The organism is Micromonospora sp. U56 (assembly GCF_018070095.1).
Taxonomy (GTDB): domain Bacteria; phylum Actinomycetota; class Actinomycetes; order Mycobacteriales; family Micromonosporaceae; genus Micromonospora; species Micromonospora purpureochromogenes.
Genome location: NZ_JAGPYL010000022.1, coordinates 1 through 56795 on the forward strand (window position 1 = coordinate 1; position 56795 = coordinate 56795).

Annotated in this window: 52 protein-coding genes and 1 pseudogene (1 of these 53 running past the window's edge); 22 read left to right on the forward strand and 31 right to left on the reverse strand. The window is 73.4% G+C overall.

What is annotated here, in order from left to right; translation table 11 throughout:
- Window positions 1-1100 (reverse strand): annotated as a pseudogene (locus KBX37_RS10760) (transposase); the annotation flags it as partial.
- Window positions 1101-1141: 41 nt separating this feature from the next.
- The gene (locus tag KBX37_RS10765; RefSeq protein ID WP_210775754.1) at window positions 1142-2092 is read right to left on the reverse strand and encodes a DNA primase; all 951 of its coding nucleotides are present in this window, start codon (window positions 2090-2092) and stop codon (window positions 1142-1144) included.
- A 118-nt stretch (window positions 2093-2210) separates the two neighbouring features.
- Here KBX37_RS10765 and KBX37_RS10770 point away from each other — a divergent pair, with 118 nt between their 5' ends.
- Window positions 2211-2552 carry a PadR family transcriptional regulator gene (locus KBX37_RS10770; RefSeq protein WP_154939662.1) on the forward strand — a complete coding sequence of 114 codons (342 nt, stop codon included), beginning with the start codon at window positions 2211-2213 and terminating at the stop codon, window positions 2550-2552.
- A gap of 203 nt (window positions 2553-2755) precedes the next feature.
- Here the strand turns inward: KBX37_RS10770 and KBX37_RS10775 are convergent, their stop codons facing one another.
- The 10 genes from KBX37_RS10775 to deoC form a co-directional block, all read right to left on the reverse strand.
- Complete coding sequence (locus KBX37_RS10775; protein ID WP_210775755.1) at window positions 2756-3427, reverse strand: permease prefix domain 1-containing protein; 672 nt, start codon at window positions 3425-3427, stop codon at window positions 2756-2758.
- Window positions 3428-3485: 58 nt separating this feature from the next.
- Entirely contained in the window at window positions 3486-5324 is a 1839-nt protein-coding gene (cydC, locus tag KBX37_RS10780; RefSeq protein WP_210775756.1) for a thiol reductant ABC exporter subunit CydC, read from the reverse strand.
- Window positions 5321-6994, reverse strand: a complete 1674-nt coding sequence (gene cydD, locus KBX37_RS10785) for a thiol reductant ABC exporter subunit CydD (RefSeq protein WP_210775757.1) — start codon at window positions 6992-6994, stop codon at window positions 5321-5323. The genes cydC and cydD overlap by 4 nt, the downstream gene beginning before the upstream one ends.
- Window positions 6991-7998 carry a cytochrome d ubiquinol oxidase subunit II gene (locus tag KBX37_RS10790; protein WP_210775758.1) on the reverse strand — a complete coding sequence of 336 codons (1008 nt, stop codon included), beginning with the start codon at window positions 7996-7998 and terminating at the stop codon, window positions 6991-6993. The genes cydD and KBX37_RS10790 overlap by 4 nt, the downstream gene beginning before the upstream one ends.
- A 9-nt stretch (window positions 7999-8007) precedes the next feature.
- Window positions 8008-9258 carry a cytochrome ubiquinol oxidase subunit I gene (locus KBX37_RS10795; protein ID WP_210775759.1) on the reverse strand — a complete coding sequence of 417 codons (1251 nt, stop codon included), beginning with the start codon at window positions 9256-9258 and terminating at the stop codon, window positions 8008-8010.
- Between the two features lie 309 nt (window positions 9259-9567).
- Complete coding sequence (locus tag KBX37_RS10800) at window positions 9568-10473, reverse strand: M56 family metallopeptidase (RefSeq protein WP_210775760.1); 906 nt, start codon at window positions 10471-10473, stop codon at window positions 9568-9570.
- 11 nt (window positions 10474-10484) lie between these two features.
- On the reverse strand, window positions 10485-10916 hold the full coding sequence (locus tag KBX37_RS10805; protein WP_210775761.1) for a BlaI/MecI/CopY family transcriptional regulator: 432 nt from the start codon (window positions 10914-10916) through the stop codon (window positions 10485-10487).
- Between the two features lie 170 nt (window positions 10917-11086).
- Complete coding sequence (locus KBX37_RS10810; RefSeq protein ID WP_154939646.1) at window positions 11087-11911, reverse strand: aldehyde dehydrogenase family protein; 825 nt, start codon at window positions 11909-11911, stop codon at window positions 11087-11089.
- Complete coding sequence (locus KBX37_RS10815) at window positions 11904-13361, reverse strand: aldehyde dehydrogenase family protein (RefSeq protein WP_210775762.1); 1458 nt, start codon at window positions 13359-13361, stop codon at window positions 11904-11906. Before KBX37_RS10815 ends, KBX37_RS10810 begins: the two co-directional genes overlap by 8 nt.
- A gap of 5 nt (window positions 13362-13366) precedes the next feature.
- Window positions 13367-14326 carry a deoxyribose-phosphate aldolase gene (gene deoC / locus KBX37_RS10820; protein ID WP_210775763.1) on the reverse strand — a complete coding sequence of 320 codons (960 nt, stop codon included), beginning with the start codon at window positions 14324-14326 and terminating at the stop codon, window positions 13367-13369.
- Window positions 14327-14462: 136 nt separating this feature from the next.
- On the opposite strand from deoC, the gene upp reads away from it, so the two are divergent.
- Window positions 14463-15095: a uracil phosphoribosyltransferase gene (gene upp, locus KBX37_RS10825; protein ID WP_210775764.1), complete on the forward strand. Its 633-nt coding sequence runs from the start codon at window positions 14463-14465 to the stop codon at window positions 15093-15095.
- Between the two features lie 74 nt (window positions 15096-15169).
- A complete protein-coding gene (locus tag KBX37_RS10830) occupies window positions 15170-15847 on the forward strand; it encodes a GPP34 family phosphoprotein (protein WP_210775765.1) in 678 nt (225 codons plus the stop codon).
- Window positions 15848-15941: 94 nt separating this feature from the next.
- Here the strand turns inward: KBX37_RS10830 and KBX37_RS10835 are convergent, their stop codons facing one another.
- Complete coding sequence (locus KBX37_RS10835; protein ID WP_210775766.1) at window positions 15942-17609, reverse strand: phospho-sugar mutase; 1668 nt, start codon at window positions 17607-17609, stop codon at window positions 15942-15944.
- Window positions 17610-17658: 49 nt separating this feature from the next.
- A complete protein-coding gene (locus KBX37_RS10840) occupies window positions 17659-19728 on the reverse strand; it encodes a serine/threonine-protein kinase (protein ID WP_210775767.1) in 2070 nt (689 codons plus the stop codon).
- A gap of 196 nt (window positions 19729-19924) precedes the next feature.
- Here KBX37_RS10840 and KBX37_RS10845 point away from each other — a divergent pair, with 196 nt between their 5' ends.
- Window positions 19925-21508 (forward strand): methylmalonyl-CoA mutase, encoded by a 1584-nt coding sequence (locus KBX37_RS10845; RefSeq protein ID WP_210775768.1) that lies wholly within the window; start codon window positions 19925-19927, stop codon window positions 21506-21508.
- A 615-nt stretch (window positions 21509-22123) separates the two neighbouring features.
- On the forward strand, window positions 22124-23383 hold the full coding sequence (locus tag KBX37_RS10850; RefSeq protein WP_210775769.1) for an amidohydrolase: 1260 nt from the start codon (window positions 22124-22126) through the stop codon (window positions 23381-23383).
- Here the strand turns inward: KBX37_RS10850 and KBX37_RS10855 are convergent.
- Entirely contained in the window at window positions 23340-24302 is a 963-nt protein-coding gene (locus tag KBX37_RS10855) for a DUF4349 domain-containing protein (RefSeq protein ID WP_210775770.1), read from the reverse strand. The genes KBX37_RS10850 and KBX37_RS10855 overlap by 44 nt on opposite strands.
- A gap of 120 nt (window positions 24303-24422) precedes the next feature.
- Here KBX37_RS10855 and KBX37_RS10860 point away from each other — a divergent pair, with 120 nt between their 5' ends.
- The 4 genes from KBX37_RS10860 to KBX37_RS10875 all read left to right on the forward strand — a co-directional run bounded on the left by KBX37_RS10860 (window position 24423) and on the right by KBX37_RS10875 (window position 27847).
- Window positions 24423-25052, forward strand: a complete 630-nt coding sequence (locus KBX37_RS10860; protein ID WP_210775771.1) for an MBL fold metallo-hydrolase — start codon at window positions 24423-24425, stop codon at window positions 25050-25052.
- 4 nt (window positions 25053-25056) lie between these two features.
- Window positions 25057-26010, forward strand: coding sequence for a hypothetical protein (locus KBX37_RS10865; protein WP_210775772.1), 954 nt, complete (start codon window positions 25057-25059; stop codon window positions 26008-26010).
- 31 nt (window positions 26011-26041) lie between these two features.
- Window positions 26042-26791 carry a hypothetical protein gene (locus tag KBX37_RS10870; protein WP_210775805.1) on the forward strand — a complete coding sequence of 250 codons (750 nt, stop codon included), beginning with the start codon at window positions 26042-26044 and terminating at the stop codon, window positions 26789-26791.
- Window positions 26792-26884: 93 nt separating this feature from the next.
- Window positions 26885-27847, forward strand: coding sequence for a GNAT family N-acetyltransferase (locus KBX37_RS10875; RefSeq protein ID WP_210775773.1), 963 nt, complete (start codon window positions 26885-26887; stop codon window positions 27845-27847).
- 72 nt (window positions 27848-27919) lie between these two features.
- On the opposite strand, the gene KBX37_RS10880 is transcribed toward KBX37_RS10875, so the two are convergent.
- Window positions 27920-28375: a gamma-glutamylcyclotransferase gene (locus KBX37_RS10880; RefSeq protein ID WP_154939618.1), complete on the reverse strand. Its 456-nt coding sequence runs from the start codon at window positions 28373-28375 to the stop codon at window positions 27920-27922.
- A gap of 106 nt (window positions 28376-28481) precedes the next feature.
- Here KBX37_RS10880 and KBX37_RS10885 point away from each other — a divergent pair, with 106 nt between their 5' ends.
- Window positions 28482-29885 carry an NAD(P)H-quinone dehydrogenase gene (locus KBX37_RS10885; RefSeq protein WP_210775774.1) on the forward strand — a complete coding sequence of 468 codons (1404 nt, stop codon included), beginning with the start codon at window positions 28482-28484 and terminating at the stop codon, window positions 29883-29885.
- Here the strand turns inward: KBX37_RS10885 and KBX37_RS10890 are convergent.
- Together KBX37_RS10890 and KBX37_RS10895 are read right to left on the reverse strand one after the other, a co-directional pair.
- A complete protein-coding gene (locus KBX37_RS10890) occupies window positions 29863-30525 on the reverse strand; it encodes a DUF998 domain-containing protein (protein ID WP_210775775.1) in 663 nt (220 codons plus the stop codon). The two genes, KBX37_RS10885 and KBX37_RS10890, sit on opposite strands and share 23 nt — an antisense overlap.
- Before the next feature lie 413 nt (window positions 30526-30938).
- Entirely contained in the window at window positions 30939-31544 is a 606-nt protein-coding gene (locus KBX37_RS10895; RefSeq protein ID WP_210775776.1) for a DedA family protein, read from the reverse strand.
- 526 nt (window positions 31545-32070) lie between these two features.
- Between KBX37_RS10895 and thrS the strand changes: the two genes are divergently transcribed.
- Window positions 32071-33312: a threonine--tRNA ligase gene (gene thrS / locus KBX37_RS10900; protein WP_210775777.1), complete on the forward strand. Its 1242-nt coding sequence runs from the start codon at window positions 32071-32073 to the stop codon at window positions 33310-33312.
- 5 nt (window positions 33313-33317) lie between these two features.
- Here the strand turns inward: thrS and KBX37_RS10905 are convergent, their stop codons facing one another.
- The 3 genes from KBX37_RS10905 to KBX37_RS10915 form a co-directional block, all read right to left on the reverse strand.
- Entirely contained in the window at window positions 33318-35261 is a 1944-nt protein-coding gene (locus KBX37_RS10905; protein WP_374103722.1) for an ABC transporter ATP-binding protein, read from the reverse strand.
- A 125-nt stretch (window positions 35262-35386) separates the two neighbouring features.
- Window positions 35387-37120 carry an ABC transporter ATP-binding protein gene (locus tag KBX37_RS10910; protein WP_210775778.1) on the reverse strand — a complete coding sequence of 578 codons (1734 nt, stop codon included), beginning with the start codon at window positions 37118-37120 and terminating at the stop codon, window positions 35387-35389.
- On the reverse strand, window positions 37114-37635 hold the full coding sequence (locus tag KBX37_RS10915; RefSeq protein WP_210775807.1) for a MarR family winged helix-turn-helix transcriptional regulator: 522 nt from the start codon (window positions 37633-37635) through the stop codon (window positions 37114-37116). The genes KBX37_RS10910 and KBX37_RS10915 overlap by 7 nt, the downstream gene beginning before the upstream one ends.
- Window positions 37636-37714: 79 nt before the next feature.
- Here KBX37_RS10915 and KBX37_RS10920 point away from each other — a divergent pair, with 79 nt between their 5' ends.
- On the forward strand, window positions 37715-38272 hold the full coding sequence (locus tag KBX37_RS10920; protein ID WP_210775779.1) for a TetR/AcrR family transcriptional regulator: 558 nt from the start codon (window positions 37715-37717) through the stop codon (window positions 38270-38272).
- Between the two features lie 114 nt (window positions 38273-38386).
- Here KBX37_RS10920 and KBX37_RS10925 read toward each other — a convergent pair whose 3' ends face one another.
- The gene (locus KBX37_RS10925) at window positions 38387-39826 is read right to left on the reverse strand and encodes a GuaB1 family IMP dehydrogenase-related protein (protein WP_210775780.1); all 1440 of its coding nucleotides are present in this window, start codon (window positions 39824-39826) and stop codon (window positions 38387-38389) included.
- 281 nt (window positions 39827-40107) lie between these two features.
- A complete protein-coding gene (locus tag KBX37_RS10930; RefSeq protein ID WP_210775781.1) occupies window positions 40108-41859 on the reverse strand; it encodes a biotin carboxylase N-terminal domain-containing protein in 1752 nt (583 codons plus the stop codon).
- A 148-nt stretch (window positions 41860-42007) separates the two neighbouring features.
- Between KBX37_RS10930 and KBX37_RS10935 the strand changes: the two genes are divergently transcribed.
- The 4 genes from KBX37_RS10935 (at window position 42008) to KBX37_RS10950 (ending at window position 45837) form a co-directional block, all read left to right on the forward strand.
- Window positions 42008-42619: a PadR family transcriptional regulator gene (locus KBX37_RS10935; protein ID WP_210775808.1), complete on the forward strand. Its 612-nt coding sequence runs from the start codon at window positions 42008-42010 to the stop codon at window positions 42617-42619.
- 122 nt (window positions 42620-42741) lie between these two features.
- Window positions 42742-43701, forward strand: a complete 960-nt coding sequence (locus tag KBX37_RS10940) for an ATP-binding cassette domain-containing protein (protein WP_210775782.1) — start codon at window positions 42742-42744, stop codon at window positions 43699-43701.
- A gap of 23 nt (window positions 43702-43724) precedes the next feature.
- Window positions 43725-44480: an ABC transporter permease gene (locus KBX37_RS10945; protein WP_210775783.1), complete on the forward strand. Its 756-nt coding sequence runs from the start codon at window positions 43725-43727 to the stop codon at window positions 44478-44480.
- Window positions 44481-44538: 58 nt separating this feature from the next.
- The gene (locus tag KBX37_RS10950; protein WP_210775784.1) at window positions 44539-45837 is read left to right on the forward strand and encodes a sugar MFS transporter; all 1299 of its coding nucleotides are present in this window, start codon (window positions 44539-44541) and stop codon (window positions 45835-45837) included.
- Between the two features lie 143 nt (window positions 45838-45980).
- Here KBX37_RS10950 and KBX37_RS10955 read toward each other — a convergent pair whose 3' ends face one another.
- From KBX37_RS10955 to KBX37_RS10985, 7 genes are all read right to left on the reverse strand, one after another.
- Window positions 45981-46634: an O-methyltransferase gene (locus KBX37_RS10955; protein WP_210775785.1), complete on the reverse strand. Its 654-nt coding sequence runs from the start codon at window positions 46632-46634 to the stop codon at window positions 45981-45983.
- Window positions 46635-46643: 9 nt separating this feature from the next.
- Complete coding sequence (locus tag KBX37_RS10960; protein WP_210775786.1) at window positions 46644-47300, reverse strand: nucleoside triphosphate pyrophosphatase; 657 nt, start codon at window positions 47298-47300, stop codon at window positions 46644-46646.
- A gap of 53 nt (window positions 47301-47353) precedes the next feature.
- Entirely contained in the window at window positions 47354-47632 is a 279-nt protein-coding gene (locus KBX37_RS10965) for a hypothetical protein (protein ID WP_210775787.1), read from the reverse strand.
- Window positions 47629-48747 carry a S8 family serine peptidase gene (locus tag KBX37_RS10970; RefSeq protein WP_210775809.1) on the reverse strand — a complete coding sequence of 373 codons (1119 nt, stop codon included), beginning with the start codon at window positions 48745-48747 and terminating at the stop codon, window positions 47629-47631. The genes KBX37_RS10965 and KBX37_RS10970 overlap by 4 nt, the downstream gene beginning before the upstream one ends.
- A 59-nt stretch (window positions 48748-48806) precedes the next feature.
- Window positions 48807-50201 (reverse strand): hypothetical protein, encoded by a 1395-nt coding sequence (locus KBX37_RS10975; protein WP_210775788.1) that lies wholly within the window; start codon window positions 50199-50201, stop codon window positions 48807-48809.
- Entirely contained in the window at window positions 50198-50650 is a 453-nt protein-coding gene (locus tag KBX37_RS10980) for a hypothetical protein (protein WP_210775789.1), read from the reverse strand. Before KBX37_RS10980 ends, KBX37_RS10975 begins: the two co-directional genes overlap by 4 nt.
- 127 nt (window positions 50651-50777) lie before the next feature.
- Entirely contained in the window at window positions 50778-50990 is a 213-nt protein-coding gene (locus KBX37_RS10985) for an acyl-CoA carboxylase subunit epsilon (RefSeq protein WP_210775790.1), read from the reverse strand.
- A 91-nt stretch (window positions 50991-51081) separates the two neighbouring features.
- Here KBX37_RS10985 and KBX37_RS10990 point away from each other — a divergent pair, with 91 nt between their 5' ends.
- Both KBX37_RS10990 and KBX37_RS10995 read left to right on the forward strand, forming a co-directional pair.
- Window positions 51082-53001: a serine/threonine-protein kinase gene (locus KBX37_RS10990; protein WP_210775791.1), complete on the forward strand. Its 1920-nt coding sequence runs from the start codon at window positions 51082-51084 to the stop codon at window positions 52999-53001.
- An 89-nt stretch (window positions 53002-53090) separates the two neighbouring features.
- A complete protein-coding gene (locus KBX37_RS10995; protein WP_210775792.1) occupies window positions 53091-53321 on the forward strand; it encodes a hypothetical protein in 231 nt (76 codons plus the stop codon).
- Window positions 53322-53397: 76 nt separating this feature from the next.
- Here KBX37_RS10995 and KBX37_RS11000 read toward each other — a convergent pair whose 3' ends face one another.
- Window positions 53398-54150 carry a GH25 family lysozyme gene (locus KBX37_RS11000; RefSeq protein WP_210775793.1) on the reverse strand — a complete coding sequence of 251 codons (753 nt, stop codon included), beginning with the start codon at window positions 54148-54150 and terminating at the stop codon, window positions 53398-53400.
- Window positions 54151-54306: 156 nt separating this feature from the next.
- Here KBX37_RS11000 and KBX37_RS11005 point away from each other — a divergent pair, with 156 nt between their 5' ends.
- The 4 genes from KBX37_RS11005 to KBX37_RS11020 all read left to right on the forward strand — a co-directional run.
- Window positions 54307-55050, forward strand: coding sequence for a M50 family metallopeptidase (locus tag KBX37_RS11005; protein WP_210775794.1), 744 nt, complete (start codon window positions 54307-54309; stop codon window positions 55048-55050).
- A gap of 25 nt (window positions 55051-55075) precedes the next feature.
- Window positions 55076-56059, forward strand: coding sequence for a ketopantoate reductase family protein (locus KBX37_RS11010; protein WP_210775795.1), 984 nt, complete (start codon window positions 55076-55078; stop codon window positions 56057-56059).
- Between the two features lie 61 nt (window positions 56060-56120).
- The gene (locus KBX37_RS11015; protein ID WP_210775796.1) at window positions 56121-56612 is read left to right on the forward strand and encodes a SigE family RNA polymerase sigma factor; all 492 of its coding nucleotides are present in this window, start codon (window positions 56121-56123) and stop codon (window positions 56610-56612) included.
- Window positions 56612-56795: the start of a hypothetical protein gene (locus KBX37_RS11020; protein WP_210775797.1), read on the forward strand. It continues 704 nt past the right edge of the window; the window shows 184 of its 888 coding nt (coding positions 1-184); the start codon lies at window positions 56612-56614; its stop codon lies beyond the right edge, outside the window. The genes KBX37_RS11015 and KBX37_RS11020 overlap by 1 nt, the downstream gene beginning before the upstream one ends.

Genomic DNA, 56795 nt, shown 5'->3' on the forward strand with positions numbered 1-56795 from the left:
CGGGGGGTGGACGGCAGTGGCCCGCCGGAGACCGGCTCAGGCCGGCTGCGCCGGCCGGTGGGGGTGAGGCGTTCGGGCTCGGCCGGGCGGACGGTACGCAGCCCCGTCGTGCCGCCACCGAGGGCGGACAGCTCGCCGACCGACTCGCCGCGCCGGGCGGCGGCCCGCCGGCCGGGTGCCGGAACAGGCGTGGTGACCCGGGCGCTGAGCGCGCCCACCAGGGCCTCGCAACCGGCGTCGCAGGCCCGTACCGCGGCGACCGCCTGACGGACGGTCTCCGCGACGGCGGAGGTGAGCGCCCGGTTGACGGTGGCCCGGCGGGGGGTCTCGGAGATGGCCACCCGCAGGGCGGTGACCGCGGCGTCGATCTCGTCGGGGTCGGCCACGCCGTCGGCGGCCAGGTGCGCGGCCACCGCCTCGGCGGTGACCGAGACGTCGCGGCCCTGGGCGGTCGTGCCGCCGAGCATGCCGGGCTCGGGGAGGGCGTCGAGCACGGCGAGCGACACCGACTCGGCCGGGTCCGGGTACGCCCGGAGGGCGGCCGGGTAGAGCTCGCGCAGCACCTCGCGCAGCGCCACGGCGGCCGAGTGGCGACCGGTGGACAGGGCGGCGTGCGCCGCCAGGACCTGCTTGAAGCCGGCCAGGTCCCGGGGCGCCGGCAGGGTGACCGCGGAGAGTGCCCCGGCCTGCAGGGCGCGGGCCAGGCCCACCGCCCGCCGCTCGGCCGGCGGCGACTGCATCTCCTCCAGCGAGTCGTCGTCGGCGAAGCGCTCGGCGAAGTCGTCGACCGAGTCGTCGTCGGCGATCGCGAGTGGACGCCCGGCGGCGCTCAGCAGCGAGGTGACCGTGTGGTCGTCGCTGTCGGCCGCGATCGCCACGCCACTCGGTCCGCCCGACCGCTCCACGAGCAGCGCGACCAGCTGGGCGTAGCCCGTCGGGTCGTCACCGATCTCGCAGACATGCAGCAGCCGGCCTGCGTCGTCGACCACAGCAGACGTCAGCGACGATCCGGCCGATGCCGGTCGGTCGGCCGGATCCGCCGAGGCCAGACCGCAGTACACGCGCACGAGCGCCACGGCGTCGTCCTCCTCCCGGGACACAGGTCTTTTCTCTGCCAGAGACTGATGCTCCCCGCTCGGGGTCAGTCGCGCCAGTCCACGACAGCAGAGATCTTGCCGACAATGGTGCGCCAACCCAAGCTTGCGGTTTGTGCCCCGATTTTCTTGAGCCGCCGCCGGCCGAGGAAACCACCGATTCCGCCGTTGACAGATGCCCTCAGCGCCTCGTCCAGGTCGTCCAGGCTGGAGCCGGCGGAGAGCATGTCGAGCACCGCGGGTAGCCGCAGCGCGTACGACAGGTCACGGGCCACCTCGCCGGCCTCGATCAGCAGCGTCGGGTCCCACGCGTCGTGCCCGCCGCGCAGGTTCTCCACTACCAGGTCCAGCTCGTACGTGTCCTCGTCGAGCGGCGCGATGTCGGCCGGTTCCACCCGTTCGGACAGTTCATTCCAGCTGTCCAGTTGGGACATGTCGTTGGGCGCGCCGGAACGGATGAAACTGACCAGCGCCTCGGGGGTCTTGAAGAGCAGCAGCCGCCCCTTGTGGGTGAGGAAGACCGGCACCTCCTCGTCGGCCGCCGCGTCCTGCTCGTCCTCCTCCTCCGCCTCGGACTCCTCGTCCCCGGCGTCGGCCTTGCGCTTGCGACCCGCGGGCCGGCCGGCCTCCTCGTCCTCCTCGGCGGAGAGCGCGGCGAACTCCTCGTCGAGGATCACCACCTCCTCGTCCTCGGCGTCCTCGGCCTCCACGACCTGGCGGCGGGCGAGGAACGGGTCGTCCTCGTCGCGCTCGGCGACGTCGGTCGGGGTCAGCTCCCGGGCCGGCCGGTACGCGCGCAGCGTGAAACCGGTGCCGGCGGGGAGGGCGATCTCCACCGGGTCGATCCGCAGCTCGTCCCAGAGGGAACGGTCGGCCGAGTCGCGCTCCACCTCGGGCTCGACCGGCCCGTCGGTGGCGTCGAGCTCGGGCTCGTCGGCGTCGGGCCGTTGGGGCGACTGGCGGGCCACACTGACCTCCGGGTGCGTCGGGTTGCCCACTTGCCGACACGTCCGGTCGGCTAGTGACTCTGGGCACATACCCTAGTGGTCAGCCCGGCGGGACCGGACCCCGCACCCCGCTGGCGATCCGCACGGCTGACAAGTAGCGTTACTACGTATGAGGGCTCAGGCGCTGCACGGACACCTCGACGCGCTGCTGCTCGCGGTGCTGGAGCAGGGCGCACTGCACGGCTACGCCATCATCGAGGCGCTGCGGGCCCGCAGCGACGGCAACCTCGATCTGCCCACCGGCACCATCTACCCGGCCCTGCGCCGGCTGGAGCGGGCCGGGCACGTGGCCAGCTCGTGGAGCACGGTCAGCGGCCGGGAGCGGCGCACGTACGAGCTGACCGACTCCGGCCGCCGGGCGCTGGCCGGCGAGCGGGCCGGCTGGCGCGAGTTCAGCGCGACGGTCGGCCGCTTCCTCGGCCCCGACACGCCTCCCACCGCCCCCGCCTGACCGCACCGCCCCGGCTCTCCGACCCGCCACCCACCGCGCTGCTCCCGCAGCCTTCGTCCGTCATGATCGTCTGCACTTCTCCGGCTCGACACGCCGGCCGGCCCGTCGGAAAACTGCAGACGATCATGGAAAGACTCACGCCGTGCCGGGCCAGGCGGCCGCAGCGTCGCGCCAGGCTGGGCAGGGCGCGTCGAGGCGGCGGGTCAGTGGGCGGCGCGCAGCCAGCAGCGGGCGGCCCGGGCGAGGGAGAAGTAGCCGGCGCCGACCAGCACCGCGCCGATGATCATCGGGGGCCAGCTCAGGGCGGCGTCCCAGAGCTGCACCGACCAGGCGAACAGGGCGACCCCGACGACCGCGCCGAGCGCCAGCGCGCCGGTCAGGCCCAGCCCCACCAGCCGGCCGGCCACCGGCACACCCGCCCGACCGCGCCGCGCCGCGCCCGCCCCGACCACCAGCGCGGCCAGGGCGAAGCCGGCCACGCCCAGCCACACCCAGTTCACCGAGGCGGAGAGCAGCTGGTAGCCGGCGGGCGGTGGCGGGCCGCCGCTCCAGCTGGAACCCCGCCAGGTGAGGTCGCCGGCGACCAGCAGGACCAGGGCCACCGCGAACGCCCGTACCGACAGCCCCCGCAGCGCTGCCGCTGCCAGTTCCGCCTGGTAGGCCGGTGCCAGCTGGGCCGGCGCGCCGAACTCGGCCACCGCCCGTCGCTCCGCCTCCGCCGCCGACAGCCCACCCTCCCGGTACGCCTCGGCGGCGTCGTCCAGCGCGTCCCGCAGCTCGACCATCAGCTCCGCCTTGAGCCGGGCCGGCCCGCGCAGCCGGTCGTCCAGCTCGCGCAGCCGGTCCGCCACCCGTACGTCTTCGCAGCCCCGCATGGAGCCACCCTGTCACGTGGACGGGGCGGCCGCGTCGGGGAGATTCCCGGAACCGGGCTCAGGGGGCCAGGGCGAGGTACCCCCGCTCGGCCGCCGCCTGGAGCAGCCACTGGTCGCGGTACCAGCCGGGGGTGGCCATCAGCTCGGCGTGCCGGCCGCGCTGGACCACCCGCCCGGCGTCGAGCACCACGATCTCGTCCAGCCCGTCGAGGCCGCTGAGCCGGTGGCTGATCAGCAGCACCGTGTGCCCGGCCGGGGTGGCGGCCAGCGCGGAGGCGAGCACCGCGTCGGCGGCGGCCGGGTCGAGCCCTTCGGTGGGCTCGTCGAGCACCAGCACGCCCGGGGCGGCGAGCAGCGCCCGGGCCAGGGCGAGCCGCTGCCGCTGCCCGCGGGAGAGCTGGCCGCCCTCCTCGCCGACCACCGTGTCCCAGCCGTCCGGTTGCTCGCGTACCCAGTCGAGCAGGCCGGCGGCCCGGGTGGCGGCGGCCAGCTCCTCCTCGTCGGCGGCGGGCCGGCCGAGCAGCAGGTTGTCCCGGACGGAGGCGTGGAAGACGTACGCCTCGGCGAGCAGCCCGCCGATGGCGCGGGGCAGTTCCTCGGCCGGGTACGCCGACAGGTTTACCCCGTCCAGGGTGACCCGGCCGGCCTCGGGGTGCACCGCGCCGGTGAGCACGGCGGCCAGGGTGCTCTTGCCGGCGCCGCTCGGGCCGACCACGGCGACCCGGCGGCCGGCCGGAAGATCCAGGTCGACGCCGTCCAGGGCCGGGGCGGCGCCCTCCCGGTAGCGCACGGTCACCCCGTCGAACCGCACGTCGTGCCCGGCCCGGGAGGCCACCGTCGCCCCGCCGTCGGGAGCGGTCGGGGCCGGCGCGGTGTCGAGCAGCGTGGCGACCCGGGCGAGGCCGGCGCGCAGCTGGGTGCGTTGCCGGGTCGCGCCGACCAGGGCCAGCGCGATCTCCACCGCGGCCAGGGTGCCGACGGCCAGCACGCCGACCAGCACCCCGTCGACCCCGGCGCGCAGCGCGGCGAGCACCACGCCGGCGGCGGTCAGCCCGGCGACCAGCACCCCGGCCGCGTCGACGGCGAACCCGGTCCGGGCGAGCCGGCGTTCCAGCCGGGCCAGCCGGTCGGCACGGTCGGTGGCGGCCCGCAGCGCGTACCCGGTGGCGCCGAAGGCGGCCAGGTCGGCGGCGCCGTGGGTCAGGTCGACGGCGTCGGTGGCGAGTGCCCCGCGCAGCGGCGCGACCTCGTCGGCGGCCCGCCGGGTCAGCGCGGTCGCCAGTACGGGCAGCGCGACCCCGGCGACCAGCAGGCCCACCGCGAGCACCCCGGCCGAGGGCAGCGAGACCAGCGCGGCCCCGCCGACGGCCAGTAGGCTCACCAGCGCGGCGGCGGCCCCGGGGACGAGCACCCGCAGCAGCAGGTCCTGGACGGCCTCCACGTCGGAGACGAGCCGGCTCAGTGCGTCCCCGGACCGCTGTTCGGCGGGCCCCCGACGGGCAGCGAGGGTGGCGAAGACCCGGGCCCGCACGTCGGTGATCATGCGCAGCACGGCGTCGTGGCCGGCGAGTCGTTCGGTGTAGCGGAACACGCCCCGGCCGATGGCGAGCGCCCGGACGGCGACGATGGCGACGGTGAGCCGGTCCAGCGGCGGCCGGCCGGCGGCGCTCATCAGCAGCCAGGTGGCGGTGGCCATCAGCGCCAGTCCGGCGAACTCCGTCGCCGCGGCGAGCAGCCCCGCGCCGACCAGCCGGCCGAGGTACGGCCGGGCCAGCCGCAGCACGATCCGCTCCGCGCCGGTACGCACGGTGCCGGCGCCGGCCGGTGGTGGCGGCACCTCCGCCGGGGTCGGGCCGCCGCTGTCGCGGCCCTCCGGGTGGATTCCTCCGGTGGTCATCTCCTCGCCTCCCCGGCGGGGACCGGGGTCAGCTCGGTGACCCGGCCGTCCTCGATCCGGAGGATCCGGTCGGCGTCCGCCAGCAGCGCGGGCCGGTGCGCGACCAGCAGCGCGGTACGCCCCGCGACGAGCCGCCGGGTGGCGGCCAGCACCACCGCCTCGCTGGCGCTGTCGAGCCGGGCGGTCGGCTCGTCGAGGAGCACCAGCGGGGCGTCCCGGAGGAAGGCCCGGGCCAGCGCGACCCGCTGCCGCTGCCCGCTGGACAGGCCGTGCCCGCGCTCGCCCAGCGTGGTGGCGAGCCCGTCGGGCAGGTCCGCGACCACGTCCTGGAGCGCGGCGTCGGCGACCGCCGTGGCGAGCGCCGCGTCCGGGGTGTCGGGGGCCCCGAGGCGGATGTTGTCGGCGAGCGAGGCGGCGAAGAGGTGCGCCCGCTGCGGCACCCAGGCGACCTGCCGGCGCCAGGCGTCCCGGTCGACCTCGGCCAGGTCGACGCCGTTGACGGTGACCCGGCCGGAGGTGGGGGTGACGAAGCCGAGCAGCAGGCCGAGCAGGGTGCTCTTGCCGGCGCCGCTCGGCCCGATGACCGCGATCCGCTCGCCGGGCCGGATGGTCAGGTTGACCTCGCGCAGCGCGGTGGTCCGCTCGTACGCCACGGTCACGTCGGTGAAGCGGATCTCGCCGCGGCCGTCCGGCGCCGGCTCGCCGCCCGGCGCGGCGGCGGCCGGGGCGGCGGAGACGGTCAGCGCCTCGTCCAGCGCGGTGAGCCCCTCCATGCTGGCGTGGAACTTGCTGCCGGCCGCCCGCAGCGGCAGGTACGCCTCCGGGGTGAGCAGCAGTACCAGCAGCGCGGTGGAGAGGGTGATCCCGCCGCTGAGCAGCCGGATGCCGACCGGCACCGCGACCAGCGCCACCGACAGGGTGGCGACCAGCTCCAGCACCAGCGCGGAGAGGAAGGCGATCCGCAGGGTCTTCATGGTGGCGACCCGGTGCCCGTCGGCCATCCGGCGCACCACGTCGGTCTGGGCCCGGGCCCGGCCGAAGGCGCGCAGCGTGGGGAGCCCGGCGACCATGTCGAGGAAGTGCCCGCCGAGCAGCGACAGCCGTCGCCACTGGCGTTCGGTGGCGGCCTGTGCCTGCCAGCCGAGCAGCGCGCCGAAGACCGGGATCAGCGGGATGGTCAGCGCGATGATCAGCGCCGAGCCCCAGTCGGCCAGGACCAGCCGGGCCAGCACGGCCAGCGGCACGGTCACGCTGAGCACGAGTTGCGGGAGGTAGCCGGTGAAGTAGGCGTCCAGCGCGTCCAGGCCCCGGCCGGTGAGGGTGGCGAGCTGACCGGCGCGCTGCCCGGCGACCCAGCCCGGCCCGTGCCGGCCGACGGCGGCGAGCAGGTCGGCGCGGAGCGTCGCCTTCACGGTGGCCGCCGCCCGCGCCGCGACGGTGCCCTGCCCCCAGGCGACCAGCGCGCGTGCGCCGACGGCGGCGACGAAACCGGCCAGCGCCACCGTGTCGAGCCGGCCGTCGATCGCGGTGGCCAGCAACGCGGCGAGCGCGGTGGCCTGGGCCACGACCAGCAGCGCCGTCAGCCCGCCGAGAACCGCGAGCACGGCGAGGTCGCGCCGGGCCGCGGGGACCCGACGCAGCAGACGCGGGTCGAAGGGACGGCGGTTCACCAGTACACCGGTGCCCTGCCGTCGGTCCGTCCCCGGAAAACCCACCAGCACATTGCCTGAAAGCCTAGTAGGGCCGGCAGGAGCGGCAGCGCCAGCCAGCCCAGCAGCCGCAACGTCGGGCCGCTGGCCGCCGCGTCGGCGACGCCGAGCGAGGCGGCCGGGTCGACGGTGGAGACCAGCACCGAGGGCCACAGGGCCGCCCCGACCAGCGCCACCGGCAGCGCCAGCGCCACGCCGGTGGCGGCGAAGGCCACGCCGGGCCGCCCCCGGCCCAGCGCCGTCCGCGCCACCAGCAGCGCCGCGACCAGCGACAACGGCAGGAGTACGGCGAACACCGGGCGCGCCGCGGCGACGCGTACCCGGTCGGAGAGCAGGCCCAGGACGGTGGCCGTGGCGAGCGCGGCGAGCGCCACCGGGACCAGCCGGCGGGCCAGCCGGCCGACCGCCGCGACGTCGGCGGCCGGCAGCCGGAGGGTGAGGAAGGTCGCACCGTGCACGGCGACCAGGGCGAGCATCGCGAGCGCGACGGCGGCGGCGAACGGGGTGGCCAGGTGGGTCACCCCGGCGACGTGGCCGTCGGCGTGCCGGGGTACGCCCTGGAGCAGCCCGCCGAGCAGCGCGCCCCAGCCCAGCGCGGCAAGCGCGCTCCCGGTGACCACCACCCGGTCCCAACGGGCGCGGGTCGCCGCGGCCGTGGGTCGGCTGCGCAACTGCACCCCGGCGGTCACCAGGATCACCCCGACCAGCGCTCCGACCACGGCCGGGTAGAAGCCGGAGAGCAGCTCGCCCTCCAGCGTGGGGAAGGCGCCGAAGAGGATGCCGACGGCGGCGACCAGCCACACCTCGTTGCCGAGGAAGAACGGGCCGAGCGCGGTGAGTGCCGCGCGCCGGCGGGCGGGGTCGGTGCCCCGGGCCAGCAGCAGCCCGACGCCGTAGTCGTAGCCGCCGAGGACCAGGTACGTGGCGAAGAAGAGCCCGAGCAGGGCGTACCAGGCGAGTTCCACGGTCGTCTCCTAGGCGAAGGCGGGTTCGGGGCGGGCGTCGTCGTCCCGGCCGCCGGGCGGGCGGCCGAGCGCGGGGTCGGCGGCGCCCCGGGCGGCGTGCCGGGCGAGCAGCGTCCAGTTGGTGACGGCGAGGGCGCCGAGCAGCAGGCTGAAGCCGACCAGGGAGGCGAGCATCATCCCGGCGTCCACCCCGGAGACGGCCTGCCCGGTGGGCAGCAGCCCGTACGCCACCCAGGGTTGGCGACCGACCTCGCGGGCGATCCAGCCCAGGATCACCGCGACGAAGGGCAGTGGCAGGGCGAACAGGATCAGCCAGAGCGGGAAGCGCAGCCGGATGACCCAGTCCCGCCAGAGCAGCGGGAGCAGCAACCAGACGCAGCCGAGCGTGAAGCCGATCAGGATCATGAAGCCGAGGCCCACGTTGGAGAGCACCGGCGGGCTGTAGTCGCCGGGGCCGAACCGGGCGGTCCACTCGGCGACCAGGGCGTCCGCCTCCGGTCCGCCGCCGAACTTGGTGGGCTGCACCTGCGCGACCGGGCCGAACTGGGCGAAGCCGAAGCCCTGCACCAGGGTCACCGCGACGGCGGCGGTGACCAGCCCGATCCGCAGCGAGGTGCGGAACAGCGCGAAGTCCGGCGTCCGGCGGATCAGGTGCCAGGCGCTGACCGCGGCCATCAGCACCCCGCCGGTGAGCAGCGCGGCGGCGACCACGTGCCCGAACGCCATGCCGAGGGACGGGTTGGTCAGCAGTGCGGTGAAGTCGGTGAGGTGGGCGACGCCGTCGCGCAGTTCGTAGCCGACCGGGTTCTGCAACCAGGAGTTGGCCACCATGATCCAGAAGGCGGAGGCGTACGCGGTCAGCGCGACGCCCCAGAGCAACGCGAGGTGCACCCCGCGGCGCAGCCGGTGCCAACCGAAGATCCACATGCCGAGGAACGTGGACTCCAGGAAGAACGCCACCAGCGTCTCGATCGCCAGCGGCGCCCCGAAGACGTTGCCGACGTAGCGCGACAGGCCGCTCCAGTTCAGCCCGAACTGGAACTCCATCACGATGCCGGTGGCGATGCCGAGCACATAGTTGATCACGTAGAGCTGGCCCCAGAAGCGGGTCAGGCGCTCCCAGGCCGGGTTGCCGGTGAGGAACCAGGCCGTCTGCAGGCCCACCAGCAGCGTGACCAGGCCGAGGGTGACCACCACGAAGAGGAAGTGGATCGAGGTGGTGGTGGCGAACTGCAGGCGCGCGAGGAGCAGGGTGTCCATGACCGCTCTCCAGGGGTTGGCTCGCTTGTCGTAGCGATCCTACACGTAGGTTCTCTACACATATCTACTACAAGCTGTCGTAGCAGATGCTACGACAGCTTGTAGTAGATATGCTGCCGAGCGGGCCTCGAATCACGGTCGGTGGGCCGGTGCCGGAGGGCCAGGGGGACCCTTCACCCGCCTTGCTCTGCTGCGGGGACGGCGCGACCGGCTGACCGGGCGCGCGGAGATCCGGCTCTGCCGGCGGGAGCGGACGTCCAGCTCAGCCGGCGGGTGAACGTCCGGCTCGGCCGGGGAGGGAAGCCCGGGTCAGCTGAGGAAGAGGGAGACCGGCAGCGCGACCAGGGTGGTTGCCACCGCCAGCGCGGCGGCCCCGATCAGGCGGGGCGGGCGGTCGGCCACCATCAGCCGCTGCACCCGGGCGTCCAGGTCGCGGTCACCCATGCCCAGCGCTCCGGCCGGCGTGATCCGGTCGCCACAGGCCGCGAAGCGGCGTAGCGCGCCCGCCAGCGGGGCCTCGGCATGCAGTTCGCGGGCCTTGTCGTCGGCGCGCATCTCGACCAGCAGGGCGACCCGCTCGTGCGCGTCGCGAACCCAGCGGAACCAGGGCAGCGCGCGGCAGAGCGCGGTGAACGGCAGCAGCACCAGGTCGTGCCGCTCCTGCGCGTGCGCCCGCTCGTGGGTGAGCACCGCCGCCAGCTCGGCCCGGTCGAGCAGGCTCAACGTGCCGGCGCTGACCACCACGCGGGGCTTCACCCCGGGCAGGCAGTACGCCGCCGCGCTCGGGTGGTCCAGCACCAGCGCGCCGGGCACGGTGGGATCCCGGCGGGCGACCAGGGTGAGCAGGTCCCGGTGGCGGCGCTGCGCGCGGACGCTGGCGTGGATGCTGCGGACGGTCGTGGTGAGCAGGACGGCGCCGATGCCGATGCCGATGCCGACCAGCCCGAGGTGCACGGCGCCCAACCCGGCCGGGAGCGTGCCGCGGCTCAGGTCGGTAGCCAGGGCGAGCAGGGCACTGCCGGTCGGCCGGTCGTACGGGGCCAGGCCGAGCGCCATCGGCAGGCCCATCGCGGAGAGGCCGAGCGCCAGCCCGACCGCCTGCCAGCAGACGATCGCGACCCGGGGGGCGCGCCACGTCCAGGTGGACCCGGCGAGGACCTGCGCGGTCAGGTAGCAGGCCAGCATCGATGCGGCGAAGTGCACGGCGAAGGCCACGGCTGTCGCCCCTACCTGTCCGTGGCCTCGTCGGCCAGCCTGGCCCGGCCGGCCCGCGGGTCCTCGACCCGGTCGGTCAGCCCGGCCTCGGTGCCCAGGGCCGCGCGGAGCACGTCCGCCTCCGTCCCGGTGACCGAGCGCGCGAAGCGGACCAGCGCCGCGTCCCGGCTGCCGCCGAGGTCCAGCGCGTCGAGCATGAGCTGGGCGATGTGCGCCTCGCGGCTGGCCGCGGCCCGGTACCGCCAGGCCCGCCCCTCCCGCTCGCGCTGCACCATGCCCTTGCCGGCCAGCCGGTCCAGCACGGTCATCACCGTGGTGTACGCCAGCTCACGGCCGTCGAGAGCGTCGGCGACCTCGCGCACGGTCACTCCGTCCGACGTGGCGGGGACCGAGTCCCACAGCACGTCCATCACCGCACGTTCGAGTTCACCCAGCCGAGTCACCCCGCAATCCTACCCCCCGTAGTAGACCCTCCCCAGGGCGGTACTCGTGAGCTGAACCCCCACGCGGACGCTGACCCGACGCTTTTCGGGGGAGCCCGCCCACGGAGGGATCAAGCCTGACCGCCCGGAGTGGGCGGGCTTCCCCGGAAACCCCGGACAGCGACCCGCGATCACACCCCCTTGGGGTGCCAGACCGTCTTCGTCTCCAGCAGCGTGGTCATCCGGGTGATGCCCGGGTCGGCGGTCCAGTCGTGGCCCGCCGGAGCGGGACGCAGCACCCGCTTGAGGTTCTGCGCCGCCTTGACCTCCAGCTCCGCCGCCAGCTCGGCGTCGGTCACGCCGCTCAGGTCGAGGGCGTTGACGTCCATGTGCGCGGCCAGCGTCGGCACCGTCTCGGTGATCTTGCCGGTGAGCAGGTTGACCACCCCGCCGGGCAGGTCGGAGGTGGCCAGCACCTCGGCCAGGGTCACCGCCGCGAGGGGCTGCGTCGGCGAGGTCGCCACCACCACCGTGTTGCCGGTGACGATCGCCGGGGCGATCACGCTGACCAGGCCGAGCAGCGCCGGCGACTCGGGGGCCACCACGGCCACCACGCCGGTCGGCTCCGGCGCGGACAGGTTGAAGTACGGGCCGGCGACCGGGTTGGCCCCGCCGTACACCTGGGGGAGCTTGTCGGACCAGCCGGCGTACCAGACCCAGCGGTCGACCGCGGCGTCCACCTCGTCGCCCGGCACGCCCAGCGCGACGAACTGCTCGCGCCGGCCCTCCAGCATCTCGGCGACCCGGTAGAGGATCTGACCCCGGTTGTACGCGGTCGCCCCGGCCCAGCCCTTCACGGCGGCGCGGGCGGCGAGCACCGCGTCCCGGGCGTCCTTCCGAGACGCCAATGACACGTTCGCGTCCTGCACGAGATACGACCGCCCCGACTCGCTGCGTGGGAACTTCCCGCCGATGAAGAGCTTGTACGTCTTGCGTACCGCGACCCGCTCAGACATTGAGGTAGCCCTCCAGCCCGTGCCGGCCGCCCTCGCGACCGTAGCCCGACTCCTTGTAGCCGCCGAACGGCGAGGTGGGGTCGAACTTGTTGAACGTGTTGGCCCAGACCACGCCGGCGCGGAGCCGGTCGGCCGTCCAGAGGATCCGGGAGCCCTTGTCGGTCCAGATCCCGGCCGACAGCCCGTACGGCGTGTTGTTGGCCTTCTCGACGGCCTCGGCCGGGGTGCGGAAGGTCAGCACGGACAGCACCGGCCCGAAGATCTCCTCGCGGGCGATCCGGTGCGCCTGGGTGACCCCGGTGAAGATGGTCGGCGCGAACCAGAAGCCCCGCTCGGGCAGCTCGCACGGCGGCGACCAGCGCTCGGCGCCCTCGGCCGACCCGGCGTCGGAGAGCTCGCGGATCCGCTCCAGCTGGGCGGCGGAGTTGATCGCGCCGATGTCGGTGTTCTTGTCCAGCGGGTCGCCGACGCGCAGCTGGGCCATCCGGCGCTTCAGCGACTCCAGCACCCGGTCGGCGACGTTCTCCTGTACGAGCAGCCGGGAACCGGCGCAGCAGACGTGCCCCTGGTTGAAGAAGATGCCGTTGACGATCCCCTCGACCGCCTGGTCGACCGGGGCGTCGTCGAAGACGATGTTGGCGGCCTTGCCACCCAGCTCCAGGGTGAGCTTCTTGCGGGTACCGGCGACCGAGCGGGCGATCGCCCGGCCGACCTCGGTCGAGCCGGTGAAGGCCACCTTGTCCACACCGGCGTGCTCGACCAGCGCCCGGCCGGTCTCGCCGGCGCCGGTGACGATGTTGACCACGCCGGCCGGCAGCTCGGCCTGCTGGCAGATCTCGGCGAAGAGCAGCGCGGTCAGCGGGGTGGTCTCGGCCGGCTTGAGCACCACCGTGTTGCCGGCGGCCAGCGCCGGGGCGATCTTCCAGGCCAGCATCAGCAGCGGGAAGTTCCACGGGATGACCTGCGCCGCGACACCAAGAGGCTGCGGCTCCGGCCCGCCGTGCTGGCTCGTCGGCCTCCGGCCGAACCCGGCGTACTCCAGCTTGTCGGCCCAGCCGGCGTAGTAGAAGAAGTGCGCGGCGACCAGGGGCAGGTCGACGTCGCGGGACTCCTTGATCGGCTTGCCGTTGTCCAGCGACTCCAGCACGGCCAGCTCGCGGGAGCGCTCCTGGATGATCCGGGCGATCCGGTACAGGTACTTGGCCCGGTCCCGACCCGGCATCGGGCCCCAGACCTTCTCGTACGCGGCGCGGGCGGCGCGGACCGCACGGTCCACGTCCTGCGCACCGGCCTCGGCGACCTCGGCGAGGACCTCCTCGGAGGCCGGGTTGATCGACTTGAAGGTGCCGCCGTCGGTCGGGTCGACGAACTCGCCGTCGACGAAGAGCCCGTAGGAGGCTTTCAGGTCCACCACCGAGCGGGACTCGGGGGCGGGAGCGTATTCGAACATCACTCTCAGTCCAGGGTGAAGTAGTCGGGACCGGAGTAGACGCCGGTCGTCAGCTTGGTGCGCTGCATGAGCAGGTCGTTCAGCAGGCTGGAGGCGCCGAAGCGGAACCAGGCCGGGTCCAGCCAGTCCGCGCCGACGGTCTCGTTGACCATGACCAGGTACTTGATGGCGTCCTTGGTGGTCTTGATACCGCCCGCCGGCTTCACGCCGACCTGCCGCCCGGTGGCGGCGCGGAAGTCGCGGACCGCCTCCAGCATCACCAGCGTCACCGGGAGGGTGGCCGCGATCGGGACCTTGCCGGTGGAGGTCTTGATGAATTCGCCGCCGCCCAGCATGGCCAGCCAGGAGGCCCGCCGCACGTTGTCGTAGGTGGCCAGCTCGCTGGTCTCCAGGATGACCTTGAGGTGGGCGTCCCCGCAGGCTTCCTTGGTGGCCACGATCTCGTCGTAGACCTCCTTGTAGCGCCCGGCCAGGAACGCGCCCCGGTTGATCACCATGTCGATCTCGTCGGCGCCGGCCGCGACGGCCGCCCGGGTGTCGGCCAGCTTGATCTCCAGCGGCGCCTGACCGGAGGGGAAGGCCGTCGCCACGCTGGCCAGGTGCACGCCGCTGCCGCGGAGCACCTCGGCCACGTACGGGACCATCGCCGGGTAGACGCAGACCGCGCCGACGTGCGGGCAGGTCGGGTCGGCCGGGTCGGGGCGCAGCGCCTTGGCCGCGAGCGCCCGCACCTTGCCGGGGGTGTCCGCGCCTTCCAGGGTGGTCAGGTCGACCATCCGGATGGCCAGGTCGATCGCCTGGGCCTTGGCGGTGGTCTTGATGGAGCGGGTGCCGAGCTGTGCCGCCCGCTGCTCCGCGCCGACCTGGTCCACGCCGGGCAGGCCGTGCAGGAAGGTCCGCAGAGCGGTCTCGGATCGTCCCAGCTCGGAGAGCTCCGACCGGGCCGACGTCGCTGTCGCCGTCATGCCCCGAATACTACCCATCCTGGCTGGCAGTGATCATGGTCACGCCGGCTCTGCCGGGGCCGCCGCACGTGAGCGGGGTCGCTGGTCACCCCGCACCCGCAGTGCGGGCGCGGGCGGACCGGTAGGTTGAGCGATCGTGGACGTACACGTCATTGACCACCCGCTCGCCCAGTCCCGGCTGACCGCCATGCGGGACGCCCGCACCGACTCGTCGTCGTTCCGGGCCGCGCTGCACGAACTCACCACCATGCTGGTGTACGAGGCCGCGCGTACCTTCCCGGTCGAGAAGTACCCGGTGCAGACTCCGGTCACCGGCACCGTCGGCACCCGGCTGGCCAACCCGCCGCTGCTGGTGCCGGTGCTGCGGGCCGGCCTGGGCATGGCGGACGCCGCGCTCGGCCTGCTGCCCGAGTCCTCGATGGGCTTCGTCGGCCTGGCCCGGGACGAGGAGACGTACGAGCCGCGCGCGTACATGGAGTCGCTGCCCCGGGATCTGGCCGGCCAGCCGGTGCTGGTGCTCGACCCGATGCTGGCCACCGGTGGTTCGCTGGAGCACTCCTGCCGGCTGCTGGCCGACCGGGGCTGCACCGACATCACCGTGCTCTGCGTGCTCGCCGCGCCGGTCGGCATCGCCCGGCTGGAGCAGTCCGGCCTGCCGTTGCGCCTGGTCACCGCGTCGATCGACGAGGGGCTCAACGACAGAATGTTCATCGTGCCGGGGCTCGGCGACGCCGGCGACCGGCAGTTCGGCGGCATGCCCCGGTTCTGAGCCGGTCACGGTCCCGGGACGGATCTCGGCGGGTCGGCGCGCGGGTGAGCGCGCAACCGCTACCGTCTCGGGCCATGACTGGTGTTGCGCTCGCCGAAGAGCTGCTGCTGCTGGCGTACGACGACGAGACCGGCCGGGCGACCATGCCCCGGATCAGCCTCGACCTGGGAATGGCCGCCGCCGTCCTGGTCGAGCTGGCCCTGGCCGGGCGGATCGCGTACGCCGACGGGTCCCTGACGGTGACCGACCCGACGCCGGTCGGCGAGCCGATCATCGACGGGGTGCTCGGCCGGATGGCGGCCGACACCCCGCACAGCCCGTCCTCCTGGGTGCAGCGGCTGCGGCACGGCCTGCGCGACCGGATCCTCGGTGACATGGTCGCCCGGGGCGTGGTCCGGGACGTCGAGGAGACCGAGCTGGGCTTCATCGTGGTGCACCGCTACCCGGTGGCGGACGCCTCGGCGGAGGACGACGCCCGGCGGCGGCTGGCCGAGGCGCTGGCCGGCGATCAGGTGTGCGACGAGCGGACCGCCGCGCTGGCCACCCTGGTCGCGGTGCTGCGGATGGAGCCGACGCTCGGCCTGGCCGGCGACGCCGCCACCGACGCCCGCCGCCGCCTGGAGGAGATCGCCGGCGGCGCGGGCTTCTCCGGCAACGTCAGCCTCGACGACTCGGTCGTCCGCCCCTCCGTCGGCCTGGTCGTCGCCGCCCTCGCCCAGGCCGTAGACCAGGCCCTCGGCAAACGCCCCTGACCCCTGCCCCGCCCGCCTCGTTGATCAAGAGGTTCGCGTCACCCGCAAGCGCTTTCCGGACGCAAACCTCTTGATCAACTCGGTCAGCAGGCGGTCAGAGGTTGAGGGCCGCTGCGATCTCGGTGCGGAGGGTGGTCACGGCGGACTGGGCGCGGGTGCGGGCCGCTGCGACGTCGCCGTCGACGACGGCCTCGACCACCTCCAGGTACGCCTTGAGCTTCGGCTCGGTGCCCGAGGGGCGGATCACGACCCGGGCGGCGTCGGTCCGCAGGATCACCACGTCGGAGGTGGGGAGCAGGTCCTCCGCCTCGCTGACCGGCTGCCCGAGCAGGGTGGTCGGGGTGGCCGCCCGGATCCGGGCCATCGCGGTGGCGATCTCCCGCAGGTCGTCGACCCGTACCGAGAGCTGGTCGGTGTGGTGCACGCCGAACTCGGCGGCCAGCTCGTCCAGCCGGTCGGTCAGCGTCCGGCCCTGCGCCTTGAGGCCGGCGGCCAGCTTGGCGACGGTCAGCGCGGCGGTGATGCCGTCCTTGTCCCGGACGTGCTCCGGGGCGACGCAGTAGCCCAGCGCCTCCTCGTACCCGAACACCAGCGGGTGCGCCCCGCCGCCCGCCCGGACGATCCACTTGAACCCGGTCAGCGTCTCGTCGTACGGCAGGCCCCGCGCCGCGCACATCGCCCGCAGCAGCGACGACGAGACGATCGTGGTGGCGTACAGGCCGGTGACGCCGCGTCGCATCAGGTGGTCGGCGAGCAGGGCGCCCACCTCGTCGCCGCGCAGCATCCGCCAGCCCGTCCCACCGTCGCGGACGACCACCGCGCACCGGTCCGCGTCCGGGTCGTTGGCGATCGCGATGTCGGCGCCGGTCGAGCCGGCGAGCGCGACCAGCCGGTCCACCGCGCCCGGCTCCTCAGGGTTGGGGAAGTGCACGGTCGGGAAGGCCGGATCCGGCTCGGCCTGCTCCGGCACCACTCCGGGCACCGGGAAGCCGGCGCGGGCGAAAGCGGCGGTCAGCACCGACGCGCCGACCCCGTGCAGCGGCGTGTACGCCACGGCCAGGTCGCGCGGGCCGTCCGGCGAGACGACCTCGGCGGCCCGCTGGACGTAGGACGCCACCAGGTCGTCGCCGAGCACCTGACCGGCCGGGCCGAGCGGCACCTCCGCCAGCGGGCCGACCGCCCGGATGGCCGACTCGATCCCCGCGTCGGCCGGCGGCACGATCTGCGCCCCCGCGCCGAGCGCCCCACCGAGCTGGGCGCCGAGGTAGACCTTGTAGCCGTTGTCCTGCGGCGGGTTGTGGCTGGCGGTGACCATCACCCCGGCGACCGCGTCGAGGTGCCGGACCGCGTACGCCAGCACCGGGGTGGGCAACGGCCGGGGCAGCAGCAGCGCCGGCCGGCCCGCGCCGGTGGCCACCTGGGCGGTGCGCTCGGCGAACTCCCGTGAACCGTGCCGGGCGTCGTACCCGATCACCAGTGGACCCTCGCCGCCCTGGGCGGCGAGCCAGCCGACCAGCCCGGCCGCGGCCTGGGTGACCACGGCGAGGTTCATGCCGTTGGGGCCGGCGCGCAGCGGGCCGCGCAGCCCGGCGGTGCCGAAGGTCAGCGGCCCGGCGAACCGGTCGGTCAGCTCCGGCGCGCTCGCCGGCAGCCGGTCGAGCACCGCGCGGAGCTCGTCCCGGCTGGCCGGGTCGGGATCGTCGTCGAGCCAACGCCGGGCCCGGTCGCGAATGTCGTCAAGGTCAGTGGTTTCCGCCGCCATTGCCTATGGATAGCACGGCGGCGGATCACCACGTCCCGGTGGCCTCGACTCAGCCGGCCGCCGTGAGCTGGAACGACTTCACCATCTCGTCGAAGATCGGCTTGCTCTCGGCGAACTTGGTGTCGGTGGCGGAGAGGTAGAACGAGTAGACCTTGCCGTCGTTTACCACGCCCCGCCACACGCCGTGCCGCTTGGCCTCACCGTCGCCGCAGGTGTACTCCAGTTCGGCGGCCGGCTGCCCGGCCAGCTCCGGCTCGGTCATCGCGATCTGCTCGTACGGCTTCACGCAGGACTTGGAGCGGGTGCGCAGGCCGGTCTCGGCCACCTCCGCCCAGCGCGCCGGCGTGCCGCTCCACTTCTCCGCGAGGATTCGGACCTTCCGGCCGCTGTCCTGCGGGTCGACGTAGTCCACCCAGTCGCCGGCGCTCTTGCGCTCCCAACCCTTGGGCACCAGCACCCGAATGCCCTTGCCGCTGTGCTCCTGCATCTGCGGCAGCGGCCCGGCCGCGGCGGGCGTGGACGGCTGGGCCTGCTGCGGGGTGGTGGGCTTCTCGTCGCCGCCGCTGAACATCACGATCATGCCGATCAGCAGCACCACCGCCAGGCCGCCGGCCGCCGCGAGCTGGAGCTTGCGGGGCCAGCCCTGCACGGTGGCGACCAGTTTGCCGCCGGTGCCCCGGACCTTGTCGAGCGCGCCACCGCCGGTGGCCCCGGCCGGCGCGGTCGTCGGTGAGGTCCACGACTGGCCGGTGCCCGGCACCGACCACTGGCCCCCGCCGTAGACCGGCTGGGTCGCGTCGGGGTGGCCGCCGATCCGCTGGGTGGCGTCGGAGCGCCCACCGCCGATGCGCTGGGTCACGTCCGGGTGGCCGCCGATGCGCTGGGTCGCGTCCGGGTGCCCGGTGCTGAACCGCTGGGTGGCCTCCGGCGCCCCGCCGTACGTGGTGCCCGGCGGGCGGCCCGCCGACGGCATCGCGCCGGTCGGGGTGTGCAGCGGGCCGGCCAGCGCGTCGGCGCTGGTGTCGTCGAGCCCGGCGGCGGACGCGGCCGGGCTCGGCCGCTCGCCCCGGCGCAGCGCGGCCAGCCGGTCGGTCAGCGACTCGTCGGGAGCCAGCATGGCCCGGCCGCCGATCTGCCCGCTGGGCTTCGGCTCCGGCTCGGCCGCCGGGGGCGGCGTCGACGGGCGCTGCACCGGGACCACCGCGTACGGGTCGGTGACCGAGTTGACCGCGGTGGCGGTGCTGGTCAGCGGCCCGGCGAGCAGCTCGCGGAGCATCGCCCGGGCGGTGTGCACGTCGAGGCGGCGGCCCGGGTCCTTCTCCAGCAGGCCCATCAGGACCCGGGTCAGCGGCCCGCTGCGCTGCGGCGTGGCCGGCGGGTCCTCGACCACGGAGTGCATGGTCTCGATCGGGTCGCCCTTGTCGAACGGCGGCCGGCCCTCCACGGCGGTGTAGAGCGTCACGCCGAGGGAGAACAGGTCGCTCGGCGGGCCGAACTCCTGGCCCATGGCCCGCTCGGGGGAGATGAAGTGCGGCGAGCCGAGCACCATCCCGGGGGTGGTGAGCTGGACGTCGGTGGGCATCCGGGCCACCCCGAAGTCGGTCAGCACGCAGCGGCCGTCGGTGCAGATCAGCACGTTGGCCGGCTTCACGTCGCGGTGCAGCACACCGTTGGCGTGCGCCACCTCCAGCGCGCCGAGCAGCGCGATGCCGATCTTGGCGACGGCGCGGGGCGCGACCGGCCCGTCCTCGATCACCATGTCGGCGAGGCTGCGCGCGTCCAGCAGCTCCATCACGATCCACGGCCGGCCACCCTCGGTGACCACGTCGTACACCTGGACCACGGCCGGGTGCTGGATGGCCGCGGCGGCGCGGGCCTCGCGCAGGGTGCGCTCGTACATCGAGTCACGGTCGCTGGGGGCCAGCCCCGGGGGCAGGACGACCTCCTTGACCGCCACGTCGCGCCGCAGCAGCGTGTCGGTGGCACGCCAGACCGTGCCCATGCCGCCGTTGCCCACCGCGGACCGCAGCGAGTAGCGGCCACCGATGATCGTGCCGGGTGCAGCGCGTCCGTTGGGAGGACTGACCGGTCCGCCGCTCCACGTCGGGATCTGAGTCACAGAAAAGCCACCGGGGGATATCGAGGGGGGCTGGGACACAACCCCCCTATCTTGCTGGTTCCGACGCCCGATGCGAAACCCGACGCGGCGCTCCTTTGCCTACCGGACCGTACGTGCCCGCGCGCTCACCTGCCGTCGACCGGGGTGTGCGCTATCCCTCACCCATCGACACGCTCGCGCGTCCTACCATCCGGTGATGAGCGAACGGCGGTCCAGCGAGTCCGGTTTCCCGATCAAGGGCGTCTACACGGCGGCCGACCTCCCCGAGGAGCTGGAGACCCGGCTGGGCGGCCCGGGGGAGTATCCGTACACCCGTGGGGTCTACCCCACCATGTACACGTCCCGCCCGTGGACCATGCGGCAGTACGCCGGCTTCGGCACCGCCACCGAGTCCAACGCCCGCTACCACCAGCTGCTGCGGGCCGGCACGATGGGGCTGTCGGTCGCCTTCGACCTGCCCACCCAGATGGGCTACGACTCCGACGACCCGATCGCGCACGGCGAGGTGGGCAAGGTCGGGGTGGCCATCGACTCGATCGAGGACATGCGGATGCTCTTCGACGGCATCCCGCTGGACAAGGTCTCCACCTCGATGACCATCAACGCGCCGGGCTCGGTGCTGCTGCTGCTCTACCAGCTCGTCGCCGAGGAAACCGGGGTCGCCGGCTCCGCGCTCAACGGCACCATCCAGAACGACATCCTCAAGGAGTACATCGCCCGGGGGACGTACATCTTCCCGCCGAAGCCCTCGCTGCGGCTGGTGGCCGACACGTTCGGCTACTGCCGCAAGGAGGTGCCGAAGTGGAACACCATCTCCATCTCCGGCTACCACATGGCCGAGGCCGGCGCGACGCCCGCGCAGGAGATCGCGTTCACCCTGGCCAACGGCGTCGAGTACGTCCGCGCCGCGCTGGAGGCCGGACTGGCCGTGGACGACTTCGCGCCCCGGCTGTCGTTCTTCTTCGTCGCCCGCACGACGCTGCTGGAGGAGGTGGCGAAGTTCCGCGCCGCCCGACGGATCTGGGCTCGGCTGATGCGCGACGACTTCGGCGCCAAGGACCCGAAGTCGATGATGCTGCGCTTCCACACCCAGACCGCCGGCGTGCAGCTCACCGCCCAGCAGCCGGAGGTCAACCTGGTCCGGGTCGCGGTGCAGGGGCTGGGCGCGGTGCTCGGCGGCACCCAGTCGCTGCACACCAACAGCTTCGACGAGGCGATCGCGCTGCCCACCGAGAAGGCGGCCCGGCTGGCGCTGCGGACCCAGCAGGTGCTGGCGTACGAGACGGACCTGACCGCCACCGTGGACCCGTTCGCCGGGTCGTACGTGGTGGAGGCGATGACCGCCGAGATCGAGGCGGCGGCGGTGGAGCTGATGGACCGGGTGGCCGACCACGGCTCGGCGGTGGACGCCATCGAGGCGGGTTTCCAGAAGCGCGAGATCGAGCAGTCCGCGTACCGGATCGCCCAGGAGATCGACTCGGGCGAGCGGGTGGTCGTCGGCCTCAACCGGTTCACCGTCGACGAGGAGGAGCCGTACGAGCCGCTGCGGGTGGACCCGGCGATCGAGGCGGCCCAGGCGTCTCGGCTGGCGAAGCTGCGCGCCGAGCGGGACAACGGCGCGGTGGAGCGGGCCCTGGCGGAGCTGCGCGCCGCGGCCGAGGGCACCGAGAACGTGCTCTACCCGATGAAGGACGCGCTGCGGGCCCGGGCCACGGTCGGCGAGGTCTGCGGGACGCTGCGCCAGGTCTGGGGGAGGTACCAGCCCAGCGACCGCTTCTGACCAGCGCGTGAACGGCGGCCTCCGCCGGTGCCCCCGGGTGCCGGCGGGGGCCGCCGTCGTCTGCGGTCGGGGCCGACAGGGGTCGTCAGGGGTGCCCCGCCGGAGCTACGGTCGGTGCAGGTACCCGGTGCGGCACGGAGTTCCTCGAGGCTCCCGTGGGCGCCCGGGCAGCGTGGCCTTCCGGGCGGGGCGTGTGCCGCGTGGGTTCCTGGGTAACCCGGACGGTGAACGGGACGGACAGCGTGTCCGGCCGCGCGCGGGACGACCGTGTCACCGTCGGGAGTCGCCTGGTCGCCAGCTGTCGTCGGTTAATTGTCCGAGCGGCAGTTAATTGCGGCGACTAATGCGACAATTCGGAACGACGGCCCCGGATCGACGCCGATTTCGCGACCGCCCAATCGGTTACGCGTTGTAGGAGGTGTGGGGCAGATGACGGCGTTCGAACGCGATCTACCTGCTGTCCCGCAGATATTCGAGCCCTCTCACCAGGGCTTACGTGACGCTGTGCGGTCCGATCACTACCGTAACGAGGTTGCCCAGCGTCACCGTCGGAGGTCTAGGCTGTCTGCTGTCCTCCCCGATGATCCGTCCATTCCTAGTGATCGAGAATTCGACGTGACGAGTGCGTTGACGCTGCCGAACGGCAGCCAGCTGGCGTCGTCCTGGCCGGAGGCGCCATCCGGGTCCCAGCCCCTGCCCTACGAGCTCGACCATCTGCTCGCCCTGCGGGTACCCGGCCTCATCGCCACCCGTCGCCACCTCCACTCCCACCCGGAGCTCTCCGGCGAGGAGTTCGAGACGGCGGCGCTGATCGCGCGGGAGCTCTCCCTGGCCGGCCTGCACCCGCGGCTGCTGCCCAAGGGCAACGGGGTCATCTGCGACATCGACGGCCGCCCCGACGGGCCGGTCATCGCGCTGCGCGCCGACATCGACGCGCTGCCGCTGACCGACGTCAAGGACGTGTCGTACAGGTCCACGGTGGAGGGCGTCTGCCACGCGTGCGGCCATGACGTGCACACCACGGTGATGCTCGGCGTCGGCATGCTGCTGGCCCAGCTCGCCGACGCCGGCCAGCTCGACGGCCGGGTGCGGCTGATCTTCCAGCCGGCCGAGGAGATCCTGCCCTGCGGTTCGCTGGAGGTCATCGAGGCCGGCGGCCTGGAGGACGTGGTCCAGATCTTCGCCGTGCACTGCGACCCCAACCTGCCGGTGGGCAAGGTGGGCCTGCGGGTCGGCCCGATCACCGCCGCCGCCGACAACGTCACCGTCCGGCTCACCGGCCCGGGCGGGCACACCGCCCGGCCGCACCTGACGGTCGACCTGGTCGACGCGCTCGGCCGGCTGGTCACCGAGGTGCCGGCGCTGGTCAGTCGGCGGGTGCCGGCCAACAGCGGGCTGCTGCTGGTGTTCGGCCACGCCTCGGCCGGCACCCGGTACAACGTCATCCCGTCCGAGGCGTGCGCCTCGGGCACCCTGCGGGTGATGGACCGCGACACCTGGGAGCTGGCTCCCAAGATCGTCGCTCAGGTGGTCCGGGACGTCATCGCGCCCACCGGCGCCACGGTCGACCTGGAATACCTGCGCGGCCGTCCGCCGGTGAGCAACGACGCCCGCGCCATCGGGGTCCTCACCGCCGCCACCGCCGCAGCGCTCGGCCCCGAGGGGATCGCCGAGACGCCGCAGAGCATGGGCGGCGAGGACTTCTCCTGGTACCTGGAGTACGTCCCCGGCGCGCTGGCCCGCCTCGGCGTCGGCCGGTCCGGGCCCAACGTGGACCTGCACCGGGCGTCGTTCGACGTCGACGAGCGGGCCATCCCCGCCGGGGTGCGCCTCATGGTCCAGACCGCGCTGCGGGCACTGGCGGCGGCGCGGTAGGCGCCGGCGGACGCGGCGTGCCGACCGGCGTGGTGGGCGGTGCCGGTGGCGCGGGCCGCCCCCGACGCCGCCGACGCAGCACCGCCAGGAACACCACCAGGGGTACGCCGAACGCCAGCAGCCAGGGCAGCACCGCCCCGAGCACGGTCAGCAGGATGGTCATCGAGGCCACGAAGACCTTCCAGCCGCCGCGCAGCCCGACCATGAAGCCCGTCTCGGTCTCCTCCTCGGCCGTCGAGGCGTCCATCCCGACGAACGTCACCGTGATGGTGGAGAGCGCGGTCAGGTCGGCCAGCCGGCGCTTCTTCGCCTCCAGCGAGGCGAGGTCGGCCTCCCGCCGGGACACCTCGTCCTCCAGCGACACCAGCTCGGGGATCGAGGTGGCCCGGGACAGCAGCTTGCGGGCACTCTCCACCCTGGCCCGCTGGGTGGCGATCCGAGCGTCCAGGTCGACCGTCTCCTCGGTGACGTCCTGCGTCTTCACCCCCCGGCGCTGCTGCTTGCCGTACGTCGCCAGCTCGTCGATGAGCGCGGTGAACTTCGCCGCCGGCACCCGCAGCTCCAGTTCCGCCTCGGCGTCGGCGGCCACGCTGCGCCGGTTGTCGCCGCCGACGAACCCGCCGGCCGCGACCACCGCGGCAACCGCCCGACGGGCGGCCCCCTCGACGTCGTCCACCTGCACCCGCATCGTTCCGGTGTAGATGATCGATCGCTGGTCCACCCGCAGGTCCGGCGCGCCCGCGCCGGCCTTGCCCTGCTCGGCCGCCCCACCCGCCGGCGCTCCGCCGGCCGGGGCCTCGGCCGCCGAGTCGCCCGTCGAGGTCGAGCGGTCCGCCGCTCCGCAACCGGCCAGCAGCAACGCCGCCAGCCCCAGCGCCGCCAGCGCCCTGCCCCGGCGTCGTGTCGTCTGTCTGTCCATCCCCGCTCCGTCCTCTGACTACCCCGGTCCCGGGGCGATAGCTCGGACGCGACGCGACACCGCGCCGGTTCCGGCAGACTGCGCTGAGGACGTCACGATTCGATAATCGAGGAGTCACATATGCAGCTCACCAAGTACTCCCACTCCTGCCTACGGCTGCAGCACGACGGCGGGGTGCTCGTCGTCGACCCCGGCGTGGTCAGCGAGCCGGCGGCGTTGGACGGGGTGGATGCGGTGCTGATCACCCACGAGCACCCGGACCACGTGAACGTGGAGGCGCTGACCCGGGCGCTGGACCGCCGCCCGTTCACCGTCCACGGCCCGGCCTCGCTCGCCGGCGTCCTGGGTGACGCCGCTGAGGTGCTGACCGTGGTCACCCCCGGGGAGTCCTTCACCGCCGCCGGCGTGCCGGTCCGCGCCCACGGTGGCCGGCACGCCGTCATCCACCCCGACATCCCGGTCGTGGAGAACATCGGATACCTGTTCAACGACGTCGTCTACCATCCGGGAGACGCGCTGTTCGTGCCGGACGACGTCCAGGTGGACACCCTCTTCGCGCCGATCCACGCGCCCTGGTCGAAGTTCTCCGAGGTGCTCGACTTCATCCGGGCGGTCGCGCCGCGCCGCGCGTACGCCCTGCACGACGGTTACCTCAACGACAACGGGCTCGCCGTGCTCGACCGGCAGTACACGGCCCTGTCCGGGACCGACTACCGCAGGCTGGAACCGGGCAGCCGGATCGACGCCTGAAGCCGTGCCCGCGCTCCCCTCCGACCTGGTCCAGCGGCTGTACCGCACGCCCCCGGACCGGTTCGTCGCCGCCCGGGACGCCGCCGTCGCCGAGGCCCGCCGGGCCGGTGACGCCGCCGGCGCCCGCCAGATCGCCCGGCTCAAGCGCCCCACCGTGGCGGCCTGGCTGGTCAACCTGCTCGCCCTCGAACGCCCCGAACTGGTCGCCGACCTGGCCCAGCTCGCCGACGCGCTGCGCACCGCCCAGCGCGACCTGAAGGGGCCGAAGCTGCGCGAGCTCTCCGCCCAGCGGCGCGCGGTCGTCGCCGCCCTGGTCGCCGAGGTGCGCCGGATCGCGGCCCGCAACCCGGACGCCCCGTCCGCCGGGAAGCTGCCGCTGGGCGAGGTGGAGGCCACCCTCAACGCGGCGCTCGCCGATGCCGAGGTGGCCGAGCAGGTCCGTGCCGGCACCCTGCTGCGGGCCGCCCACTACGCCGGTTTCGGCGAGGTGCCCCGGCCGCAGCTGCGGCTGGTCACCGGCGGGGCGGAGGAGCCGCCACGGGCACCGGACCGGGCGGCGGAGCGGGCGGCGGAGCGGGCCGGGGACCGCCGGGCGCGCGACGAGCGGGCGGCGGAGCGGGCCGCCCGGGCCGAGCGCGCGAAACGGCGCCGGGCGCTGGAACGGGAGCTGGCGGCGGCGCGTACCGATCAGGGTCGGGCGGAGAAGGACCTCGACGGCGCGGCGGCGGCCGAGCGGGACGGCGGCACCGCGCTCGAGGAGATCGAAGCCGAACTGGCCGAACTGGAGCGTCGCCGGGCCGCCGCCGAGCAGGAGCTGAGCCGGTCCAAACTGGCCCGCCGGGCCGCCGAACGGTCGCTCACCGCCGCGCGTCGCCGTACCGGCGAGGTGGAGGCGGCGATCGAGGCGCTGGACGCCGAAGAGGAGGATGTCGCCACCGGCGACGGCGAGGCACACTGAGCGCGATGGATGCGTGCAGCGGGCGGTCGGGATGACGCCGGAACAGGTGGCAGCCGCCAGCAAGCCCGCCGTGCTCGAACTGGGTGAGTTGTTCAGCCGCTGCCCGGGGACGCTGCGCCGGGCACGGCTGCTGGGCATCTCCGGCTGGGCCTTCTACATCACCGGGCGGGCCGGCGCGCTCGGCGACGTCCGCGCGGAGACCGTCGCCGCCGCGGTCGGCTTCATCGCCCCGGACGCGGTCGCCGACGGCTGGGACGCCGCCGCCCGGGTGGTCCGTCCGCTGGAGGTGGCCAACGCCAACCTCGCCGAGTGCTGCCGTTGGGGCGCCCAGCACCTGGACGACCTGCCCGGGACGCCCCGGCTGGCCGTGCTGCTGGAGCGGGTGGTCGCCGCGGCGGACGCCACCGGGATGCCGCTCTTCGCCGCCTGGCGGGCGATGCCGGTGCCGCAGCACGCCGCCGGCGCCCGCGCCGCTGTGGCGCTGCTGCTGCTCCGCGAGCACTTCACCGGGGCGTACCTGCTGGCGGTCCGGGCGGCCGGGATGACCCCGCTGGAGGCGGTGCTCGCCGGGCCGGAGGGGGAGGCCGGCGCGTCGGCCTGCGGCTGGTCGCCGCCGTACCCGCCGGTCGGCCCGCTGGTGCGGCGGCGGCTCTGGGCCGAGGCGATGACCGACCGGTTGACCTCCACCGCCTTCCGCACCTTGCGCCCCGGGGAGGGCGCGGAGCTGGTGGAACTGCTTACCGCCACCCGGGTCCTGCTGGCCGGGGCCCCCGCCCGCTGACCGCCGCCGGTGTCCGGGCCTCAGGCGGGCGGTCGACCACCCGGCGGAAAAAACCGGCGGCGCGGGACCCGCCCGCCCTGCCAGGATCGCGCCGTGACGCTTCCCGCCGGTTGGACCGCCCGCCGCCCCACCCTCGACGACGTCCCCGCCATCCTCGCCGTGGTGCACGCCGCCGACACCTTCGCCGTCGGCTACCCGGACTTCGACGCCGAGGACGTCCGGGCCGCGCTGACCGCCCCCTTCTTCGACCCCGCCCGCGACTCCTGGCTGGTCACCGACCCCGACGGGACGGCCGTCGCCTGGACGGCGGTGGACAACCCGACCGGGGTGGGCCGCGACTTCGTCGAGGTCTACGTCGACCCGGAGCGCGGCGTGGACCTGCGCGCCCCGCTGCTGGCCCGGATGCTCGACCGGGTCGCCGAGCGGGCCGCCGAGCGGGACCTGCCCGCGCTGACCGTCCGGTCCACCGTCTTCCCGTCGGAGACGCGCTGGGCGGCGGAGCTGGCCGAGGCCGGCTTCACCCGGATCAAGCGGTACGTGCGGATGACCCGCTCGCTGGCCGGGCTCCCCGCCGAGCCACCGCCCCCGCCGGGGGTGACCGTCCGCCCGCTGCGCGCCGACGACGAGGCGGACCTGCGCCTGTTCCACCGGATCTTCGACACCGCCTTCCGGGACACCCCGGACTACGAGCCGGTCGGCTTCGACCGTTGGCGGGAGCAGATCCCGGCGTCCGGCAAGGTCTGGGACGAGTGGTTCGTGGCCGAGGTCGACGGCGAGCCGGCCGGCGCGCTGCAATCCACCGACCAGGCGCTGGATCAGGACATGGGCTGGGTCCGCACGCTGTCGGTGCTGCCCGCGTACCGGCGGCGCGGGGTGGGCGCGGCGCTGCTGTGGCGGGCCTTCACGGTCTACGCCACCAAGGGCCGCACCGCCGCCGGGCTCGGCGTGGACCTGACCAACCCGACCGCCCCGGTGACCCTTTACCGCTCGGTGGGGCTGGCCGAGGTGCGCTGGACCGACATGTACGAGCGGATCGTCCCTGCCGCCGGTGTGTGATGGGCGACGCCGCCCGGGGCCGGCGGTGCCGGTCCGTGGCGTCGGGAGCAGACTGGAGGCGTGCGATACGCGCTACGCCGACGCGGTGCCGGTGGGGCGGGACCGCAGCTCGGTGACGTAGTCGTCCGGCGCGCCCGCCTTCTCGGCCGCGTTCGCGATCTCGGACAGGTACCAGGAGGTCGGCAGGCCGCCCTCGTACCCGTCGAAGACGTAGACCCACGCGGTGACGTCGCCGTCCAGGGTCGAGACGCGGACGTGCAGCTTGCGGTACGTGCCGGCGGTCACGCCCTCGATCTCGTCGAGCTGCGCGGCGTCGTACGGGTGGATGTCGTACAGCGCCACGAAGACCCGGTCACCCGGGGACTCGACGACGGTGCTGACGGAGCCCTCCCAGCCGATCACGTCCTCGCCCGCGAAGGTCAGCCGCCAGCCCTCCAGCCAGCCGGTGCCCACCATCGGCGAATGCGGACAGTAGGCGCGCATCCGGGCGGGGTCCAGGTTTGAGCCGTAGGCGGCGTAGTGACGCACGGCGATGACGATAGCCCGGCGGGCGGGTGGGGGAGAATACGACGGTGCGTGTCGGACACGTTCGGGAGAAGAAAGTCACTGTGAACATCGACGAGGGGCGTGCGCTGTGAGCCGGATCGTGATCATCGGCGGGGGACCGGCCGGCTACGAGGCGGCGCTGGTCGCCGCGCAGCTGGACGCCGACGTCACCGTGGTGGAGGCCGAGGGGGCCGGTGGCGCCTGCGTGCTCTCCGACTGTGTGCCGTCGAAGACGTTCATCGCCAGCTCACAGGTGGTCACCGGCTACCGGGACACCGAGGAGTTCGGGGTGCACTCCGACGGGCTGGAGGCGGTCACCGTCGACGCCCGCGCGGTCCACGAGCGGGTGAAGCGGCTCGCCCTGGCCCAGTCCGACGACATCCACACCAAGCTGGTCAAGGCCGGGGTGACCTTCGTGGCCGGGACCGCCCGGCTGGGCGAGGACACGCTCGGTCACACCCACCGGGTGATCGTCACCCCGGCCGACGGTGGCGCCGAGCAGTCGATCGCCGCGTCGACCGTCCTGGTCGCCACCGGCGCCACCCCGCGCCAGTTGCCCACCGCCGTGCCCGACGGCGAGCGGATCCTGACCTGGCGGCAGGTGTACGACCTGCCCGAGCTGCCCGAGCACCTGATCGTGGTCGGCTCCGGCGTCACCGGCGCGGAGTTCGCCAGCGCCTACCTGGCGATGGGCGTCCAGGTCACCCTCGTCTCCAGCCGGGACCGGGTCATGCCGCACGAGGACGCCGACGCGGCGATGGCGATCGAGCGGGTGTTCCGCAACCGGGGCATGAGCATCCTGAACAACTGCCGGGCGGACGCGGTCCGCCGTACCGACGACGGCGTCGAGGTCCAGCTCTCCGACGGCCGGCTCGTGGCCGGCTCGCACGCGCTGATCGCCGTCGGCTCGATCCCCAACACCGCCGACCTGGGGCTGGCGGAGTACGGCGTCGAGCTGGCCCGGGGCGGTTACGTCACCGTCGACCGGGTCTCGCGGACCAACGTCCCCGGCATCTACGCGGCCGGCGACTGCACCGGGGTGCTGCCGCTGGCCAGCGTCGCCGCGATGCAGGGCCGGATCGCGATGTGGCACGCGCTCGGCGAGGCGGTCCGGCCGCTGCGGCTGCGTACCGTGGCGGCGAACGTCTTCACCGACCCGGAGCTGGCCACGGTCGGCGTCTCCCAGGACGAGGTGGACGCCGGCAAGGTGCCCGCCCGCCAGGTGATGCTGCCGCTGTCGGGCAACGCCCGGGCGAAGATGGACGACCTGGCCGACGGCTTCGTGAAGCTGTTCTGCCGCCCGGCCAGCGGTCAGGTGGTCGGCGGCGTGGTGGTGGCGCCCAAGGCGAGCGAGCTGATCCTGCCGATCACCATGGCGGTGGAGAACAACCTGACCGTCAACGAGCTGGCCCAGACCATCACGATCTACCCGTCGCTGTCCGGGTCGATCACCGAGGCCGCCCGCCAGCTCATGCTCCACGAGCTGGAGTGAGCCCCGGGGCGCCGGGCCGGCCCGCCGGCCCGGCGCTGCCCCGTCCCCGGCCACCCCGGCGGACCAGGGCGGTGGCGACGACCGCGAGCAGCCCCACCTCGACCAGGATCAGCAGCCGCTCGGCGAGCCCGATCAGCAGCCGGTCGCCCGGGTAGGCCGACCAGATCATGGCCCCGGCGAGCGCGAGGCTGACCAGCGCCAGGGCGCGCAGCCAGGGCGCGGTCCCGGGCAGGGCGTCCCGCCGGGCGAGCAGCCAGCCACCCACCGGCAGCGCCACGAAGGTCACCACGGACGCGTACCGGTGCAGGTAGGCGGCGGCGTCCATGGGCAGGCCGGGCTCGTTGGTGGGCACCACCGCGGTCAGCAGCAATCCGCCGGCCGCGAGGGCGAGCGGCAGCTCGCCCACGGTCCGGGACCGGCGGACGCGGCGCAGGGCGGGGACCAGCACGGCGGCGGCGACCGCGAGCGCGACCATCGCCACGTCGATGACGCCGCCCCGGTCGGACACGGCGAAGTCGCTGACGGTCAGCGACCAGGGGTTCAGGTCGTCGTTCACCTCCAGGTGGCCGATCACGGTGAGCAACGCCGCCAGGGCGATCGCACCGAGGGCCACCAGGCCAAGGTTCCGGGTTGTGGGCATGCCGCCAGCCTGTCGCCGGAGCGACCCGAAGCGGATCCGGGACGCCCACCGAGATCGCGGCCGGGGTCCACCCCTAGTGCCGGTGGGCGACGGTCCGCCGGTGGGGAGGGCCACCCTGCCGCTGGACGCTACGGACCTGATGACACCAACGACTCACGCCGCGCGATCCGTTGACGTCATCAGATTGGTAGCGCCGGAAGGAGCCCATCGTGGCGGGTGCCGCGTCGTGACGGGCATTAAGTCGTGACGGGCGCCGGGCCGTGACGGGCATCGCGCCGTGCCGGACGCGCACGGTGATGGGCACCGCGCGGTACAGGCGCCGCGTCGTGACGGACGCCGCGCGGTAGGAGGCGTCGTGTCGTGACGGACGCGCGCGGTACGAGGCGTCGCGCCGGGACGGAGTGGGGCGGGCGTCAGTCGACGGGTACCTCGCCGCGGGTGCGGGCGCTGACCAGCGTCATCGCCCAACCCGCCGCCGCGAACCCGGCCGCCGCCGCGGCAGCGATCAGCGCCAGCCGCCAGGCCGACTCGGTCAGCGCCGTGCCGCCGAGGTGGCCGACCAGTCCGCCGTAGGCCGCCCAACCGGTCGCTGCGGCGCCCTCGTAGAAGAGGAAGAGCCGGTAGGGGTACCTGCTGCGGCCGGCGGAAAAGCAGGCCGCCATCCGGCCGCCGGGCACGAACCGGCAGAGCAGGATGACCAGCGGACCTGGCTGGCGCAGCCCCCGGGTCACCCGGCCGGCCATCCGGCGGGCCCGGCTCGGCTCGGCGTGCCGGGGCGCGTGCCGGTCGGGGGCGCTGCGGCCCAGCAGGTAGCAGGCCAGGTCGCCGGCGAAGACGCCGAGCGCCCCGACGCCGATGGTCACCGGCAGGCTGAGCCCGCCGTAGACGGTCAGCGCGCCGCTGGTGATCATCACGACCTGGGTCGGGATGACCGGCACGAACGCGTCGGCGATCAGCAGGCCGAGCAGTGCGGCGTACGCCCACGTCGGCGAGGCGACGTCAGTGAGAAGTTCGAGCACGACTGCCACCTCGCCGGTCAAGGCCGATCAGATCCCCCGAGCCTGACGGCGTGTCCGCCGTCACCGGGGACAGGCCCGGCCGGTGGTGACGGTGGACACGACAGGGCCACTTGGGTACAACGACCCAGTTCCGTCGGGGGTGACGGGCGGAACGGGTCGAATCCGGGCGGGATGCGGACGGCGGATCCCCGCTCCTCGGCGTACCGTTGTCGGCGCGCGGCCGCACGCGCGTCGGGCCCCCCGTTCCTGACGAGCCGGCCGCCGCGGGTCGCCGGCAGGTCCCGTGCCGGCGGCCCGCCCCTCTTCTCAGTTCGCCCCGACGCCCATCCGGGCGGCCGGCGGCGCGAGCCGGAAATGCGCTGGCACCGCCGCGCGCCGGGACCGTACCGTCGGGGCATGCGCAGCGCGGTGGTGACCACGACGCCGGGATTCCCCGGCGCGCCGCACTGACGTTCGACGTCGACGAGGCCCCGGGGCGATCCGCCCCGGGGCCTCGCGGCGTCCGTGGCGAGGTCGCTTCCGGGTCATGACCCGTGAGGAGAGCGACATGATCGACCACCGCAGGCTCGGCCGGGAGCTGGACCTGTTCGTCTCCGACCCGCTCGCCGGCGCCGGGCTGCCGATCTGGCTGCCGGCCGGCGCCGCCGCCCGGCACGCGGTCGAGGAGTACGTCCGCGACCTGGAACGACGGGCCGGCTACCAGCACGTCTACTCGCCGCCGCTGGGCAAACGGGAGCTGTTCGCGCTCTCCGGGCACCTCGGCTACTTCGCCGACGACATGTTCCCGCCGCTGCGGCTCAGCGCCGACGACGAGTTCGTGCTGCGGCCGGCGCTCTGCCCGCACCACGCGCTGGTCTACCGGGCGCGCGGCCGCTCCTACCGGGAGTTGCCGCTGCGCATCGCCGAGCTGGGCGGGATGTACCGGGCGGAGCGGTCGGGCGTGCTCGGCGGCCTGTCCCGGGTCCGCGCCATCTCGCTCAACGACGCGCACAACTTCTGCGCCCTGGACCAGGTCGGCGAGGAGGTGCGGGAGATCCTGCGGCTGATCCGCGAGGCGCACGCCGCACTCGGCGTCCGCCCGGCCGGGTTCCGGCTGTCGCTGCGCGGGCCGGGGGAGAAGTACGTGGGCGACGACACCCAGTGGGCGCGGGCCGAGGAACTGCTGCGCGCGGCGCTCGACGGGGTCGACTTCACCGAGGCCCCGGGCGAGGCCGCCTTCTACGGTCCGAAGATCGACATTCAGATCGTCGACGCCGCCGGCAGGGAGTCCACCCTCTCCACCGTCCAGCTCGACTTCGACAAGCCGGAGCGGTTCGACCTGTCGTACACCGACGCGTCCGGCGCCCGGCGGCGGCCGGTGATGGTGCACCGCAGTCTGGTCGGCAGCATGGAACGGCTCTTCGCCTACCTGATCGAGGTGCACCAGGGCGCCTTCCCGCCCTGGTACGCCCCGGTGCAGCTGGTGCTGCTGCCGGTCGACGCCGGGCAGGCGGGGGCGGCGGCCGAACTCGCCCGCCGGGCGGTCGCCGCCGGGCTGCGGGCCGAGGTCGACGCCGGCGGCTCGCTGGGCGCCCGGATCCGTGACGCCGCCCACCGCCGGGTGCCGTACGTCGGGGTGGTGGGCGCCCGGGAGGCGGCCGACGGGTCGGTCTCGCTGCGCCTGCGCGATGGCCGGAGTGTGGCCCCGATGCCCGTCGCGGACGCGTTGGGGCTGGTCGGGGCGGTGGTCGCCGCCCGCTCGACCGACCTGCTGCCGGCCGCCGCCTGAGCCGGTCATGAGGAGAGCGCCCCCTGGACCGACCGGGTCCGGGGGGCCGCCCCGTCGTCCTCGTCGTCCACCAGCGCGCCGGCGAACTGCGACCGGTACAGCCGGTGGTACGCCCCCTTCGCGGCGAGCAACTGCTCGTGGGTGCCCTGCTCGACGATCCGGCCGTGCTCCATCATCAGGATCAGGTCGGCGTCGCGGATGGTGGAGAGCCGGTGTGCGATGACGAAGCTGGTCCGGTCCGAGCGAAGCGCCGCCATCGCCCGCTGGAGCAGCACCTCCGTGCGGGTGTCCACCGAACTGGTGGCCTCGTCGAGGATCAGCAGCGACGGCTCGGCCAGGAACGCCCGGGCGATCGTGATGAGCTGCTTCTCGCCGGCGCTGACGTTGCTGCCCTCCTCGTCGATGACGGTGTCGTACCCGTCCGGGAGGCTGCGCACGAAGCGGTCCACGAAGGTCGCCCGGGCGGCGGCCAGGATCTCCTCCTCGGTCGCGTCCGGCCGGCCGTAGGCGATGTTGTCCCGGATGGTGCCGCCGAAGAGCCAGGTGTCCTGGAGCACCATGCCGATCCGGCTGCGCAGCTCGTCCCGGGGCATGCTGGTGATGTCCACCCGGTCGAGGGTGATCCAGCCCGCGTCCAGTTCGTAGAAGCGCATGATCAGATTGACCAGGGTGGTCTTGCCGGCGCCGGTCGGGCCGACGATCGCCACGGTGTGACCCGGCTCGGCGACCAGCGACAGGTCGTCGATCAGCGGCTTCTCCGGGTCGTACCGGAAGGAGACGTGTGCGAACTCGACCCTGCCGGTGACCCGGGACGGTGCAACCCTGTCCTGGCTCTGCTCCTGGGCGTCGAGCACCGCGAAGACCCGCTCGGCGGAGGCCACCCCGGACTGGAGCAGGTTCGCCATCGAGGCGATCTGGGTGAGCGGCTGGGTGAACTGCCGCGAGTACTGGATGAACGCCTGCACGTCGCCGAGGCTCATCGTCCCGGAGGCCACCCGCAGCCCGCCGACCACGGCGATCGCGACGTAGCTGAGGTTCCCGACGAACATCATCGCCGGCATGATGATCCCGGAGATGAACTGAGCCCCGAAGCTGGCTCGGAACAGCTCCTCGTTCTTCGCGTGGAAGGCTGCTTCCACCTCGCGCTGCCGACCGAAGACCTTGACCAGCTCGTGACCGGTGTACGCCTCCTCGATCTGGCCGTTCAGCTCACCGGTGTGCCGCCACTGGGCGATGAACCTGCGCTGCGACCGCTTGGCGATCCGCTGGGTGACGATCACCGACACCGGCACCGCGACCAGGGCGACCAGCGCGAGCAGCGGCGAGATCCAGACCATCATCGCCAGCACGCCGATCACGGTCAGCAGCGAGGTGAGCACCTGGCTGAGCGTCTGTGACAGGGTCTGCGAGATGTTGTCGATGTCGTTGGTGACCCGGCTGAGCAGTTCGCCGCGGGGCTGCCGATCGAAGTAGGGCAGGGGCAGCCGGTGGAGCTTCTCCTCCACCTCGGCGCGCAGCCGCAGCACGGTCCGCTGCACCACCCCGTTGAGCAGCCACCCCTGCCACCAGATCAGCACACTGGCCGCCAGGTAGAGCGCCAGGGCCAGGACGAGCACCCGGCCGAGGGCGGTGAAGTCGACCCCGGCGCCCGGCACCACGTCCATCCGGGCGAGCATGTCGGCGAAGTTGTCGTTGCCGGCGGCCCGGGCCGCCGCCGCGGCCTGCTCCGTGGTGGTCCCGGCGGGCAGTTGCCGACCGATCACCCCGCTGAAGATCAGGTCGGTGGCGTGGCCGAGGAGCTTCGGCCCGATGACGCTGAGCCCGATGCTCGCCACGGCGAGCGTGATCACCGCGGCCAGCTGGAGCCGGTGTGGCCGCAGCCGGCCGAGCAGGCGCCGGGCCGACGGACCGAAGTTCATCGACTTCTCGGCCGGCATCGCGGCGCCCATCCACGGCGGACCGCCGCGCTGGCCGCCGGGGGGCAGCCGCTTCGGCGTCCGTGCCTCCGGGACCTTCTGCTCGGGTACGGGCGCCCGGCCGTCACCGGCCCGCGTGGTCCGCTCGTCGGGCTTGCTCACGCCGGCACCTCCGCCGTCTGCTGGGACGCGACGATCTCGGCGTACGTCGGGCAGCTCTCCAGCAGTTCCTCGTGTCGTCCCGTGCCGACGATGCCGCCGTCCTCGAGCACGATGATCTGGTCGGCGTCGACGATCGTGGAAACCCGCTGGGCCACGATCACCACGGCCGCGTCCGCGGTGACCGGCCGCAGCGCCGCCCGCAGCCGGGCGTCGGTGCCGAGGTCCAGCGCCGAGAACGAGTCGTCGAAGAGGTAGATCTCCGGCTGGCGGACCAGCGCCCGGGCGATCGCCAGCCGCTGCCGCTGCCCGCCGGAGACGTTCGTGCCGCCCTGGGCGATCGGGGCGTCCAGCCCGCCCGGCATCTCGGCCACGAAGTCCCGCGCCTGGGCGATCTCCAGCGCCCGCCACAGCTCCTCGTCGGTGGCGTCCGGGTTGCCGTACCGGAGGTTGCTGGCGATCGTTCCGCTGAACAGGTACGGCCGCTGCGGCACCAGCCCGATCCGGCGCCACACCTCGTTCGGGTCCAGCAGCCGCACGTCCACCCCGTCGACCAGCACCGCGCCGGCGGTCGGGTCGACCAGCCGGGGGATCAGTGTGAGCAGGGTGGTCTTGCCGGCGCCGGTGGACCCGATGATGGCGGTGGTCCGGCCCGGCCCGGCCCGGAACGAGATGTCGTGCAGCACCGGGGCACTCGCCCCGGGGTACTGGAAGGCGACGCGGCGAAGCTCCAGCTCGGCGGGCCTGGTCATCGCGATCAGCGGATCGGCCGGCGGCACCACCGACGACTCGGTGTCCAGCACCTCGACGATCCGCTCGGCGCAGACCGCCGCGCGCGGCACCATCATCAGCATGAAGGTGGCCATCATGACGGCCATCAGGATCTGCATCAGGTACTGCAGGAACGCGGTCAGCGCGCCGATCTGCATCTGGTCGGCGTCGACCCGCTGCGCGCCGAACCAGAGCACCGCGACGCTGGAGACGTTGAGCACCAGCATGATCACCGGGAAGATCAGGGCCATCAGTCGGCCGACCCGCAGCGCCGTCGCGGTGAGGTCGGCGTTGGCGACGCCGAACCGGTCCGTCTCGTACGGCTCGCGGACGAACGCCCGGATCACCCGGATGCCGGTGATCTGCTCGCGCAGCACCCGGTTGACCGTGTCGATCCGGGTCTGCATCTCCCGGAATCCCGGCACCATCCGCCGGACGACCAGGCCCAGCGCGATCGCCAGCACCGGCACACAGACCAGCATCAGCCGGGAGAGCGCGAGGTCCTCCCGCAGCGCCATCACCACCCCGCCGACGCACATGATCGGCGCGGCGACCAGCATGGTGCAGCTCATCAGCACGAGCATCTGCACCTGCTGGACGTCGTTGGTGTTGCGGGTGATCAGCGACGGCGCGCCGAACCGGGCGACCTCGCGGGCCGAGAAGCGGTTGACGTGCCCGAAGATGGCCGCCCGGACGTCCCGCCCGAACCCCATCGCGGTTCGCGCGCCCAGGTACACCGCGGCGATCGAGCAGACGATCTGGAGCAGGCTGATCACCAGCATCCAGCCGCCCGTACGCATGATCAGGTCGGTGTCGCCCCGGGCCACGCCCCGGTCGATGATGTCGGCGTTGAGGCTCGGCAGGTAGAGCGACGCCATCGTGCCGACGAACTGGAGCAGCACCACCCCGGCCAGCGGCCGGCGGTACGGGCGAAGGTGATTGCGCAGTAGGCGGATCAGCACGGGCGGTCTCCCGGTCTCGCCTCGTCGGATTCCTGGTCTGCCGGGTTCAACCTGGTGTCCTCCCCGTCGGACATGGTCACAATCAACTCCGTCAGGAACTCGCGGATCACCGCCTTCTTCGCCGGGTCGGCGTCGACGGAGGTCAGCGGGGTGTCGCTGTGGATCAGGTCGAAGAGAGCCTGCACGTGCTCGCGTCCCTTGTCGGTCAGGGCGAGCTGCACCGTACGGCGGTCGGCACCCGCCCGGTGCCGCTCGACGAAGCCGTCGCGCTCCAGGGTGTCGACGATCCCGGTGAGGGTGGCGGGCCGGACGAAGCAGCGCTCGGCGACGTCCCGGTGGGTGGTCTCGCCGGTGTGGGACAGGGTGAACAGCACCCGCATCCCGGCGGTCGTGAGGCCGTGGTGTTCGGACAGGTAGCGACCCCAGCGTTGGTTGACCAGGTGGCCGGCGACCGAGACCAGCCGCCCCATCGGCACGCTCCGCAGCGCGTCCGGGAATCGGGCCAGGGGTTCCATGTGCACGGCGCTGACGTTAGCCCCCGGATCGTCAGGGGCCAAACTAATATCCGACAGTGCATCTTGTCGTTGACAAGTTATGCTGCCCGACGTGACCACGCGCGGCTACCACCACGGCGACCTGCGGCGGGCCCTGCTCGACGCGGCGGTCCAGGCGATCGAGGAGTCCGGGCCGGCCGCGCTGAGCCTGCGTGACCTGGCCCGCCGCGCCGGCGTGTCACACGCCGCCCCGGCCCACCACTTCGGCGACAAGGCCGGTCTGCTCACCGCGCTCGCCGTCGAGGGGTACGACCGCCTCGCCGACGAGCTGCGCGGGGCCGGCGACGACCTGCTGGAGATCGGGGTGGCGTACGTCCGGTTCGCCGTCGACCACCGGGCGCACTTCGAGGTGATGTTCCGGCCGGACCTCTACCGGGGCGACGACGCCGAGGTGCGGGCAGCCCGGGACCGGGCCCGCGCGGTGCTGCGCGGCGGACTGGCCGCCCTGCCCGCCGCCGAGCCCGACCGGGACGCCCTGGCCGCCTGGTCGATCGTGCACGGGTTCGCCACCCTCTGGCTGGCCGGCGCCCTGCCGCCCGAGGCCGGCCGGGACCCCGAGCAGACCGCCCGCGCGGTCATCCGCCGCCTCTTCGAGTGACCGCGACCGCCGCCCGGGATGATCCACCCCGGTTGCGGCGTGTCGCGGTGTCCCGCCACCCGGACACCGCGACACGCCGCGAACGAGGTCAACCGCCCGCGTCGGGCGGGGTGGTCACCAGCTGGTGGGCAGCGGCATGCCCTCGGTGTAGCCGGCCGCGCTCTGCACGCCGACCAGCGCGCGCTCGTGGAACTCGTCCAGGTTGCGGGCGCCCGCGTAGGTGAAGGCGCTGCGTACCCCGGCGATGATCTCGTCGATCAGGTCCTCGACGCCGGGCCGGGTCGGGTCCAGGTACATCCGGGCCGAGGAGATGCCCTCCTCGAAGACCGCCTTGCGGGCCCGGTCGAAGGCGCTGTCCTCGGCGGTACGCGCGCTGACCGCCCGCGCCGAGGCCATGCCGAAGCTCTCCTTGTACCGCCGGCCGTCCGGCTCGGTGTAGAGGTCGCCGGGGGACTCGTAGGTGCCGGCGAACCACGACCCGATCATCACGTTGGACGCCCCGGCGGCGAGCGCCAGCGCCACGTCCCGGGGGTGCCGCACGCCGCCGTCGGCCCAGACGTGCCGGCCGAGCGCCCGGGCCGCCGCCGCGCAGTCGAGCACCGCGGAGAACTGCGGCCGACCCACGCCGGTCATCATCCGGGTGGTGCACATGGCACCCGGACCGACGCCGACCTTGACGATGTCGGCCCCCGCCTCCACCAGGTCGCGTACGCCCTCGGCGGTGACCACGTTGCCCGCCGCCACCGGCACCGCGGGGTCGAGCTTGCGTACCGCCCGCAGCGCGGAGATCATCCGCTCCTGGTGGCCGTGCGCGGTGTCCACCACCAGGGTGTCCACCCCGGCGGCCAGCAGCGCCTCCGCCTTGCCGGTCACGTCGCCGTTGATGCCGACGGCGGCGGCGACGCGCAGCCGGCCCCGGTCGTCCACGGCCGGCCGGTAGAGGGTGGCGCGCAGCGCGCCCTGCCGGGTCAGCACGCCGATCAGCCGGCCGTCGGCGTCCACCACCGGGGCCAGCCGGCGCCGCCCGGCCGACAGCCGGTCGAAGCCGGTACGCGGGTCCGCGTCCGCCGGCACGGTGTGCAGCTCGGTCGACATCACGTGCCGCAGCTGGGCGAAGCGGTCCACGCCGACGGTGTCCGCCTCGGTGACGACGCCGAGCGGGCGGCCCGCCTCGTCGACCACGATTACCGCGCCGTGCGACCGCTTCGGCAGCAGGTGAATGGCGTCGCCGACGGTGTCGGTCGGGCCGAGCGTGATGGGCGTGTCGTGGACCAGGTGCCGCTGCTTGACCCAGGCGACGACGTTGGCCACCACCTCGATCGGGATGTCCTGCGGGATGACCGCGATCGCGCCGCGCCGGGCGACGGTCTCCGCCATCCGGCGGCCGGACACCGCCGTCATGTTGGAGACCACCAGCGGGATGGTGGTGCCCGTGTCGTCGCCGGTGGCCAGGTCGACGTCGAGTCGCGAGCCCACCTCGGAGCGGGCCGGCGCCATGAAGACGTCGTTGTAGGTCAGGTCGTGCGCGGGGACCGCGCCATGAAGGAACCGCACCCGGCCATCATTCCTGCTCGCGGCCCCATCCGCCGCCGCTGGTGTCCCAAACCACCCCCGCCGGGCCGCCGCCCGCCGCCGGCGAAGCGACCCGGGGGTACGGCCCGCCCGCCGGTGGGCAGGAGCGGGCCGATGGTGGGTGTCGCGTCGGGCGTGTCGCGGCGACCGGGCATATGACTGGTCAGCGATATGCCTGAGAGGCATAAATATGACTCCCAGGCATATGGCTCACAGTGGTGTTGCGCCCCCGGCGCACCGGAGAAGGGGCGTGCCGACCGGGGTCAGGCGATGGTGCAGATCACCGCGCCGGCGGTGATCACCGCGCCGACCTCGGCCGACAGCCCGCTGACCGTACCGGCCTTGTGGGCGTGCAGCGGCTGCTCCATCTTCATCGCCTCCAGCACCACCACCAGGTCGCCCTCCGCGACGGTGTCCCCGTCCGCCACGGCGATCTTGACGATGGTGCCCTGCATCGGGGAGGCGAGCGCGTCGCCGCTGACCGCCGCGCCGGCCTTGGCGCCGCCGCCCCGGCGGGCCGGCTTGCGGGCGGCGGGCGCGGCGCTGGTCGTACCCGCGCCGAGGCCGGCGGGGAGGCTGACCTCCAGCCGCTTGCCCGCCACCTCGACCACGACGGTCTCGCGACCGGCCGGCGCCTCGGCGGCGCCGGCGGCGGCGGTGAACGGCGGCACGATGTTGTCGAACTCGGTCTCGATCCACCGGGTGTGCACGGTGAACGGCTCGGTGGTGAACGCCTCGTCCCGGACGACCAGCCGGTGGAACGGCAGCGCGGTGGCCATGCCCTCGACGACCATCTCGTCCAGCGCCCGTCGGGCCCGCTCGATCGCCTCGGCCCGGGTCTCGCCGGTGATGATGACCTTCGCGAGCAGCGAGTCGAAGTTGCCGCCGATCACGTCGCCGGCCGAGATGCCGGTGTCCACCCGCACGCCCGGCCCGGTCGGCAGGCGCAGGGCGGTGATGGTGCCCGGGGCGGGCAGGAAGTTGCGGCCCGGGTCCTCGCCGTTGATCCGGAACTCGATGGAGTGCCCGCGCGGGGTCGGGTCCTCGGAGAACCGCAGCTTCTCGCCGTCGGCGATCCGGAACTGCTCGCGGACCAGGTCGACGCCGGCGGTTTCCTCGGTGACCGGGTGCTCGACCTGGAGCCGGGTGTTTACCTCCAGGAAGGAGATGGTGCCGTCCGCGCCGACCAGGTATTCCACGGTGCCGGCGCCGTGGTAGCCGGCCTCCCGGCAGATCGCCTTGGCGCTCTCGTGGATCTGGGTGCGCTGCGCGGCGGTGAGGAAGGGCGCCGGGGCCTCCTCGACCAGCTTCTGGTGCCGGCGCTGCAGCGAGCAGTCGCGGGTGCCGACCACGATCACGTTGCCGTGCTGGTCGGCGAGGACCTGCGCCTCGACGTGCCGGGGCTTGTCCAGGTACCGCTCGACGAAGCACTCACCCCGGCCGAACGCGGCGACCGCCTCGCGGGTGGCCGACTCGAACAGGTGCGGGATCTCCTCCATGGTGCGGGCCACCTTGAGGCCGCGCCCCCCGCCGCCGAAGGCCGCCTTGATGGCGACCGGCAGGCCGTGGTCGACGGCGAACGCCATCACCTCGTCGGCGTTGCCGACCGGGTCCGGGGTGCCGGGGACCAGGGGCGCGCCGGCCCGCTGGGCGATGTGCCGGGCGGTCACCTTGTCGCCGAGGTCGCGGATCGCCTGCGGGGTGGGGCCGATCCAGGTCAGCCCGGCGTCGATGACGGCCTGGGCGAAGTCGGCGTTCTCGGAAAGGAAGCCGTAGCCGGGGTGCACGGCGTCGGCGCCGGACCGGCCCGCGATGTCGATCAGCTTGTCGATCCGCAGGTACGTCTCGGCCGCGGTGTCGCCGCCGAGGGCGTACGCCTCGTCCGCCAGCGTGGCGTGCAGGGCGTCCCGGTCGGAGTCCGCGTAGACGGCGACGCTGCCCAGGCCGGCGTCGCGGCAGGCGCGGATGACGCGGACGGCGATCTCGCCGCGGTTGGCGATGAGTACCTTGCGCACCTTGAAGGCTCCTCCCGGGAGGTCGTTGACCGGGAGTGTATCGGTCACTCTGATGGCCCTAACGATCGCTCAGTGTGGGATGGCGCACTGTTCCGGCCGCGCCCTAGTCAAACTTGTTTATTACGCTTGTCCGGTGTCTGCGACTCGAATGATGATTCTCGGCCTGGTCCGGTGGATGCAACCGGTACACGGCTACGACGTGCGCCGCGAGCTGCTCAGCTGGAACGCCGACCGGTGGGCCAACGTGCAACCCGGATCGATCTACCACGCCCTACGCAAGCTGACCGAGGAGGGGCTGCTGCGCGAGGTGGCGACCGAGCAGGTCGGCGCCCGCCCGGCCCGCACCACCTACGAGGTGACGCCGAAGGGGGAGGACGAGTTCGAGACGCTGCTGCGCGGCCTGTGGTGGCAGTTGCACGAGACGCCGGACCCGTTCGTCGCGGCCTTCTCCTTCCTGCCGGCGATGCCCCGCGAGGAGGCCGCCGCCGCGCTGCGGAACCGGGCGAACCTGCTGCGCGCCGGTGTCGAATCGATGCGTGCCTCGTTGGACTCCGACTGGATGCGCAACACCAAGCCGGTGCACGTCGCGTGGATGTTCGAGCTCTGGGCGGCCCGCGCCGAGGCGGAGGTGGCCTGGTGCGACCGGATCGCCGAGCGGATCGAGTCCGGGGTGTCGTACCTGCCTGCTGGACTCGCCGGGGCGGAGGGCTGGTCGGGGTGGACCAACGGCGCGCCGCCCCGTGACGTGAACACGGAATAATCAACGTTGACCACAAGAGCTATATCGCGTTAGCCTCTTCGCGCACCACGGGGGAGCGCGCCGTCCGGCGGCCCCGGGGGACAGGCGGCCGGCGCGTCCGGCCCGGACGACCAGGAGCAGACATGATCGAGACCAGGGGGCTGCGGAAGTCCTTCCGCTCCCGCGCCGGTCGGGAGACGAAGACGGTCGACGCCGTACGGGGGGTGAACCTCCAGGTCGCCGAGGGCGAGATCTTCGGCTTCCTCGGCCCCAACGGCGCCGGCAAGACCACCACCCTGCGGATGCTCGCCACGCTCATCGAGCCCGACGGCGGCGAGGCCACCATCGCCGGCGCCGACCTGCGCAAGGACCCGGCCGAGGTGCGTCGCCGGATCGGCTACGTCGCCCAGGGCGGCAGCACCTGGAACGAGTCCACCGCCCGCGAGGAGCTGGTGCTGCACGCCCGCATGTACGGCATCGCCAAGGCCGAGGCGCACCGCCGCGCCGCCCGCGCCCTCGACGCCTTCCAGCTCACCGAGTACGCCGACCGCAAGTGCAAGACGTACTCCGGCGGCCAGCGGCGCCGGGTGGAGATCGCCCTCGGCATCATCCACGAACCGAAGATCGTCTTCCTGGACGAGCCGACCACCGGCCTCGACCCGCAGAGCCGCGCGCACATGTGGGACGAGATCCGCCGGCTGCGCACCGAGGGCATGACCGTCTTCATCACCACGCACTACCTCGACGAGGCGGACGCGCTCTGCGACCGGATCGCGATCATGGATCACGGCGAGGTGGTCGCCGAGGGGACCCCGGCCGAGCTGAAGCGGGAGATCTCCGGCGACGTGGTGCTGGTCGGCCTCGACGTGGCCAGCACGCCGCAGGCCGCGCAGGTGCTCGACGGCGAGGAGTTCGTCAAGAAGCTGGAGACCGCCGACGAGGGCGGCCTGCGCCTCTACGTCGACGAGGGCGCCACCGCCATCCCGCAGATCCTCCGCCGGCTCGACAGCGCCGGGCTCACGCTCTCCTCGATCGAGCTGCACCGCCCCAGCCTCGACGACGTCTTCCTCACCAAGACCGGCCGCTCGCTGCGCGAGTCCTGAGCATCCATCACAGGAGAACCGTCATGAAACTCGCCCGCGACACCTGGCTCATCTTCCAGCGCCAGATCCAGCTGCTGCTGCGCAACCCGGTCTGGGTCTTCGTCGGCGTCTTCCAGCCGGTGATGTACCTGCTGCTCTTCGCCCCGCTGCTCAAGCCGGCCCTGAACGCGCCCACCCAGGCCGCCGCCTACAAGATCTTCGTACCCGGCCTGCTGGTGCTGCTGGCCATCTTCGGCGGCCTGTTCCAGGGCTTCGGCCTGATCGCCGAGCTGCGCGCCGGGGTCATCGAACGCTCCCGGGTCACCCCGGTCAGCCGGCTGGCCCTGCTGCTCGGCCGCTCCCTGCGGGACGTGGTCTCGCTGCTCGTGCAGGCGGTCATCATCACCCTGCTCGCGCTCCTGTTCGACCTGCGCGTCTTCATCGGTGACCTGCTGCTGGCGTACCTGATGCTCGCCCTGATCGCGCTGATGACCTCGGCGGTCTCCTACGGTGTCGCGCTCAAGGTCAAGAGCGAGGACGCGCTCGCCCCGCTGATGAACACCGTCGCCCAGCCGGTGCTGCTGCTCTCCGGCATCCTGCTGCCGCTCACCTTCGCCCCCGGCTGGCTGCAGGGCATCGCCGACTGGAACCCGTTCTCCTGGGCGGTCGACGGCACCCGGGCGCTCTTCGCCGGGGACCTGGGCAACGACAAGGTGTGGCAGGGGCTGACCATCACCGCGGTGCTCGCCGTCGCCGGCGTCATCTGGGCCGCCCGGCAGTTCGCCCGCAGCGTCCGCTGACGAGAGCTGTCTCTCACCGGGGGCGGGGCACCGGCCAGCCGCTTGTAGCGTAAGGCCGGTGCCCCGCCTCACCCATGACAGGACCACCTGGCTGACCTACGCCCAGCTGGGGCTCTGGGGCTTCTTCCTCTACGGGTTCGGCCCCGTCGTACCGCTGCTCCGTGACGAGCAGGGCACCAGCGCCGCCGTCGCCGGCCTGCACAGCACCGCCATCGCCGTCGGCGCCCTGCTCGGCGGGGCGCTCTTCGCCCCGCTGGCCCGGCGGATCGGCCGGGCCGGGGCGATCTGGGCCGGGCTGGCCGGGGTCGCCGCCGGCGTCACCGCGTTCGGCCTGGTCCGCCCGCTGCCCGCCACCCTCGCCGCGGTCGCCGCCGTGGCCACCGCCGGCATGATCGTGGTCAGCGGCGTCGCCGTCGTCCTCACCGCCCGGCACGGCCCCGCCGCGCCCGCCGCGCTCACCGAGGCCAACGCCGTCTGCGCCGGCATGGGCATCCTCGCCCCGCTGGTCATCGGCGCCAGCGTCGACGCGGGCTTCGGCTGGCGACCGGTGATGGCCGTCGAGGTCGGGCTGATCGCGCTGGTCGCGCTCGCCGCCCGCCGCTCCCGGGTACGCCCGCCGCAGGCCGCCCCCGCTGCCGCGGCTGCCGCCGACCCCGTCGGGGCGCCCGCCTCGGCGGCGGCGCCCGGCGATGTGGCCCGGGCCGACGACGTCCCCGTACCCCTCAGCGGCCGTGCCGGCGCCGTCGACCGCGTGGCGGGACGGCTGCCCCGGGCGTACTGGATCGCCTGGGTGCTGATGTCGGTCACCGGCTCGATCGAGGTCTGCCTGTCGCTCTGGACCGCCGACGTGCTCCGCTCGCACGCCGGGATGACCGCCGCCTCCGCGTCGGCCGCCGTCGCCGCGATCGTCTGCGGCATGTTCCTCGGCCGGCTGGCCGGCGGCCGGATCGCCCTGCGCTGGCCGCCCGCCCCGCTGCTGCTCGGCGCGCTGACCGTGTCGCTGGCCGGGTTCGCCCTGTTCTGGCTCGCGCCCGTCGGCTGGCTCGCCGTCACCGGCCTGGTGGTGCTGGGACTCGGCAACGCGCTGCACTACCCCCTCGCGATCTCGATCGCGCTGGCCGTCGCCGGGCCGGCCGCCGACAAGGCGGCCGGCTGGTCCGCGTACTCGATGGGGGTGGGTTTCGGGATCGCGCCGGTGGCGCTCGGCGCGGTGGCCGACGGGGTCGGACCGCACCTGGCCTTCCTGCTGCTGCCCGGCTTCATCGCCGCCGCTCTGCTGCTGACCGTGCGACTCGGCCGCGCCCTGCGCGCCACGCCCACGGACGACGACCGCGCCCCGGCCCTGGTCGGCGCCTGACCCTCCGCCGTCAGCCACCCCCGCCTCGCCCTCGGGCCCGACGCGGTGTGTCGCGGTTCGGTGCGGCGCGGTATCGCGGGGCGCGGTTTGCGGTGTGTCGGGGTGTCCGGGCGGCTCGACACCGCGACAGGCCGCAAGGTCCGTCAGTGGACCCGGGCGAGGGTCACGCCGTCGGCGATGGGGAGCATGACCGCCTCGACGCGCACGTCGGCCAGCACCTCGTCGTTGAAGGCGGCGATCGCCCGGTCGTCGGCGTTCTGCGGGGCGAGCACCCGGCCCCCGCGCAGTGTGTTGTCCACCGCGATGACCGCGCCCGCGCGCATCCGGGGCACCAGCTCGTCCCAGTAGACCGGGTAACCCGTCTTGTCCGCGTCGATGAAGGCGAAGTCCAGGTGCCGCTCCTGGGGCAGCTCACGCAGCGTCTCCCCGGCCGGGCCGATGCGCAGCTCGATCCGGTCGGCGACGCCCGCGCGCTCCCAGTACCGCCGGGCGATGCCGGTGTACTCCTCTGAGATGTCGAAGCAGGTCAGCCGGCCGTCCTCGGGCAGCCCCCGGGCGATCGCCAGCGAGGAGAGCCCGGTGAAGGTGCCCACCTCCACCGCCCGCCGCACGCCGAGCAGCCGGGTGAGGAAGGTCAGGAACGCGGCCTGCTCCGGCGCCACCTGCATCATCGCCTCATCGGGGAGGGCGGCCAGCGTCTCCTCGGCCAGGTCGCGGATGATCTCGTCCGGCGGCGAGCCGTGGGCGACGAGGTAGGCGTGCAGTTCCGGAGTCAGCGGCAACGGCTTGGTGGTCATGAACGGACGCTAGCCGAGATTCTCGACCTCCTGGCCCCCCGGCGCGACCTTCGTCCACAGGTCCGTGATGCTCAGCTCCAACTCGCCGAGGAGTCGACGCAGCAGCGGCAGGGACAGCCCCACCACCGTGCCCGGGTCACCCTCGATGCCGGTGAGGAACGCCCCGCCCAACCCGTCGATGGTGAACGCCCCGGCCACCGCCAGCGGCTCGCCCGTCGCCACGTACGCGGCGATCTCCTCGTCGCTGATGTCGGCGAAATGCACGACCGTGGACGCGACCGCCTCCGCTCGCGCCTCGTGCGTCACGTCGATCAGGCAGTGCCCGGTGTGCAGCACCCCGCTGCGCGCGCGCATCCGTCGCCAGCGGTCCGTGGCGTCGGCGGCGTCCGCCGGCTTGCCCAGGATTTCCCCGTCGAAGCCCAGCACCGAATCGCAGCCGAGCACCAGCGTCCGCTCGTCGGGGGTGGCGCGTAGCCGGTCGAGCACCGCGAGCGCCTTGAGGCGCGCAAGCTCCAGGCTGAGATCCTCCGCCCGGTCGGCGACCACCTGGGACTCGTCGACGCCGCTCACCAGCACGTCGGGTTCGATCCCGGCGGCCTGGAGGAGCTTGCGACGGGCGGGACTCTGGCTGGCGAGCACGAGGCGCAGTGGCAGGGAGTTCGGCACGATTCCGACGCTACCGGCTGGGCTGCCGGGACGGGCGGGCGACCGGCCGGGCGTCAGGACTCAGGGAGGACATGCCCTGCCCAGACCCGGCCCGGTCGCACCAGCGCCGCGTCCTCACGAGAGACGACGAGGAGATGCTGGCCGGTGCGTTGGGTGGTCGGGGTGGGAAAGTCGACGGCGATGACTCGGATCGGCGCGCCGGTCAGCTCGTCCACGAAGCAGAGCCCGCCGACAGGTGTGCCGTCGAGCATGGTCCCGCAGGCGACGAGCCCGCCCCGGGCGGTCAGGTCGAACACCTGGTCCACGCGGAAGCGGTGGAGGCCGGTCGTCAACGGCTGATCCGTGGCGGCGGGTCGTCAGCGTTTCGGCGTCGCCGCCAGAGCAGGTAGCCGCCTGCCGCCGCCACGATCACGCCGAGCGTGGCCAGGCCACGGGCGGTCGAGTTGTCGTCGCTGTGATCGCCGGCAGGCTCGGCCGCCACCGTCGTGGTGGGTGTGTTGTTCGGGGGTGGGGTCGCCGTCGCCCAGTCGGGCGGGAGCGGGGGTACGTCGGCGGTCAGCGCTGCCACCAGGTCGATGACGCCGTAGCCGTACTCGTCGTCCCGGCCCGGTGGGCCTTTGTCGACGGCGGTGGCGGTGAGTCGGTGCACGACTTCAGAAGCGGGCAGGTCGGGGTACTCAGCTCTTATTAAGGCTACTGCCCCAGCAACAATAGCTGTTGCGTCAGACGTACCTGTGCTTTCTCGATACCGACCATTCATGCTCGTGCAATAGATGCCAACCGCAGGCGCTACTACATCTATCTCCGGACCCGTTACCGAGACTTCGGCATGCCTTCCTCTGCTATCGACGCCACCGACTGCTATGACGCCATCCACCGATGCTGGGTAGCTAACTCGGTCCTCGCGGGGCGCGTTGCCTGCCCCTGCTACGACCACGACGTCCGAATTTAGAGCGGTCTTGATGGCTTGTTGCATCGCGACGGTGGGAGATCCTGTTGCCGAGATGCTGAGCACGTCGGCACCGTTACGTACTGCGTATTCGATGCTCTTGGCTAGGTCGTCCGGCTGACCCAGACCATTAGGAGGAGTGTCGTAGATGGGCAAGATCTTTGCCTTAGGGGCAATTCCCAGGACTCCGATATCGCCGCGTCCGTGAGCGGCGATGAGGCCCGCCATGCAAGTGCCATGGCTATTCCCATCTCGTCGCCCGTCACCACCTCCACCCGGGATCATGTCCACGCCGGCCAGAAGGTTATTTACCAAGTCAGGATGAGGATCCACTCCCGTGTCTGGAACGGCAACCACAACACCCTCACCCTGGCTGACCCTTTGAGCCTCTGCGGCTCTCAGGTAGCGCAAGTGCCATTGATCGCCACGGACACGGGTAGAGCCATCGGGTGTCGGTGCGGCCTGAGAGGGGAGTGCTGGGAGTGTCGACAGGACCATGGCCAGTAGAGCCGTCGATGCGGCCGCGAGGGCGCAGGTCAGTCGCCCCTCGGGGCTAGTCACCGATGGAAGCCGATAGCCGGCCCGGGATCGATCGGACCGTCATCATCGGGCGGGCGCACTACCGGGGAGACCCCCTCGTCGATTTCCCAAGGGTGGTCGGGATCCCAGCGTCGGACCTCGTCATCGCTCTGCTGCCGGCCGCTCCGCCCAGACGTTGGATGCACTCCCGAAGCATTGAGATTGCCTGGCGAGCCGCCAATGGGCGGAATGCCATGCGATCCGACCAGGTTTGAGGCACGGCCATTGCCGGGACGAGAGCCTGCTGCGCCCGTCGGTGAAGTACCGGCACCGCCTCCGCCAATTACGCCGCCAAGCGGGTTTACCCGCCGTGGTTGCGGGTTGCCGCCTGGCTGCCCCAGGCCCATGCCAGGCACCCCGCCTATCAGGCCGCCAGGAGCCATCGGGCGTGGAGGGCCGATGTGTGGCTGTCCGTTTACCCCACTGTTGGGTCCGAGCCCACCCCGGATGGAGGCATTCGGCAGGCGTCCAGATTTCGCGGCTGGCGGCAAGGCCGGAGGCATTCCAATGTTGACTCCCGAGGGAGATGCCGGCGTTGTAGGGGAAGCCATGCTTGGGAGGGTTGTTCCGACGGGGGGAGGTGCAACGCCAGTGCTTGCTCTTCCCAACACTGGTCCTGCACCGAGAACAGGTCCGACTGAAGGGGCGATGGGTGTCGCAACTCGCTCGGTGGGGGCTGCCCGACGAACCACCTGTTGAGAGCTTGCAACGGGTACGGGAACGATCGGCGGGATGACCGGGGCGGCGCCGACGGAGCCGTAGGGATCCCGTCCAGCCTCCTCGATCCTCGGGTGAGGCCGGACGGCCGGTGGTGGCTTCTGGAGCATCACGTGGGCCTGCTGGAGTTCGCCGCTCAGCCCGTACATGATCCCCCGGGCCTTGGTGTTCAGCTGCTCCAACTCCACGTCCGTCACCGGCGGATCGACCACCCGGCTGCCCGCCGCCGCCTTCGGATCCGCCAGCGTCGCCTCGTACGACCGCTTCTGCTGGAGCTTGGTCGAGTACTGCTCGTAGAGCCTCTTCAGCTCGGGCCGGGCGCTGTCGATGGCGCGGGTGGCGGCGGCGAGCGCGTCGTGGTTGGCGGCGGCGGCGTCGTGGGTGTGCTGGACGCGGTCGATGAGCTGGTCGAGTTCGGCCAGGTACGCCCGCGCGGCCGCGTTGGTCTCCGGGGGCCACGCCTCGGCCAGGCCGCGCCGGTACTCGTGCAGCCGCCGCAGGTGGGTCATCGCGAGGTCGCAGACCTTGCGCCAGCCGGCGGCCTGCTTCCAGTGTCCCTGCGTCTCGTGGTCCTGGACACAGGCCCACATGCTGAGCACGTCCATCAGTTGCCAGTCGGTGAGGCCGGAGGTCCGGCCGCTGCCCCTGTCGATCACGGCAGCACCACCGGCCCGCCGTCCGGGCCGGTGGGATCGGGCAACCGAGGTCGACCGCCGGGCATGGTGGAGTACGGGTTGGCCAGCGCCGCCTCCACGTCGGCCACCCGCGCCGAGGCGAAGGCGTCGGCGCCCCGGTAGTCGGCAGCGATCCGGCCGGCCGCGGAGGCCAGGTGACCGGTGGCCCCGCCCAGGTCGCGCACCATGTTCGCGGTGGCCTGCTGGGTCTCCCAATGGGCGTGCAGGAACTGCACCAGCTCGACGAAGGCGTCGCAGGGGTTGGGTACGGGTGCTCTCATGTCGTCGGCGATGTACGACAGGTGTGGCGCGTAGTTGCGTTCGACCTCGGCCTGGAGCCGGTCGGCGAACTCGCTCATCTGGCGGATGTCGGCCTCGATGCCGCCGTAGTCGCGCAGCCAGGAAGCTGGCCGGTCCTCCTCAGGGATCATCGATCCTCCCTACCTGTCACGGCCCCGTTTCCCTGAGTGAGGTTAATGGGTGCGGAGCGATCTCGGCAGTCCTCAGGACATCACCGTGGCCCCGCCCCAGCTCAATCCGGTCGGATTGGCCGAAGGGTCAGCGGGGGAGGCCGGAGGAGCGCCACGCGCCGGGTCCGGCGGAGGGCGCCGCGACGGTCGGTCGGGCGCTGCGCACCCAGGCGGACGTGGTCACCGGCGCGGGCGCGGCGGCAGGTCGGGACCGGACGACGATCGCACCCACCAGCGCGGCCAACTCGTCGGCGGTCGGGGCGCCCCGGACGACTCGGAACAGCGGCTCTTCGGCAGACATGGCGTCAGCGTACGCGTCGCGAACTTGACCTTCGCCGGACAGTGGCGTGCCGGCGGTGTGAGCATCGGTGGCGCCGGGTACGGTCTCTGCGATGTCTGACGCGCTTCCCCAACTTGTCGCTGACCGGTACCGGCTCATCTCGCCGCTCGGTCAGGGCGGCATGGGCCGGGTCTGGAAGGCGCGTGACGAGGTGCTGCACCGGGACGTGGCCATCAAGGAGCTCGTCCCGCCACCCAGTCTCACCAGCGACGAGCGCCGCGAGATGCGGGAACGCTCGCTGCGGGAGGCCCGGGCGATCGCCCGGCTGAACCACGTCAACGTGGTTCGCATCTTCGACGTGCTGCGCACCGACGGCGACCCGTGGATCGTCATGGAGTACGTCGCGTCGAAGTCGTTGCAGGACACTCTCGCCGAGGACGGCCCGGTGTCGCCGGCCCGCGCGGTGGAGATCGGGCTCGGTGTGCTCGGTGCGCTGAAGGCGGCGCACAAGGCCGGCGTGATGCACCGCGACATCAAGCCCGGCAACGTCCTGCTCGGCAACGACGGCCGGGTGGTACTGACCGATTTCGGTCTGGCCACCATCCCCGGCGACCCGAACGTGACCCGCACCGGCATGGTGCTCGGCTCGCCCGCGTACATCGCGCCGGAGCGGGCCAAGGACGGCACGGCCGGTCCGGAGGCGGACCTGTGGTCGCTGGGCGCGACGCTCTACGCCGCCGTGGAGGGCAAGTCCCCGTACGCCCGGTCGTCGGCGATCGCCACCCTGGCGGCGCTGGCCACCGAACCGCTGCCGCCGCCGAAGAACGCCGGGCCGCTCAAGCCGGTGCTCCAGGGCCTGCTCCGCAAGGACCCGGAGCAGCGGATCACCGCCGAGGTGGCCGAGCGCCTGCTGCGCCGGGCCGGCGGCAAGCGCGCCAAGGGGATCTCGCTGCTGGACGGCGTACGCCGGCCGGGGCCGAACGGTCCGCGCGAGCCGCGCAAGCCGCTGGTGCCGGCCCCGCGTCCGGCCGAGCAGAGCGCCGAGTCGGCCCCGAAGCCACCCGCGCCACGCGCCGAGCAGGCCCCGGCTGGTGCCGCCGCGGCGGCCGGCGTCGCCGCCACCACTGAGGACGAGACGAGCAAGGTGCCGGCGAGCGTCGACGCCGGGCCGACCGCGAAGGTCGACCCGCCGCGGCCGGCCGCCGACGCGGAGCCGACGGCCAAGGTGGACCGGTCGAACAAGCCGAGCAACCCCACGTCGGTCATGCCGGCCCCGGTGAGCCCGGCGCCCGCGCCCGCCGAGCGCCTTCCCGGTGCCGTGTACGACGGGACGAAGCGTGGCCGGCAGAAGCGGAATCTGCTGATCGGCGCGCTGGTGCTGGCGCTGCTGGTCGGTCTCGCGGTGCTCGTGCCGCTGCTCGGCCGGGGCGAGGACGACCCGGAGCAGGGCGGGCAGCAGGCCGGCCCGACCGGCGCCGCCGCGACCTCGTCGGCCGCCGCCCCGGCGTCCGCGCCGGCCGCGCCCGCGCCGACCAGCGCCGCCCCGCCCAGTCCGACGCCCTCGGCCACCCCGTCGACGGACCCGAACGCGCTGCCGGCGGGCTGGAGCCTGCACAGGGGGCCGACCTTCTCGGTTCCCCTCCCGCCGGGCTGGAGCGCCCGCCGCACGAGCTCGGACACGGTCGTGTTCTTCCAGCGCAACGACGTGGGCGAGATGCTCGTGCAGTGGACGAGCAACCCGAAGCCCGACGCGTACGCGGACTGGAAGGCGATCGAGCCGGACCGCCGCAAGTTCGTCAGCAACTACCAGCTGCTCGGCATCAAGCGCTGCGACTGGCACCGGACCTGCGCCGACTGGGAGTGGCTGGAGAGTCGGGACAACACCCGCATCCACGTGCGCAACCGGGGCTTCGTCACGGCGAGCAACCGGGGCTACGCCATCCGGTGGGAGGTCGCCGACAAGGACTGGCAGGCCAACCTCGCCAACTTCGACCAGATCGTCAAGGGGTTCAAGCCCGACCGGCAGGGCTGACGCGCGGGAATCGCGTCCTTGTGAAATGGATTCGCATGACCTTCCGTCGTTCGGGGTATCCCTCCCGAGACGACGGAAGGAGGCACGACATGGGTTACCGACGCAAGGATGCCCGCCCGAGGCTGGCACTGTGGATGCTCGTCGCCCTCGGCGACATCGTTCTGCTGCTGGTCAGTGCCGGTATGCCGGTGCTGGTCGCGCTGCTCGCCGTCGTGACGGTCACCGCTGCCGCAGTCGCCGCCTGGCGCCTGTCCCGGCGGTCCGCACTGGCCGGCGAGGAGGCCGTGCCCGTGTCGATGGCCACGCGACGGAGGGCCTGAACGCGAACGGACGACGGCGGCAGCCGGACTCGGTTGATCACCGGTCCCGCTGCCGCCGACTCGTGCGGGCTGCGGATCAGGTGTTGTTGGCCAGCGCGATCAGCCGGGTCCGGTCGCCGTTCCAGTAGTTGCGGTCGACGTTGCCGCTGATCCCGGAGACAGAGCCGGTGCTGGTGTACTGCCAGAAGCTCCAGAACGGGGCGCCGGCCGGCAGGGTGCCGGGGCTGGTGGACCAGCGGGCGATCCAGAGCGGGTGGTTCGCCCACGGCGCGGTCCAGCTGCCGGTGCACTGGTTCCACCAGCTCGTCGTGGTGTAGATGACCGCATACCGGCCGGTGCGGGACCGGTAGGTGTTGAGGAAGTCCTGGACCCAGTTCCGCATGCCGGTCGTGCTCAGGCCGTAGCAGTAGCCGCCGCTGTACGGGTTGGCTTCGAGGTCCAGCGCCGCCGGGAGGGTCCGGCTGTCGGCCGACCAGGCGCCGCCGTTGGAGGCCAGGTAGTTGGCCTGGGTCGAGCCGGCGGAGATGTTCGGCCGGGCGAAGTGGTACGCCCCGCGGATCACCCCGGCGTAGTAGGAGTTGGTGTAGTTGCTGTTGAAGTTCGGGTCCTTGTAGCTCGTACCCTCGGTGGCCTTGATGAAGGCGAACTGGATGCCGGCGTTGCGGACGCTGGTCCAGTTGATGGTGCCCTGGTAGCGGGAGACGTCGATGCCGGGGGTGGTGGCCGCGGCCGCCGGTCCGGTGGTGGCGACGAGGGCCGCCGCCGCGGTGGCGACGACGGTGAGGCCGGCGGCGAGGAGCCGGCGCAGCGAGAATCTGGTACGGGTCATGGATGCCTCCGAAGACGCCGATCGATTGACGCCAATCCTTGGAGGTAGTTGCCCTAGATCGCAAGAGGGTGCAAGGAAATTTTCATCGACGCCCGTATGTTGCTTCCTACCTGATCCGTATCGGTCAGCCGCGGCATGCCGGTAGGCTCCCCGCCCATGGTGTCGATCAACGGGCTGGGCGACCTCTGGGACAAGCTCCTCGGCGCGCAGCCCGACCCACCCCCGCTGCTCGTCCTGGTCACCGCCGTCGTCGCGCTGGTGGTGGTCGCCACCCGGCTGCCGTGGCGGGTCGCCCGCAACGCGGTGACCATCGCGCACGAGGGCGGCCACGCCCTCGCCGCTCTGCTGACCGGGCGCCGGCTGCACGGCATCCGGCTGCACTCGGACACCTCCGGCCTCACCCTCTCCGCCGGCCGCCCCACCGGCCCCGGCATGATCCTCACCCTGCTGGCCGGGTACGTCGCCCCGTCGCTGGTCGGCCTCGCCGGGGCCTGGCTGCTCGGCGGCAACCGGATCACCCTGCTGCTCTGGCTGGCGGTGGCGCTGCTGCTGGCCATGCTGGTGCTCATCCGCAACGTCTTCGGCGTGCTGTCGCTGCTGGTCACCGGCGGGGTGGTGCTCGCCGTCTCCTGGTACGCCGCGCCGCAGGTGCAGGCCGCCTTCGCCTGGACCGGCGTCTGGTTCCTGCTCCTCGGCGGGGTGCGGCCGGTGGTGGAGCTGCAACGGATGCGTAGCCGGGGCCGGATGCCGCAGTCCGACGCCGACCAGTTGGCCCGGCTGACCCCGTTCCCCCCGCTGTTCTGGGTGACCGTGTTCGCCCTGGTGAACCTGCTCGCCCTGGCCGTCGGCGCGGCGCTGCTCACCGGCCCGATCCTCACCGACGCCGGCCTGACCCTCTGACCGGTCGGGGGAGCAGAATGGCCGCATGCGGTACGTGATCATCGGGGCGGGCGCGGTCGGCGGCACCATCGGCGTACGGCTGGCCGACGCCGGCCACGACGTGACGCTGGTGGCCCGCGGCGCGCACCTGGACGCGATCCGGCGGCGCGGGCTGACCCTGCGCACCCCGGACCGCACGGCGACCTGGCGCGGGCCGGCCACCGACGCTCCCGGGGAGCGGCCGCTGCCCGCCGACACCGTCCTGGTGCTCACCGTCAAGTCGCAGGACAGCCCGGCCGCGCTGGCCGCCTGGGCGGACGCGCCGGTCGCCGGTGGCGGCACGGCGGGGGAACGGCTGCCGCTGTTCACCGCCCAGAACGGGGTGGCCAACGAGCCGACGGCGCTGCGGCTCTTCGCCCGGGTGCACGCGGTCTGCGTCTGGCTGCCCGCCACCCACCTGGAGCCGGGCGTGGTCGTCGCCAACGGGTACCCGCACCCGGGGATGCTGCACCTCGGGCGCTACCCGGCCGGCTCGGACGCGCTGGATCAGGTGGTGGCCGCCGACCTCACCGGCGCCGGCTTCGTCGCCCCGGTGCGCGACGACGTGATGCGGTGGAAGTACGGCAAGCTGCTGGCCAACCTCGGCAACGGGCTCCAGGCGCTGCTCGGCGGGGACGTCCCCGTCGACCTGCGGGACCGGGTCCGCGCGGAGGGGCGGGCGGTGCTCGCCGCGGCGGGAATCGCGCACACCAGCACCGAGGAGGAGGCCGCCGAGCGGGGCGACCGGGTCGGGCACCGGCCGGTCGACGGGCAGGAGCGGTCCGGCAGCTCCACCTGGCAGAGCCTGGCCCGGGGTGTCGGCTCCACCGAGGTCGACCACCTCAACGGCGAGATCGTCCTGCTCGGTCGGCTGCACGGGGTGCCGACCCCGGCCAACGCCGCCGTCGCGTACGCGGTGCGCCGGGCGGCCCGGGAGCGCATCCCGGCCGGCGGCTTCCCGCCCGCGGAACTGGCGAAGATGATCGGCTGATCCGGCAACCGGCGTGGTGCCGCCGCGCGTGTCCCCTCCGAACGCCACGGGAGGTGAGCACGTGCCCGACGTCGACGGGTTCGACGAGTTCTACCGGGGCAGCCGGCAACGGCTGCTCGGCTTCGTCTACGTGCTGACCGGCAACGTGACCGAGGCGCAGGATGCCGTCCAGGAGGCGTACATCCGGGCCTGGCAGCGCTGGTCGACGGTGAGCGGGTACGACGACCCGGAGGCGTGGGTGCGGGTGGTGGCCTCCCGCATCGCGGTCAGCCGCTGGCGCAGCCTGCGCAGTCGCACCCGGGCGTATCTGCGGCACGGCGCCGAGGAGAGCGTGCCCGGCCCCGGCGTCGACACGGTCGAGGTGGTCGCCGCGCTGCGCCGGCTCCCCGAGGAACAGCGCACCGCGCTCGCCCTGTACTACCTGCTCGGCATGCCCGTGGCCGAGGTGGCCCGGCAGACCGAGGCCCCCGTCGGCACGGTGAAGGCCCGACTCTCCCGGGGGCGCGCCGCGCTGGCCGGGCTGCTCGCCGTCTCTGACCTGGAGGAGGCCTGATGCGTGAGGACCTGCACTTCGTCGACCGGCTGCACCGGGACCTCGGTGGGGTCCGCTGGGCCGAGCCGGAGGAGATCCGCGCCCGGGCCCGGCGACGCAGCCGGCGTACGGCGGCGCTGGCGGCGACCGCCGTACTCGCGGTGCTCTCCGGTTCCGGGTACGTGGTGGCGGGCCGGTCAGGGG

Coding starts and splice junctions, on each gene's coding strand:
- KBX37_RS10770 (WP_154939662.1), top strand. CDS start 2,211: ATGAGGGCTCAGGCGCTGCACGGACACCTCGACGCGCTGCTGCTCGCG.
- KBX37_RS10775 (WP_210775755.1), bottom strand. CDS start 3,427: ATGCGGGGCTGCGAAGACGTACGGGTGGCGGACCGGCTGCGCGAGCTG.
- cydC (WP_210775756.1), bottom strand. CDS start 5,324: ATGACCACCGGAGGAATCCACCCGGAGGGCCGCGACAGCGGCGGCCCG.
- KBX37_RS10795 (WP_210775759.1), bottom strand. CDS start 9,258: ATGGACACCCTGCTCCTCGCGCGCCTGCAGTTCGCCACCACCACCTCG.
- KBX37_RS10810 (WP_154939646.1), bottom strand. CDS start 11,911: ATGTCTGAGCGGGTCGCGGTACGCAAGACGTACAAGCTCTTCATCGGC.
- KBX37_RS10815 (WP_210775762.1), bottom strand. CDS start 13,361: ATGTTCGAATACGCTCCCGCCCCCGAGTCCCGCTCGGTGGTGGACCTG.
- deoC (WP_210775763.1), bottom strand. CDS start 14,326: ATGACGGCGACAGCGACGTCGGCCCGGTCGGAGCTCTCCGAGCTGGGA.
- KBX37_RS10830 (WP_210775765.1), top strand. CDS start 15,170: ATGACTGGTGTTGCGCTCGCCGAAGAGCTGCTGCTGCTGGCGTACGAC.
- KBX37_RS10835 (WP_210775766.1), bottom strand. CDS start 17,609: ATGGCGGCGGAAACCACTGACCTTGACGACATTCGCGACCGGGCCCGG.
- KBX37_RS10845 (WP_210775768.1), top strand. CDS start 19,925: ATGAGCGAACGGCGGTCCAGCGAGTCCGGTTTCCCGATCAAGGGCGTC.
- KBX37_RS10855 (WP_210775770.1), bottom strand. CDS start 24,302: ATGGACAGACAGACGACACGACGCCGGGGCAGGGCGCTGGCGGCGCTG.
- KBX37_RS10860 (WP_210775771.1), top strand. CDS start 24,423: ATGCAGCTCACCAAGTACTCCCACTCCTGCCTACGGCTGCAGCACGAC.
- KBX37_RS10870 (WP_210775805.1), top strand. CDS start 26,042: ATGACGCCGGAACAGGTGGCAGCCGCCAGCAAGCCCGCCGTGCTCGAA.
- KBX37_RS10890 (WP_210775775.1), bottom strand. CDS start 30,525: ATGCCCACAACCCGGAACCTTGGCCTGGTGGCCCTCGGTGCGATCGCC.
- thrS (WP_210775777.1), top strand. CDS start 32,071: ATGACCCGTGAGGAGAGCGACATGATCGACCACCGCAGGCTCGGCCGG.
- KBX37_RS10905 (WP_374103722.1), bottom strand. CDS start 35,261: ATGGGCGCCGCGATGCCGGCCGAGAAGTCGATGAACTTCGGTCCGTCG.
- KBX37_RS10915 (WP_210775807.1), bottom strand. CDS start 37,635: ATGGAACCCCTGGCCCGATTCCCGGACGCGCTGCGGAGCGTGCCGATG.
- KBX37_RS10920 (WP_210775779.1), top strand. CDS start 37,715: ATGCTGCCCGACGTGACCACGCGCGGCTACCACCACGGCGACCTGCGG.
- KBX37_RS10935 (WP_210775808.1), top strand. CDS start 42,008: ATGATGATTCTCGGCCTGGTCCGGTGGATGCAACCGGTACACGGCTAC.
- KBX37_RS10940 (WP_210775782.1), top strand. CDS start 42,742: ATGATCGAGACCAGGGGGCTGCGGAAGTCCTTCCGCTCCCGCGCCGGT.
- KBX37_RS10945 (WP_210775783.1), top strand. CDS start 43,725: ATGAAACTCGCCCGCGACACCTGGCTCATCTTCCAGCGCCAGATCCAG.
- KBX37_RS10955 (WP_210775785.1), bottom strand. CDS start 46,634: ATGACCACCAAGCCGTTGCCGCTGACTCCGGAACTGCACGCCTACCTC.
- KBX37_RS10970 (WP_210775809.1), bottom strand. CDS start 48,747: ATGGTCCTGTCGACACTCCCAGCACTCCCCTCTCAGGCCGCACCGACA.
- KBX37_RS10980 (WP_210775789.1), bottom strand. CDS start 50,650: ATGATCCCTGAGGAGGACCGGCCAGCTTCCTGGCTGCGCGACTACGGC.
- KBX37_RS10985 (WP_210775790.1), bottom strand. CDS start 50,990: ATGTCTGCCGAAGAGCCGCTGTTCCGAGTCGTCCGGGGCGCCCCGACC.
- KBX37_RS10990 (WP_210775791.1), top strand. CDS start 51,082: ATGTCTGACGCGCTTCCCCAACTTGTCGCTGACCGGTACCGGCTCATC.
- KBX37_RS10995 (WP_210775792.1), top strand. CDS start 53,091: ATGGGTTACCGACGCAAGGATGCCCGCCCGAGGCTGGCACTGTGGATG.
- KBX37_RS11000 (WP_210775793.1), bottom strand. CDS start 54,150: ATGACCCGTACCAGATTCTCGCTGCGCCGGCTCCTCGCCGCCGGCCTC.
- KBX37_RS11005 (WP_210775794.1), top strand. CDS start 54,307: ATGGTGTCGATCAACGGGCTGGGCGACCTCTGGGACAAGCTCCTCGGC.
- KBX37_RS11010 (WP_210775795.1), top strand. CDS start 55,076: ATGCGGTACGTGATCATCGGGGCGGGCGCGGTCGGCGGCACCATCGGC.